The 57,165-nt window shown below is 65.8% G+C and carries 47 protein-coding genes and 1 pseudogene (2 of these 48 cut by a window edge); 21 read left to right on the forward strand and 27 right to left on the reverse strand.

Annotated elements, in window-relative coordinates; genetic code table 11:
• From gltB to ACSQ8Y_RS23845, 6 genes are all read right to left on the reverse strand, one after another.
• Positions 1–3,132 carry the 5' portion of a glutamate synthase large subunit gene (gene gltB, locus ACSQ8Y_RS23820; protein ID WP_436268882.1) on the reverse strand. Its footprint begins 1,590 nt before the window's first position, so only the first 3,132 of its 4,722 coding nucleotides appear in the window; its start codon is at positions 3,130–3,132; its stop codon lies off the left edge, out of view.
• Positions 3,133–3,324: 192 nt separating this feature from the next.
• The gene (locus ACSQ8Y_RS23825) at positions 3,325–4,017 is read right to left on the reverse strand and encodes a transposase (protein ID WP_436268883.1); all 693 of its coding nucleotides are present in this window, start codon (positions 4,015–4,017) and stop codon (positions 3,325–3,327) included.
• Positions 4,018–4,123: 106 nt separating this feature from the next.
• Positions 4,124–5,731: a methyl-accepting chemotaxis protein gene (locus ACSQ8Y_RS23830; protein WP_436268884.1), complete on the reverse strand. Its 1,608-nt coding sequence runs from the start codon at positions 5,729–5,731 to the stop codon at positions 4,124–4,126.
• Positions 5,732–5,870: 139 nt separating this feature from the next.
• The gene (locus ACSQ8Y_RS23835; protein WP_436268885.1) at positions 5,871–6,551 is read right to left on the reverse strand and encodes a response regulator transcription factor; all 681 of its coding nucleotides are present in this window, start codon (positions 6,549–6,551) and stop codon (positions 5,871–5,873) included.
• 90 nt (positions 6,552–6,641) lie between these two features.
• Positions 6,642–7,685: an ATP-binding protein gene (locus ACSQ8Y_RS23840; protein WP_436268886.1), complete on the reverse strand. Its 1,044-nt coding sequence runs from the start codon at positions 7,683–7,685 to the stop codon at positions 6,642–6,644.
• Between the two features lie 3 nt (positions 7,686–7,688).
• Entirely contained in the window at positions 7,689–10,805 is a 3,117-nt protein-coding gene (locus ACSQ8Y_RS23845; RefSeq protein WP_436268887.1) for a DEAD/DEAH box helicase, read from the reverse strand.
• 189 nt (positions 10,806–10,994) lie between these two features.
• Between ACSQ8Y_RS23845 and ACSQ8Y_RS23850 the strand changes: the two genes are divergently transcribed.
• From ACSQ8Y_RS23850 to ACSQ8Y_RS23860, 3 genes are all read left to right on the forward strand, one after another.
• Complete coding sequence (locus ACSQ8Y_RS23850; RefSeq protein WP_436268888.1) at positions 10,995–13,343, forward strand: Tex family protein; 2,349 nt, start codon at positions 10,995–10,997, stop codon at positions 13,341–13,343.
• Between the two features lie 68 nt (positions 13,344–13,411).
• Positions 13,412–13,723, forward strand: a complete 312-nt coding sequence (grxD, locus tag ACSQ8Y_RS23855; protein WP_436268889.1) for a Grx4 family monothiol glutaredoxin — start codon at positions 13,412–13,414, stop codon at positions 13,721–13,723.
• Positions 13,716–14,294: a UbiX family flavin prenyltransferase gene (locus ACSQ8Y_RS23860; protein WP_436268890.1), complete on the forward strand. Its 579-nt coding sequence runs from the start codon at positions 13,716–13,718 to the stop codon at positions 14,292–14,294. Before grxD ends, ACSQ8Y_RS23860 begins: the two co-directional genes overlap by 8 nt.
• A gap of 29 nt (positions 14,295–14,323) precedes the next feature.
• Here ACSQ8Y_RS23860 and ACSQ8Y_RS23865 read toward each other — a convergent pair whose 3' ends face one another.
• The 3 genes from ACSQ8Y_RS23865 to ACSQ8Y_RS23875 all read right to left on the reverse strand — a co-directional run bounded on the left by ACSQ8Y_RS23865 (position 14,324) and on the right by ACSQ8Y_RS23875 (position 16,362).
• Positions 14,324–14,491 (reverse strand): hypothetical protein, encoded by a 168-nt coding sequence (locus ACSQ8Y_RS23865; protein ID WP_436268891.1) that lies wholly within the window; start codon positions 14,489–14,491, stop codon positions 14,324–14,326.
• A 189-nt stretch (positions 14,492–14,680) separates the two neighbouring features.
• Entirely contained in the window at positions 14,681–15,088 is a 408-nt protein-coding gene (locus ACSQ8Y_RS23870) for a hypothetical protein (RefSeq protein WP_436268892.1), read from the reverse strand.
• 212 nt (positions 15,089–15,300) lie between these two features.
• The gene (locus ACSQ8Y_RS23875) at positions 15,301–16,362 is read right to left on the reverse strand and encodes an MBL fold metallo-hydrolase (RefSeq protein ID WP_436268893.1); all 1,062 of its coding nucleotides are present in this window, start codon (positions 16,360–16,362) and stop codon (positions 15,301–15,303) included.
• Positions 16,363–16,457: 95 nt separating this feature from the next.
• Between ACSQ8Y_RS23875 and ACSQ8Y_RS23880 the strand changes: the two genes are divergently transcribed.
• From ACSQ8Y_RS23880 to ACSQ8Y_RS23905, 6 genes are all read left to right on the forward strand, one after another.
• On the forward strand, positions 16,458–16,862 hold the full coding sequence (locus ACSQ8Y_RS23880; RefSeq protein ID WP_436268894.1) for a MerR family transcriptional regulator: 405 nt from the start codon (positions 16,458–16,460) through the stop codon (positions 16,860–16,862).
• A 69-nt stretch (positions 16,863–16,931) separates the two neighbouring features.
• Positions 16,932–18,116 carry an isovaleryl-CoA dehydrogenase gene (locus tag ACSQ8Y_RS23885; protein ID WP_436268895.1) on the forward strand — a complete coding sequence of 395 codons (1,185 nt, stop codon included), beginning with the start codon at positions 16,932–16,934 and terminating at the stop codon, positions 18,114–18,116.
• A gap of 154 nt (positions 18,117–18,270) precedes the next feature.
• A complete protein-coding gene (aceK, locus tag ACSQ8Y_RS23890) occupies positions 18,271–20,103 on the forward strand; it encodes a bifunctional isocitrate dehydrogenase kinase/phosphatase (RefSeq protein WP_436268896.1) in 1,833 nt (610 codons plus the stop codon).
• On the forward strand, positions 20,096–21,295 hold the full coding sequence (locus ACSQ8Y_RS23895) for an acetyl-CoA C-acyltransferase (protein WP_436268897.1): 1,200 nt from the start codon (positions 20,096–20,098) through the stop codon (positions 21,293–21,295). The genes aceK and ACSQ8Y_RS23895 overlap by 8 nt, the downstream gene beginning before the upstream one ends.
• A 74-nt stretch (positions 21,296–21,369) precedes the next feature.
• Positions 21,370–22,509: an acyl-CoA dehydrogenase family protein gene (locus ACSQ8Y_RS23900; RefSeq protein ID WP_436268898.1), complete on the forward strand. Its 1,140-nt coding sequence runs from the start codon at positions 21,370–21,372 to the stop codon at positions 22,507–22,509.
• A gap of 2 nt (positions 22,510–22,511) precedes the next feature.
• Entirely contained in the window at positions 22,512–23,219 is a 708-nt protein-coding gene (locus tag ACSQ8Y_RS23905; protein ID WP_436268899.1) for a response regulator, read from the forward strand.
• A gap of 11 nt (positions 23,220–23,230) precedes the next feature.
• Here ACSQ8Y_RS23905 and ACSQ8Y_RS23910 read toward each other — a convergent pair whose 3' ends face one another.
• From ACSQ8Y_RS23910 to ACSQ8Y_RS23920, 3 genes are all read right to left on the reverse strand, one after another.
• On the reverse strand, positions 23,231–23,932 hold the full coding sequence (locus ACSQ8Y_RS23910) for a hypothetical protein (protein WP_436268900.1): 702 nt from the start codon (positions 23,930–23,932) through the stop codon (positions 23,231–23,233).
• 62 nt (positions 23,933–23,994) lie between these two features.
• Positions 23,995–24,891, reverse strand: a complete 897-nt coding sequence (locus tag ACSQ8Y_RS23915) for a MipA/OmpV family protein (protein ID WP_436268901.1) — start codon at positions 24,889–24,891, stop codon at positions 23,995–23,997.
• 35 nt (positions 24,892–24,926) lie between these two features.
• Positions 24,927–25,844, reverse strand: a complete 918-nt coding sequence (locus ACSQ8Y_RS23920; protein ID WP_436268902.1) for a hypothetical protein — start codon at positions 25,842–25,844, stop codon at positions 24,927–24,929.
• A gap of 132 nt (positions 25,845–25,976) precedes the next feature.
• On the opposite strand from ACSQ8Y_RS23920, the gene ACSQ8Y_RS23925 reads away from it, so the two are divergent.
• On the forward strand, positions 25,977–27,389 hold the full coding sequence (locus ACSQ8Y_RS23925; RefSeq protein ID WP_436268903.1) for an ATP-binding protein: 1,413 nt from the start codon (positions 25,977–25,979) through the stop codon (positions 27,387–27,389).
• Here the strand turns inward: ACSQ8Y_RS23925 and ACSQ8Y_RS23930 are convergent.
• From ACSQ8Y_RS23930 to ACSQ8Y_RS23945, 4 genes are all read right to left on the reverse strand, one after another.
• A complete protein-coding gene (locus ACSQ8Y_RS23930) occupies positions 27,370–28,287 on the reverse strand; it encodes a YihY/virulence factor BrkB family protein (protein WP_436268904.1) in 918 nt (305 codons plus the stop codon). The two genes, ACSQ8Y_RS23925 and ACSQ8Y_RS23930, sit on opposite strands and share 20 nt — an antisense overlap.
• A 145-nt stretch (positions 28,288–28,432) precedes the next feature.
• The gene (locus tag ACSQ8Y_RS23935; RefSeq protein ID WP_436268905.1) at positions 28,433–29,509 is read right to left on the reverse strand and encodes a S66 peptidase family protein; all 1,077 of its coding nucleotides are present in this window, start codon (positions 29,507–29,509) and stop codon (positions 28,433–28,435) included.
• A gap of 72 nt (positions 29,510–29,581) precedes the next feature.
• Entirely contained in the window at positions 29,582–32,284 is a 2,703-nt protein-coding gene (locus ACSQ8Y_RS23940; RefSeq protein WP_436268906.1) for a TonB-dependent receptor, read from the reverse strand.
• A 216-nt stretch (positions 32,285–32,500) separates the two neighbouring features.
• The gene (locus ACSQ8Y_RS23945; protein WP_436268907.1) at positions 32,501–34,402 is read right to left on the reverse strand and encodes an ABC transporter substrate-binding protein; all 1,902 of its coding nucleotides are present in this window, start codon (positions 34,400–34,402) and stop codon (positions 32,501–32,503) included.
• Between the two features lie 190 nt (positions 34,403–34,592).
• On the opposite strand from ACSQ8Y_RS23945, the gene ACSQ8Y_RS23950 reads away from it, so the two are divergent.
• Together ACSQ8Y_RS23950 and ACSQ8Y_RS23955 are read left to right on the forward strand one after the other, a co-directional pair.
• On the forward strand, positions 34,593–35,837 hold the full coding sequence (locus tag ACSQ8Y_RS23950; protein ID WP_436268908.1) for a nucleoside recognition domain-containing protein: 1,245 nt from the start codon (positions 34,593–34,595) through the stop codon (positions 35,835–35,837).
• 2 nt (positions 35,838–35,839) lie between these two features.
• Entirely contained in the window at positions 35,840–37,510 is a 1,671-nt protein-coding gene (locus ACSQ8Y_RS23955; RefSeq protein WP_436268909.1) for a D-alanyl-D-alanine carboxypeptidase/D-alanyl-D-alanine-endopeptidase, read from the forward strand.
• A gap of 85 nt (positions 37,511–37,595) precedes the next feature.
• Here the strand turns inward: ACSQ8Y_RS23955 and ACSQ8Y_RS23960 are convergent, their stop codons facing one another.
• From ACSQ8Y_RS23960 to ACSQ8Y_RS24010, 11 genes and pseudogenes are all read right to left on the reverse strand, one after another.
• Complete coding sequence (locus tag ACSQ8Y_RS23960; RefSeq protein WP_436268910.1) at positions 37,596–38,198, reverse strand: hypothetical protein; 603 nt, start codon at positions 38,196–38,198, stop codon at positions 37,596–37,598.
• Between the two features lie 211 nt (positions 38,199–38,409).
• Positions 38,410–39,030 carry a PEP-CTERM sorting domain-containing protein gene (locus tag ACSQ8Y_RS23965; RefSeq protein WP_436268911.1) on the reverse strand — a complete coding sequence of 207 codons (621 nt, stop codon included), beginning with the start codon at positions 39,028–39,030 and terminating at the stop codon, positions 38,410–38,412.
• Between the two features lie 177 nt (positions 39,031–39,207).
• On the reverse strand, positions 39,208–39,816 hold the full coding sequence (locus tag ACSQ8Y_RS23970; protein WP_436268912.1) for a M15 family metallopeptidase: 609 nt from the start codon (positions 39,814–39,816) through the stop codon (positions 39,208–39,210).
• Positions 39,813–40,718, reverse strand: a complete 906-nt coding sequence (locus ACSQ8Y_RS23975) for a LysR family transcriptional regulator (protein ID WP_436268913.1) — start codon at positions 40,716–40,718, stop codon at positions 39,813–39,815. Before ACSQ8Y_RS23975 ends, ACSQ8Y_RS23970 begins: the two co-directional genes overlap by 4 nt.
• A 277-nt stretch (positions 40,719–40,995) precedes the next feature.
• Positions 40,996–41,769 (reverse strand): annotated as a pseudogene (locus ACSQ8Y_RS23980) (N-acetylmuramoyl-L-alanine amidase); the annotation flags it as partial.
• Between the two features lie 13 nt (positions 41,770–41,782).
• Positions 41,783–42,700, reverse strand: coding sequence for an N-acetylglucosamine kinase (locus ACSQ8Y_RS23985; protein ID WP_436268914.1), 918 nt, complete (start codon positions 42,698–42,700; stop codon positions 41,783–41,785).
• Positions 42,701–42,869: 169 nt separating this feature from the next.
• Positions 42,870–44,531, reverse strand: coding sequence for a glycoside hydrolase family 10 protein (locus tag ACSQ8Y_RS23990; protein WP_436268915.1), 1,662 nt, complete (start codon positions 44,529–44,531; stop codon positions 42,870–42,872).
• A gap of 60 nt (positions 44,532–44,591) precedes the next feature.
• Entirely contained in the window at positions 44,592–45,857 is a 1,266-nt protein-coding gene (locus ACSQ8Y_RS23995; RefSeq protein WP_436268916.1) for an MFS transporter, read from the reverse strand.
• A gap of 21 nt (positions 45,858–45,878) precedes the next feature.
• Entirely contained in the window at positions 45,879–46,760 is an 882-nt protein-coding gene (locus ACSQ8Y_RS24000; RefSeq protein WP_436268917.1) for an N-acetylmuramic acid 6-phosphate etherase, read from the reverse strand.
• 114 nt (positions 46,761–46,874) lie between these two features.
• Positions 46,875–47,618, reverse strand: a complete 744-nt coding sequence (locus ACSQ8Y_RS24005; protein ID WP_436268918.1) for a GntR family transcriptional regulator — start codon at positions 47,616–47,618, stop codon at positions 46,875–46,877.
• Positions 47,615–47,821, reverse strand: a complete 207-nt coding sequence (locus ACSQ8Y_RS24010) for a hypothetical protein (protein ID WP_436268919.1) — start codon at positions 47,819–47,821, stop codon at positions 47,615–47,617. The genes ACSQ8Y_RS24005 and ACSQ8Y_RS24010 overlap by 4 nt, the downstream gene beginning before the upstream one ends.
• Positions 47,822–47,853: 32 nt before the next feature.
• Here ACSQ8Y_RS24010 and ACSQ8Y_RS24015 point away from each other — a divergent pair, with 32 nt between their 5' ends.
• From ACSQ8Y_RS24015 to bioB, 9 genes are all read left to right on the forward strand, one after another.
• Entirely contained in the window at positions 47,854–49,323 is a 1,470-nt protein-coding gene (locus tag ACSQ8Y_RS24015; protein WP_436268920.1) for a serine hydrolase domain-containing protein, read from the forward strand.
• Between the two features lie 50 nt (positions 49,324–49,373).
• Positions 49,374–50,690: a D-amino acid dehydrogenase gene (locus tag ACSQ8Y_RS24020; protein WP_436268921.1), complete on the forward strand. Its 1,317-nt coding sequence runs from the start codon at positions 49,374–49,376 to the stop codon at positions 50,688–50,690.
• 72 nt (positions 50,691–50,762) lie between these two features.
• Positions 50,763–51,182, forward strand: coding sequence for a YchJ family protein (locus ACSQ8Y_RS24025; protein WP_436268922.1), 420 nt, complete (start codon positions 50,763–50,765; stop codon positions 51,180–51,182).
• Between the two features lie 45 nt (positions 51,183–51,227).
• A complete protein-coding gene (locus ACSQ8Y_RS24030) occupies positions 51,228–52,850 on the forward strand; it encodes a carboxyl transferase domain-containing protein (RefSeq protein WP_436268923.1) in 1,623 nt (540 codons plus the stop codon).
• A 10-nt stretch (positions 52,851–52,860) separates the two neighbouring features.
• On the forward strand, positions 52,861–53,646 hold the full coding sequence (locus tag ACSQ8Y_RS24035) for an enoyl-CoA hydratase/isomerase family protein (RefSeq protein WP_436268924.1): 786 nt from the start codon (positions 52,861–52,863) through the stop codon (positions 53,644–53,646).
• Positions 53,647–53,668: 22 nt separating this feature from the next.
• On the forward strand, positions 53,669–55,018 hold the full coding sequence (gene bioA, locus ACSQ8Y_RS24040) for an adenosylmethionine--8-amino-7-oxononanoate transaminase (protein ID WP_436268925.1): 1,350 nt from the start codon (positions 53,669–53,671) through the stop codon (positions 55,016–55,018).
• Complete coding sequence (gene bioF / locus ACSQ8Y_RS24045) at positions 55,018–56,214, forward strand: 8-amino-7-oxononanoate synthase (RefSeq protein WP_436268926.1); 1,197 nt, start codon at positions 55,018–55,020, stop codon at positions 56,212–56,214. The genes bioA and bioF overlap by 1 nt, the downstream gene beginning before the upstream one ends.
• Positions 56,204–57,076 carry a dethiobiotin synthase gene (bioD, locus tag ACSQ8Y_RS24050; protein WP_436268927.1) on the forward strand — a complete coding sequence of 291 codons (873 nt, stop codon included), beginning with the start codon at positions 56,204–56,206 and terminating at the stop codon, positions 57,074–57,076. Before bioF ends, bioD begins: the two co-directional genes overlap by 11 nt.
• A gap of 13 nt (positions 57,077–57,089) precedes the next feature.
• Positions 57,090–57,165 carry the 5' end (the start) of a biotin synthase BioB gene (gene bioB / locus ACSQ8Y_RS24055; protein WP_436268928.1) on the forward strand. It continues 968 nt past the right edge of the window, so the window shows 76 of its 1,044 coding nt (coding positions 1–76); the start codon lies at positions 57,090–57,092; its stop codon lies off the right edge, out of view.

Consider the following 57,165-nt stretch of genomic DNA (forward strand, 5'->3'; position numbering starts at 1 on the left):
GATCGAGTAGATATCGTGGTGCGGCGGCGGCGAAATCAGGCCCACGCCCGGCACCGAGAAGCGCAGCTGGGCGATGTATTCGGACACTTTATGGCCCGGCAGCTGGCCGCCTTCGCCCGGCTTGGCGCCCTGCGCCATCTTGATCTGGATCTGGTCGGCCGAGTTCAGGTACTCGGCGGTGACGCCGAAGCGGCCCGACGCCACCTGCTTGATGCGCGAGCGCATCGAATCGCCCGCCTGCAGCGGGATGTCGACCACGATCTGCTCGGAGCCCACCACGGAAGCCATGGTTTCGCCCTGCTTGATCGGGATGCCCTTCAGTTCCTTGGTGTAGCGCGCCGGATCCTCGCCGCCTTCGCCGGTGTTGGACTTGCCGCCGATGCGGTTCATCGCGACGGCCAGCGTGGCGTGCGCTTCGGTCGAGATCGAACCGAGCGACATGGCGCCGGTGGCGAAACGCTTGACGATGTCCTTGGCCGGCTCGACTTCGTCCAGCGGGATGGCTTTCGCCGGATCGAGCTTGAACTCGAACAGGCCGCGCAGGGTCAGGTGGCGCTTGCTCTGGTCGTTGATGATCTGCGCGTACTCTTTATAGGTCGAGTAGTTGTTGGCGCGGGTCGAATGCTGCAGCTTGGCGATCGCGTCCGGGGTCCACAGGTGGTCTTCGCCGCGCACGCGGAAGGCGTACTCGCCGCCGGCGTCCAGCGCTTCGCGCAGCACCGGATCGTTGCCGAAGGCCAGGTTGTGCAGGCGCAGCGCCTCTTCCGCCACTTCGAACACGCCGATGCCTTCCACGTTGGAGGCCGTGCCCTTGAAGTATTTGTTCACCAGCGACTTGTTCAGGCCGATCGCTTCGAAGATCTGCGCGCCGCAGTAGGACATATAGGTCGAGATGCCCATCTTGGACATGACCTTCATCAAGCCCTTGCCGATGGCCTTGGTGTAATTGTAGATGGCTTGCTCGCCGGACAGTTCGCCCGTCATTTCATGCGCCAGCTCCAGCAGCGTTTCCATCGCCAGGTAGGGGTGGACGGCTTCCGCGCCGTAGCCCGCCAGCAGGGCGAAGTGGTGGGTTTCGCGGGCCGAGCCGGTTTCCACCACCAGGCCGGTCGAGGCGCGCAGGCCCTTGCTGACCAGGTGCTGGTGGATGGTGGAGGTGGCCAGCAGCGCCGGGATCGCCACGCGGTCCGCGCCGACCGAACGGTCGGACACGATCAGGATGTTGTGGCCGGACTTGACCGCGTCCACCGCTTCGGCGCACAGCGAGGCCAGGCAGGCTTCCACGCCCTCTTTGCCCCATGCCAGCGGATAGCAGATGTTCAGCTCATAGGACTTGAACTTGCCGCCGGTATGCAGGGAGATGCCGCGCAGGCGGGCCATGTCGTCGAAGCCCAGGATGGGCTGCGACACTTCCAGGCGCATAGGCGGATTGACGTTGTTGGTGTCGAGCAGGTTCGGTTTCGGGCCGATGAAGGACACCAGCGACATCACCATCGCTTCGCGGATCGGGTCGATCGGCGGGTTGGTCACCTGGGCGAACAGCTGCTTGAAGTAGTTGTACAGCGGCTTGAGCTTGTTGGACATGACGGCCAGCGGCGAGTCGTTGCCCATGGAGCCGGTGGCTTCCTCGCCGGCGGCGGCCATAGGCGCCATCAGGAAGCGCAGGTCTTCCTGGGTGTAGCCGAAGGCTTGCTGGCGGTCCAGCACCGAGGCCACGGCTTTTTCGCCCGGCGCGCTGCTGTACTTGACGCGGTTGTGCGCCTGCTGGCTTTCGCTCAGCTTGATTTCGTTGAGCTTGATGCGCACCGCGTTGATCCACGCCTTGTAGGGCTTGGCGTTGGCGTAGGTGTCTTTCAGTTCTTTATCGTCGATGATGCGGCCCGCTTCCAAGTCGATCAGGAACATCTTGCCCGGCTGCAAACGCCACTTCTGGATGATTTTCGATTCCGGAATCGGCAGCACGCCCGATTCGGACGCCATCACCACCAGGTCGTCGTCGGTGACGATGTAGCGCGCCGGACGCAAGCCGTTGCGGTCCAGCGTGCCGCCGATGTAGCGGCCGTCGGTGAAGGCCATGGCGGCCGGGCCGTCCCACGGTTCCATCATGGCGGCGTGGTATTCGTAGAACGCGCGGCGGTTGTCGTCCATCGTGGTGTGGTTTTCCCAGGCTTCAGGGATCATCATCATCATCGCCTGGGCGATCGGATAGCCCGCCATCAGCAGCAGTTCCAGCGCGTTGTCGAAGCAGGCGGTGTCCGACTGGCCTTCATAGATCAGCGGGAACAGCTTCTGCAGGTCTTCGCCCAGCACGGCCGACTTCATCACGCCTTCGCGGGCGCGCATCCAGTTGAAGTTGCCTTTGACGGTGTTGATCTCGCCGTTGTGGGCGATCAGGCGGTAAGGGTGGGCCAGCGGCCATTCCGGGAAGGTGTTGGTGGAGAAACGCTGGTGCACCAGCGCCAGCGCCGAGATGCAGCGCGGATCCTGCAGGTCTTTATAGTAGACGCCGACCTGGTCGGCCAGCAGCAGGCCTTTGTACACGACGGTGCGGGCCGACATCGACGGCACGAAGAATTCCTTGCCGTGCAGCAGTTGCAAGGCCTGGATGGCGTGGCCGGACGATTTGCGGATCACGTACAGTTTGCGCTCGAGCGCGTCGGTGACCATGATGTCCGGGCCGCGGCCGATGAAGATCTGGCGGATCAGCGGCTCTTTGGCGCGCACGGTCGGCGACATCGGCATGTCGTAGTCGACCGGCACGTTGCGCCAGCCCAGCACGACCTGGCCTTCGATGCGCACGGCGCGCTCGATTTCCTGTTCGCAGGCGATGCGCGACGCGTTTTCCTTCGGCAGGAAGACCATGCCCACGCCGTATTCGCCTGGCGGCGGCAGTTCCACGCCCTGTTTCGCCATTTCGTCGCGGTAGTACTGGTCCGGAATCTGGATCAGGATGCCGGCGCCGTCGCCCATCAGCGCGTCCGCGCCGACCGCACCCCGGTGGTCCAGGTTCTTCAGGATCAGCAGACCCTGTTCAACGATGGAATGGCTCTTGTTGCCCTTGATGTGGGCGACGAAACCGACGCCGCAAGCGTCATGTTCATTGGCTGGGTCGTACAAACCTTGCGAAATCATGCGTTTCTCCACTGCTTTTAAATATCGAAAACCCAGAGTAGTGCAATGCACCAAAAAACTCAACTAGAACAATTAGGGTCGGAGTCGAATTAATTTTTTCCACGTCGCTCAAAAATTCAATTGGGGACAGAGTGGAAGTGCCCATTAAAAAACCCGGCGGCGCCGGGTTGGCACCTGGTTTTCCGTGCCGGTTCAGGCGGGTCTCTTGAACGGCCGGCCCCGCTTGGCCGGCAAGACCTGCCGTTGCACGCGGTTTTGCAGCTCGGTCTTGAAGCGCTCCGAACCCAGCGGCCAGCCCTTGAGCACCGCCTTCTCCACGATGGCGATCTCGTCTGCCGGCAGATCCTGCCCGGCGCGCTCGATATAGGCCGCCTCGCGCTGGAAGGGCGTGTTGCCCAGCGCCCAGTACAGCGCGTGGTCGGTCACCGCCGGGTCGCTGCGCAAACCGGCGTGGTGGGCGTAGCTGGACCAGGGATAGTCCTCCGGCCGCGCGGCCAGGCCGCTGCGCACCGGGAGGAACTCGATATAGCGGCTATTGCTCATCAGATATGTCTCGCCGTCGATGACGGAGGTTTTGTAGCGTCCCTGCCAAAGCGTGCCCGAGCGGCCGTATTTCTGGTTGAAATAGGGCACGTAATAGCGGCCTATCCACTGCATCATCAAGCCCAGGCCGTCCTGGTCGCTGGGGGTGAGCAGGAAATGCAGCTGGTCCGGCGTCAGCACATAGGCGTGCACCGCCACTTTCCAGTTTTTGGCGGCGCTGCGCAGCCAGCCGAGGAAGGCGGCGTAGTCGTCGGCGTCCTGGAACACGGCCTGGCCGTTGAGGCCGCGCTGGACCACGTGGTGCGGCTGGAAGGGAACGACAAGACGGGGCAGGCGGGCCATGATCAGGGACGGGGCGAGTGGCTGGAGCCGCGATGCTACCGCATTTCATCTACTCTGTCCCCGATTATTTCGCCCGGCCGAAAAATCTCGCCGACTCCGTCCCTCTTTACCTGGAATAACTCAGCGCGCGGCGGCCGGCGGCCGCCGGTGGCGACGCGGCGCCCGCCGGCGCTGCCAGCTGGAACACGCTGACGGCCAGCGCCAGCGCCTGGCTCTGGTCCTGCAGGGCGGCCGCCGCCGCGGCCGCCTCCTCCACCAGCGCGGCGTTTTGCTGCGTGACCTCGTCCATCTGCGAGATGGCGCGGTTGATCTGCTCGATGCCGCTGGTCTGCTCCACGCTGGCGGCGGTGATCTCGCCGATGATGTCGGTGACGCGCCGCACATTGACCACGATCTCCTCCATGGTGCTGCCGGCCTGGTCGACCAGCTTGGCGCCGGTCGACACCTGCTCCACCGAGTCGCCGATCAGCACCTTGATCTCGCGCGCGGCGGCCGCGCTGCGCTGGGCCAGGTTGCGCACCTCGGTCGCCACCACGGCGAAGCCGCGCCCCTGCTCGCCGGCCCGGGCCGCTTCCACGGCCGCGTTCAGCGCGAGGATGTTGGTCTGGAAGGCGATGCCGTCGATGACGCCGATGATGTCGACGATCTTGAGCGCCGACGCGTTGATCATGCCCATGGTGTCGACCACCCGGCTGACCACGGCGCCGCCGCGCTGGGCCACGTCCGAGGCGGTCAGCGCCAGCGTGTGCGCCTGGCGCGAGTTGTCGCCGTTCTGCTTGACGGTGGCGGTCATCTGCTCCATCGAGGCGGCGGTCTCCTGCAGCGAACTGGCCTGGGACTCGGTGCGCGCCGACAGGTCCATATTGCCGCTGGCGATCTGGCTGGACGCGGTGGCGATGGTGTCGGTACCGCCGCGCACCTGGCCGACGATGCGCACCAGGCTGGCGTTCATGTCCTTGAGCGCCTGCAGCAGCTGGCCGGCCTCGTCGCTGCGGCCGACGTGGATCTGGCTGCTCAAGTCGCCGGCCGCGACGGTCTGCGCCACCTGCACGGCCTGCTGCAGCGGCGCGGTGATCGAGCGCGTCAGCACATAGGCGAACCAGGTGCCCAGCAGCAACGCGGCGCCCGCCATGGCCAGCAGGAACCAGCGGCCCTCGCTGTATTGCCGCTGCACCTGGGCCGCCAGCTCCCGGCCCACGCCGGCCTCGTGCGCGCCGATGACATTGACCGCCTGCTGGTAGGCGGCGAACTGCGCTTCCAGCTTGTCCTCCACCAGCTTGCGGGCGCCGTCTGCGTCGCCGCCCTTTTTCAGTGCGAACACCGCGTCGCGCGTCGCCGCGTATTGCTTGCGCACCGGCGTGACCGCGTCGAACAGGCGTTTTTCCTCGCCGCCGGCAAGCAGGGTTTCCAGTTGTTTTTGAATCGCGTTGACGCGTTCGCGGGTGGCGGCAGCCTTGTCGGCTTCGCCTTTCGATTCGGCCTGTTCGGTGTTGCGGGCGAAGGCGATCACGCGCACGCCGCTGATGCTGATCAGGCCGTGCCACTCGGCCGTCAGGCGCTCCTTGAGCATGGCGCTGCCGACCATGTCCTCGCTCAGCCGGCCCACCGCCTGCAGCCGCCAGACGCCGGCCGCCGCCATCAAGACCATCATCAGCATGACGACGCCGAAGCCCGCGCCCAAGCGCATCCCTATCTTCCAGTTCCGAAAATTCATCGCACCCCTCCTACCATGGACGCGCCGTCAGCCCTGGTTCGGCGGCGCTGGAAAGTCCATAGTAGATTAAATGTGACGTGAGGAAACTATCGAAAAGTCACGATGACGACGCTAGCTGAAAGTACTTGCTGGAAATCGCTCAAGAAAGATTGAAGCTGGCGGACAGGCTGTAGCCCTCGCCATAGGCGCTGCGCAGCGGCAGATCCTCGCCCAGGCCGCTGCGCGCCTTCTTGCGCAGGCGGTACACCAGCATGTCGACGCGCCGTCCGGCGTCCGGATCGTCGCCGCCTATGCCGGCCACGATGACCTGGCGCGGCACGGGCCGGGTGTTAATTGTCAGCAGATGCAGGAAGTTGCACTCTTTTTCGGTCAGGGTGATGGCATGGCCCTGCAGTTCGAGCAGGCGGGCGCTGACTTTCAAGGTCCACTTGTTGAGCACAGGCAGCGGCTCCTGCGGGCCGACGCGGCGGTCCAGCGCCTCGATATGGGCGGCCAGTTCGGGGAACTTGATCGGCTTGGTCAGGTAGTGGTCCGCGCCCAGGCGCAGGCCGAGGATGCGGTTGTCGAAGGCGACGCGGCCGGTCAGCACCAGCAAGCCTATCTGCGGATACAGCTGGCGCATGCGCGGAATGACATTGAAGCCATCCTCGTCCGGAAGGCCCAGGTCGAGCACCACCACGCCAACATTGCCTTGGCTGAGGGCCGACCACATGTCGCCGGCGTTGTTGGTGATGTGGACTTCGTGTTCAAGCTCAATCAGGAACTCCGCCATTTCCTCGGCATAGTCCAGATTGTCTTCCACGATCAGTATCTGCGTCATTGATGCGCCAATCTTAAATGTGTTGCAAGCCTAAGTTTGCGTGCGAGAATTATCACGGTTGCCTAGGCGGGGCGCAAGGTTTTTCCCGGCTTACGCGGGTATGGGTAGCCAAATACGGAATTTCTTGCCGCTTTCAGAGAAATTTTCCACGGTCAGCGTGCCGCCGTGCACCTCCACCACCGCCCGCGCCATGTACAGGCCCAGGCCGGAGCCCGCCACGCCGTGGGCGGAGCGGCCGCGGAAGCCTCTGTCGAACAGCTTACCCATTTCATCGGCAGGTATGCCAGCCCCCTGGTCCGATACCGCCAATTCAATGCCACCCTCTGTTGCTTTTTTGCCGATAAGTGTTATCTCAGCACTATCATCCGTGTACTTTATGGCATTGTCCAGCAAAATGTCCAGGGCAAGGCGCAAGCCGGCCGGGTCGCAGCGCAGCCATTGCGGCAGCCCCTCCTCCTGCACCCGGATCGCCGCGCGGCGGGATTTGGCCTGCTCGGCCGCGTTTTCCAGCAGCGCCAGCGGCGACACCTCGTTCGGCTGGCGCTTGCGGCCTATGCTGGCCATGCGCTCGGGCGACAGATACTCGTCCAGCATGGCCAGCAGGCGGTCGACCGCGGTCTGGATCTTGGTGTAGCGCTTGCGGGTCGCTTCGTCGTGGTGGGCGCCGGTCATTTCCAGGCGCTGGACGGCGCCGTCTATGGTCGACAGCGGGGTGCGGAACTCGTGCGACAGCATGGAGGCGAATTTTTTCTGCTGCTGCTGCCATTCCTGCCGTTCGCTGACGTCGCGCACCGAGCCCGACAGCGCCACCGCGGCGCCGATCTCGTTGAGCACCAGCGTCGATTCGATTTCCACCGGGATCAGGTGGCCGTCTGCATGCGGCAGTTCCATTTCGCGCTTGACGCGCAGGCGGCTGCGTTCGCCGGCGGCGAAGCGCTCCAGGCGCTTGGGCAGGTCGGCCACCAGCTGGTCCGACAGCGCCTGCACCCGCTCCAGCGTGTAGCCGAAGCGGCGCCCGGCGGCCGGGCTCAGGTATTGTATGCGGCCGCTTTCGCAGTCCAGCAGGAAGTGCACCTCGCTGCTGTTGTCGAGGATCTGCTTGTACAGTTCGGCCGGGGGCAGGGATACGCTCATGGCCTAGTCCGCCAGCGGCGCGAAGATCTGCTGCAAGTCTTCCTGGGTGAGCGCCATCTTCTGCGACTCGCCTTCTGCCAGGATGGACTGCGCCAGGTCGGATTTCTTCTGCTGCAGCACCTGGATCTTCTCCTCCAGCGTGCCCTTGGCAATCAGCTTGTAGACGAACACCGGCTTGTCCTGGCCGATGCGCCAGGCGCGGTCGGTGGCCTGGTTCTCGGCCGCCGGGTTCCACCACGGGTCGTAGTGGATGACGGTGTCGGCCGCCGTCAGGTTCAGGCCGACGCCGCCCGCTTTCAGGCTGATCAGGAACAGCGGCACCGCGCCCTGCTGGAAGGCCGCCACTTGCGCGCTGCGGTCCTTGGTTTCGCCGGTCAGCAGCGCGTAAGGGATGTCGCGCAGCTCGAGCTCCTCTTCGATCAGCTCGAGCATCGAGGTGAACTGCGAGAACACCAGGATCTTGCGGCCCTCCTCCAGCAAATCCTCGATCATCTGCATCAGGTCGGTCAGCTTGGCCGAGCCGGCGGTCTGCTTCTTCGACGGCAGCGACTTCACCAGGCGCGGGTCGCAGCACACCTGGCGCAGCTTGAGCAGCGCCTCCAGGATGACGATCTGGCTGCGCGCCACGCCCTTGCGGTCGATTTCCTCGCGCACTTTCTGGTCCATGGCCAGGCGCACGGTTTCGTACAGGTCGCGCTGGGCGCCGGTCAGCTCGACCTTGCGCACCATTTCCGTCTTGGCCGGCAATTCCTTGGCCACGTTGTCCTTGGTCCGGCGCAGCAGGAAGGGCTTGATGCGGCGGTTCAGCAGCGCGCGGCGCTGCGGGTCGTCCTGGCGCTCGATCGGGTGGCGGAACTGGGCGTTGAAGGCCTTCTCGTCGCCCAGCAGGCCGGGCAGCAGGAAGTGGAATTGCGACCACAACTCGCCCAGGTGGTTCTCCAGCGGCGTGCCGGACAGGCACAGCCGGTGCCTGGCATTGAGCAGGCCGGCGCTCTGGGCCGCCTTGGAGCGGGTGTTCTTGATGTAGTGCGATTCGTCCAGGATGACCATGTGGAACTCCTCCTCGCGCAGCTTTTCCTCGTCGCGCGGCAGCAGCGCGTAGGTGGTCAGCACCAGGTCGGACTGCTGGATCTGCTCGAACTGCTGCATGCGGTCCTTGCCTTGCAACAAGAGCACGCGCAGCTCGGGCGCGAAGCGGGCCGACTCGTCCTGCCAGTTGCCCATCAGGCTGGTCGGCGCGATCACCAGCACCGGGTGCGTCAGGCGCCCGGCCTCCTTTTCCACCAGGATGTGGGCCAGGGTCTGCACCGTCTTGCCCAGGCCCATGTCGTCGGCCAGGATGCCGGCCAGGTTATATTCGCGCAGGAACTGCATCCACGCCAGGCCGTCGGACTGGTAGTCACGCAAGGTGGCGCGCAGGCCGGCCGGGGTGGCGACCCGCTTGACCGCGTTGAACTGGTTGAGCTTGCGGCCCATGTCGCGCAAGGCCTCGCCGCCGGTCCACTCGAAGTCCACGTTGCGGGCCAGCTCGTCCAGGCGCGCCGCGTCCAGGGTCGCCATGTGGACCGAGGTCTTGATCTTTTCGTTGAAGTACAGCTCGCCCAGGGTGGCCAGGATCGGCTTGACCCGGTTCCACGGCAGCGCCACGCGGCTGCCGTCGGCCAGGGTGGCCAGCATCTGGTCTTCCTCGGCGTGGGCGGCCAGCGCCTTCGGGCTGAAGTCCAGCGGGGCGTTGCGTATCATCTGCACCAGCACCGGCAGCAGCGGCACGCGCTCGCCGTCCACCGTGATGCCCAGCTCCAGGTCGAACCAGGCGTTGCCGCCGTCGGCGTCGTCGGTTTCCACCTCGGCGTACCAGCCGTCCACGGCGTTCACGTCGTAACGGTATTTGGCCGATTTCTCCACCAGCCAGCCTTGCGCCTGCAATTCGGCCACGCCGTCGGCGGCGAAGCGCAGCCAGTCGGCCTGGCCGGCCAGCAGCAGGGCGCCGCGCACGCTCGACAGCGGCAGCGCGTTGGGCTTGCGGAAGCCGAGCGCGGCCAGGGTGGCCAGCGCGTCCGCCTCGGCCTGCTCGTCGCGCTGTATCACCTCGGTCACCTCGCCGCGCTGGCGCACCACCCGCTGCGACGGGTCGAAGGAGACGCGCTCGCCGTCGTAGTCATAGGACAGCACGGCGAAATCGTGCCAGCGCTGCAGGCTGCCGTCGGACAGCATGGCGGCGTCCAGCGCCAGGATGGGGCGCGGCTTGACGTCCTGGCGCACGCGCTGCGGCAGCGGCTGCGGCAGCGGCATCAGCTGTTGCAGGCCGTGCGCCAGCAGCAGCTGGGACACGCGCAGCTTGTCGCTGCTGGTGAGCAGCGGCGCCTGGGCCACCAGCGCCTGCAGCTCGGCCAGCGGGATCTCGGCGCCGCCCTGGTTCAGGAACAGTTCGCCGCACGAAAGATTGTCGATATACCACGGCGGCTCGGTCGGCAGCATGTAGTCGAGCTGGTCGGCGCCGTGGTGGCGCGCGCCTTCCGGCGGCTCCACGGCCCAGCCCAGGCGCAAGCCCTTGCCTTCCTCGCGCCATGCCAGGTTGGCCTGGCGCAGGGGGCCGAATTTCATCGGATAGACCAGGCCGTTGCCGACGTCGGCCCAGGAATTGGCCCACAGCAGCTTGTCTTGCTCGGCCAGCATCTTCAGCAGCGCCGCGCCGATCTTGCCGCGCGGCTCGGTGGCGGTGCCGGTCTGCGAATTCGGGCCGCTGCGCATTGCCACAAAGAAACGAATCAAGTCCTCGTCGCCGGCCGCCAGGAAGCTGGGCGGGGCCGACAGCAGGGAAAACACTTCGCTGACCGGGGTCGCGGCAGCCACGTCGCCGTTCGGGCGCAGCCTGGCTTTGTACAGGCACAGCGCCACATGGCGGCCGCCGCTGGTCGGCGCCAGCACGTAGATCAGCTTGTATTGGGGCTGCGCCTGCTTGGGATCGGGTTCGGCCGCCAGCAATTTGGCTTTCGGATGCGCGGCAGCATCCACCCGCTGCAGCCAGGTGGCGACGGCATAGGGCAGCTGGGGAGCCGGCGCCGTCGCTGGTGCTGGGGCGGTGGTGGTTTCGCGGGTCTCGTCGCGGGTCAAATCCATAGTGCGCATTATTTCTAACAGATCTTACTGATCGAGGTCGGTTTGAAGTCGGTTCAAAAACTGCAACATGCAATATTATCCGGTTTAGCCGGGTTCCTGTTTGTGTTTCTTCCAACATAGGGCGATCAAAGTTGGCGCATTCCTGCGGTTTGCGTATGATTCCGGGCTTGTCTGCTCAGGAAATCGACCATGTTGCCCACCATCGAACAACGCCTGGCCATCGAATTGGCCGCCAAACCGGTCCAGGTTGCCGCCGCCATCGCCCTGCTCGACGAGGGCGCCACCGTGCCTTTCATCGCGCGCTACCGCAAGGAAGCGACCGGCGGCCTGGACGATATCCAGCTGCGCCTGCTGGAGGAGCGCCTGCGCTATCTGCGCGAGCTGGAAGACCGCCGCGCCGCCATCGTGGCCTCGATCAGCGAGCAGAACAAGATGACCCCGGCCCTGCTGGACGCCGTCATGCACGCCGAGGACAAGACCCGGCTGGAAGACCTGTATCTTCCATACAAGCAAAAACGCCGCACCAAGGCCCAGATCGCGATCGAAGCGGGCCTGGCGCCGCTGGCCGACAGCCTGCTGGCCAACCCCGAACTGACTCCCGAAACGGAAGCGACCCCCTATCTGCGGGCAGCGTTTACCACGCCGGACGGCAACAATGCCGGCGTGGCCGACACCAAGGCGGCGCTGGACGGCGCGCGCCAGATCCTGATGGAGCGCTTCGCCGAGGACGCCACCTTGCTGCAGTCGCTGCGCGAATATGTGCTGGACCACGGTATAGTTGAGTCCAAGGTCGTCGAAGGCAAGCAGGAGGAAGGCGAAAAATTCGCCGACTACTTCGATTATTCCGAGACCATAGGCACGGTGCCCTCGCACCGCGCCCTGGCGCTGCTGCGCGGCCGCCGCGAAGGCATGCTGGACGTGACCCTGCGGCTGGACACCGAGGCCGAGAAGCCGAAGTGGGACGCGCCGCACAATCCGTGCGAAAGCCGCATCTGCGCCCGTTTCGGCATCAAGAACCTGGGCCGCCCGGCCGACAAATGGCTGTCCGACACCGCGCGCTGGACCTGGCGCGTGAAAAGCTTTATGCACCTGGAAAGCGAGCTGATGGGCGCGCTGCGCGAGCGCTCCGAGACCGACGCCATCAACGTCTTCGCCACCAATTTGAAAGCCCTGCTGCTGGCGGCCCCGGCCGGCCAGCGCGCCACCATGGGCCTGGATCCGGGCCTGCGCACCGGCGTCAAGGTGGCGGTGGTCGATTCGACCGGCAAAGTGGTCGAACATGCCACCATCTACCCGCATCAGCCGCGCAACGACTGGGACGGCGCGCTGCACACGCTGAGCAAGCTGGCCGCCAAGCACGACGTTTCGCTGATCTCCATCGGCAACGGCACCGCCTCGCGCGAAACCGACAAGCTGGCGCAAGACCTGATCAAAATGCTGCCGGAGCAGAAGCTGACCAAGATCGTGGTCTCCGAGGCGGGCGCGTCGGTGTACTCGGCGTCCGAGTTCGCCTCGCGCGAGCTGCCGGACCTGGACGTGTCCATCCGCGGCGCCGTCTCCATCGCGCGCCGCCTGCAGGACCCGCTGGCCGAGCTGGTCAAGATCGACCCGAAATCGATCGGCGTGGGCCAGTACCAGCACGACGTCAGCCAGTCGCAACTGGCGCGCTCGCTGGACGCCGTGGTCGAGGATTGCGTGAACGCGGTGGGCGTGGACGTCAACACCGCGTCGGCGCCGCTGCTGGCGCGCGTGTCCGGCCTGTCGGCCAGCGTGGCGCAGAGCATCGTCGCCTACCGCGACCTGAAGGGTGCCTTCACCTCGCGCGCCGGCCTGAAACAGGTGCCGCGCCTGGGCGACAAGACCTTCGAGCAGGCCGCCGGCTTCCTGCGCGTGACGGGCGGCGAGAACCCGCTGGACGCGTCGGCGGTGCACCCTGAGTCCTATCCGCTGGTGGAAAAGATCCTGGGCGACATCAAGAAGGACATCAAATCCGTCATCGGCGACAGCGGGCTGATCAAGACGCTGAACCCGGCCAGGTATGCCGACGACAAGTTCGGCGTGCCGACCGTCACCGACATCCTGAAGGAACTGGAAAAGCCGGGCCGCGACCCGCGCCCCGAATTCACCACGGCCACCTTCAAGGACGGCGTGGAGGAGATCAGCGATCTGCGCCCGGACATGATACTGGAGGGCGTGGTGACCAACGTGGCAGCCTTCGGCGCCTTCGTCGACATCGGCGTGCACCAGGACGGCCTGGTGCACATCTCGGCGCTGTCCAACACCTTTGTCAAGGATCCGCACACGGTGGTCAAAGCCGGCCAGGTGGTGAAAGTGAAAGTGCTGGAAGTCGATCCCAAGCGCAAGCGCATCGCCCTGACCATGCGCTTGAGCGACAGCGCGCCGGCGGCCGGCGCCAGGCCCGAGCAGCGCGCCGACCGGAACGACCGCCGCGCCATGGGTCAGCAGCAGAAGTCGCAGACCCGCGAACCGGCAGTGGCCGGCTCCATGGCGGCCGCCTTCGCCAAGCTGCGCGGCTAAGCTCCCGTACCCGTGCCGGCGTTTTCTTATAAAATGTCGGCATCTTTCCCTTTTTCCCCGAGGCAGCAATGAGCGACGTACAAACCTGGATCAAAGAAACCGTGTCCAACACGCCTGTGGTCCTGTTCATGAAGGGCACCGCCCAGTTCCCGCAGTGCGGCTTTTCCGGCCGCGCCATCCAGATCCTGAAGGCCTGCGGCGTCGAGAACATCGCCACCATCAACGTGCTGGACGATCCTGAAGTCCGCCAAGGCATCAAGGAATACTCGAACTGGCCTACCATTCCCCAGCTCTACATCAAGGGCGAGTTCATCGGCGGCTCGGACATCATGAACGAAATGTTCGAATCGGGCGAACTGAAGGCCCTGCTGGATGCCTGAGCACCCGCAGCGGCTCGTCATCGCCATCACGGGCGCCACCGGCGCCGTGTACGGGGTGCGGCTGCTGCAAGTGCTGAAGGAGATGCCGGACGTGGAGACCCACCTGGTGGTCTCCGACGCGGCCGTGCTCACGCTGCACCAGGAAACCGGCTTGCAGCGCAAGGAAGTCGAGGCGCTGGCGGACGTGGTGCACAAGCAGCACAATATCGGCGCGGCCATTGCCAGCGGTTCTTTCCAGTCGGATGGGATGATCGTCGCGCCCTGCTCGATGAAGACGCTGGCGTCCGTGGCCCACGGCCTGTCGGACAACCTGGTGGCGCGCGCGGCCGATGTGGTGCTCAAGGAGCGCCGCCGCCTGGTGCTGATGGTGCGCGAAACGCCGTTCAACCTGGCGCACCTGCGCAATATGACCGCCGTCACGGAAATGGGCGGCATTATTTTCCCGCCCCTGCCCAGCTTTTACCACCAGCCGCAGAGCATCGCCGAGATGGTGGACCACACGGTGGCCCGCGTGCTCGACCTGTTCGGCCTGGAACACCAGTTGGCCCCGCGCTGGAACGGCCTGGGCTGAGGGCTGAGTGCTGAGCCCGGCCTGCCCGGTCAGCCCTTCTCGAAGCCGCTGCTGACCCGCTTCAATTCCCTCGCTTCTTCCAGCATGCGCCGCTGCGCGATGCGCTTGCGCATCAGTTCGGCGTGGCGGGCTGCCGTCATGGGCGGGGCGGTCATCAGGTCTTTCAGCTGCGCTACATTGCTGTAGTTATTTCTCATCAAGCGGCTCAATGCGGACTCCCGAAATAGCGCATGCGTTGCGCAGTCCTATTGTGCACCAATTCCGTTTCGAAACTGTGACAAATCGCTATCGGGCGCCGAACATTCGCTTGCCACGCCTGGAGAAACAGGATCGCGGCACGCCCGTTCGTTAATTTATTGTTTCATCAACAACGAACGGCGTTTTTATTACTTCTGGTAGTTGACCCGTACCAGCATGCGGATAAATTCGCGGGCGATCTGGCGGTGATGCTCGTCCAGGCGCTGCAAATCGGCAATCAATTTGACGTCGGCCGACTCGAAACGCGACAGTCCGTTGCCGTTTTCGCCTGCCGGCGCGGCCGTCTCCGGTCCGCCGAAGCGCAGCCAGTCGGCGGGCACGCCCAGCCATTGCGCGATCATGCGCAGCTTTTCCTGGGTGGGAATGGCTTCCCCGACCAGCCACTTGCGCGCCGCATGCACCGTTATGGGGCGGCCGTCGAAGCGAATGTTAAATTCCCGCGCCAGGCGGGTTGGACTATCGGGGGAGTAGTGTGCGTTTTTCAGAGCCTGCTGGAGCCGCTGGCTAAAGCTTTCGCGTTCATTGGAAGAATTCATGGTTGCACTATTTCATGAATGGCAATGAATGTCAGTCTCTCGCCCGACAAGACCAATTGTGACAATCGAGAATTTAAGATTTAACATTTTTCCCTCATCAGTGCGCGCCGGCGGCCGCACTTTACCCAAATTTTATATGTGTTATGAAATGATACGGCAAATTGTATTCAGGGAGCAATCTATTAGAGTGAACGTTCGTTCAGCACATACTGCTACCCTATCTTGAACCGTATGATGCCGTCCGGCGCGCAATGCCGTCGCACGATACCGTCGTACCAGAGCTTGTGCAGATGCGCGAGTGCTTCGCCCAAGGCAAAACTGAGCTGGTGCGCGTCCAAAGGGCGGCGAAACATTTGCGGCACGATGTCGGCCGCGCTGCGCCATTCGTCGCGGCAGGCGTCCATCACCTCGGCCAGCCGCTCCACGTGATGCTGCTTCAGCTGGGCGATACGGGTGTGCAAGCCGCGGAAGGGCTTGCCGTGCGAGGGCAGCACCAGCACGTCGGCGGGCAGACCGGCGTACTTATCCAGCGAATCGAGGTAGAGCGTGAGCGGATTGGCCTCCGGCTCGACCGCGAACACCGACACATTGGTGGAGATGCGCGGCAGCACCATATCGCCCGAGATCAGCAGCTTCAGCCCTGCGCAATACAGGGAAGCGTGCTCGGGCGCATGGCCGAAACCCGTGATCACCCGCCATTCGTGGTCACCTATCGCCACCAACTGTCCGTCCTGCATGCGCGTATAGGCCAGCGGCACGGCTGGCACCAGTGTTGGATAGTAATTCTTGCGGCTTTGCATTTTCGCCAGCATCTCCGGGTCGGCCAGGCCATGGCGCTGGAAATGCGGCAGCGCGGCCGTGCCGTCGGTGCCGGGCAGGCCGGCCGACATCATGCGCGCGAAACCATATTCGCCGGTGGTGATCCAGAATGGTGCGTTCCAGCGTCGGCACAGCCAGTCGGACACGCCGACGTGGTCGGGATGGCAATGCGTGGCCAGCACGCGCTGCAGCGGCAAGCCTTGCAGCACGCCGGCGAAGACGGCTTCCCAGCCGTCGCGGGTGGCGTCGGTCGCCGCGCCGCAATCGACCACGCTCCAACCCGGCAGGCCGGCGTCGCCGTGCTTGTCACGCAACAGCCACAAATTGATATGGTCCAGCGCGAACGGCAGCGGCATGCGCAGCCAGGCCACGCCGGGCGCGACCTCCTGCACGGTGCCGGTGGCAGGTATCAGCTGGCCGAAGGGGTATTGCAGTTGGGATTCGAGTGGATTCATGGGCTACAATGTGGTTGACGTTACGTAAACGGAAGTTGAACGCCTATTCTAGCAACCTGCGCTACCAACCTGCGCTCCCAACATGCGCTATCAAGATGCCTACCTACACTATCACCGAACTGGCCCGTGAATTCGACATCACGGCGCGCGCGATCCGCTTCTATGAAGACCAGGGCCTGCTGAGCCCGTCCCGCGAAGGCGCGGGCGGCCGCAACCGCGTCTACACGCCGCGCGACCGCACCCGCTTGAAGCTGACCCTGCGCGGCAAGCGCCTGGGCCTGTCGCTCTCCGAGATCAAGAGCCTGGTGGACATGTACGAGTCGCCCAAGGACACCAGCGCACAGATGCACCGCTTCCTGGGCGTGCTGCAGCAACACCGCGACATGCTGGAACAGCAGCGCGAGGACATCGACATGACCCTGGCCGAGATCACGGCGCACGAGGAAGACTGCAAGCGCATGCTGGCGGCCATCGCGGAGCCGGAAAACACCTCCACTTGACGTTTACGTTAACGTCACATCGCGGTATGATGGGTGCTTCACCACCCCAACCAGAATAACGAGGACGACATGCTTCATCTCCCAGGCCTGACCTTTGACCACGGCGAAGACATCGCCGCCCTCCGCTCCGCCGTGCAGGAGTTCGCCGCCGCCGAAATCGCGCCGCGCGCCGCCGAGATCGACCGCAGCGACCAGTTCCCGATGGACCTGTGGCGCAAAATGGGCGACCTGGGCCTGCTCGGCATCACCGTCAGCGAGGAATACGGCGGCGCCAACATGGGCTACCTGGCCCACATCGTCGCGATGGAAGAGATCTCGCGCGTGTCCGCCTCGGTCGGCCTGTCCTACGGCGCCCACTCCAACCTGTGCGTCAACCAGATCAAGCGCAACGGCACCGAGGAACAGAAGAAGAAATACCTGCCCAAGCTGATCTCGGGCGAACACGTGGGCGCGCTGGCGATGTCCGAGCCGAATGCCGGTTCCGACGTGGTCAGCATGAAGCTGCGCGCCGACTTCAAGGACGGCCGCTGGGTGCTGAACGGCACCAAGATGTGGATCACCAACGGCCCCGACGCGGACGTGCTGGTGGTGTACGCCAAGAACGACCTGGAGGCCGGCCCGAAGGGCATGACCGCCTTCCTGATCGAAAAGAACTTCAAGGGTTTCTCGGTGGCGCAAAAGCTCGACAAGCTGGGCATGCGCGGTTCGCACACCGGCGAACTGGTGTTCCAGGATTGCGAAGTGCCGGCCGAGAATGTGCTGGGCGGCCTGGGCAAGGGCGTCAACGTGCTGATGTCCGGCCTGGACTTCGAGCGCACCGTGCTGTCCGGCGGCCCGCTGGGCATCATGCAGGCTTGCATGGACGCGGTCGTGCCCTACATCCACGACCGCAAGCAGTTCGGCCAGCCTATCGGCGAATTCCAGCTGATGCAGGGCAAACTGGCCGATATGTACTCGACCATGATGGCTTGCAAGGCCTATGTCTACGCAGTCGGCCAGGCCTGCGACCGCGCCGCGACGCCGGAAGCGGTGCGCCAGCTGCGCAAGGACGCCGCCGGCGCCATCCTGTACAGCGCCGAGAAGGCGACCTGGATGGCTGGCGAAGCGATCCAGGCCCTGGGCGGCAACGGCTACATCAACGAGTACCCGGTCGGCCGCCTGTGGCGCGACGCCAAGCTGTATGAAATCGGCGCCGGCACCAGCGAAATCCGCCGCATGCTGATCGGCCGCGAACTGTTCGCGGAAACCAAGTAATACGGCGCAGCATGTCATTCCCGCGCAGGGCTCGGCGCCCCCGCGGGAATCCATGCTGAGCCGGTTCAGTCGCTTGCCTATGGACCGCGGCGGCGGACCGTCCCGCCTGCGCGGCGGTCCGGCGATCCGGAATGACACTACTGGGATTCACTCTATGATCCAGGCTGCATTTCCCAAACTGCTCTCTTCCCAGATAGCGTTCGACATCGCGTGCACCATACGCGACGGTTTCGACAAGCACTACCGCCTGTTCCGCCACACCAGCCAGCAGGCCAAGCTGCATTTCGAGCAGGGCGCGTGGAAGGTGGCGCAGCAGGCCGCGCGCGAGCGCATCGGCTTCTACGACCAGCGCGTGCAGGAATGCGTGCAGATGCTCGAGGACGAGTACGTCCCGGCCGAACTGACCGACGAGGTGTGGCGCGAGTGCAAGCTGCACTACATCGGCCTGCTGTCCGACCACAAGCAGCCGGAACTGGCCGAGACCTTCTTCAACTCGGTCTGCTGCAACATCCTGCACCGCAGCTATTTCCACAACGAGTTCATCTTCGTGCGCCCGGTGGTGTCCACCGAGTACATCGAAACCGAGGAACCGGCGCCGACCTACCGCATGTACTACCCGGGCACGGACGGCCTGCGTTTCACCTTGAAGCGCATCGTCACCAACTTCCAGCTCAACGCCAAGTTCGCCAACCTGGAGCGCGACGTCGAGCAGGTCGAAGCGCGCCTGCGCCAGCTGTTCGGCAACGAGACCCTGGAGCCCAACCACCAGATCCAGGTGCTGTCGAGCCTGTTCTTCCGCAACAAGGGCGCCTACATCGTCGGCAAGGGCATCAACGGGGCGCGCGAATATCCCTTCGTCGTGCCCATCCTGCATAACCGCCATGGCCAGCTGATACTGGACACCGTGCTGTTCGAGCAGGAACAGATCATCATCCTGTTCTCGTTTACGCGCGCCTACTTCCTGGTCGACATGGAAGTGCCGTCGGCCTATGTGCAGTTCCTGCGCACGCTGCTGCCGCGCAAGCCGCGCAGCGAGATCTACACCATCCTCGGCCTGCAGAAGCAGGGCAAGACGCTGTTCTACCGCGACTACCTGCAGCACCTGAAGCATTCGTCCGACCAGTTCGACATCGCGCCCGGCATCCGCGGCCTGGTGATGCTGGTGTTCGCGCTGCCGTCCTTCCCCTACGTGTTCAAGGTGATCAAGGACTTCTTCCCGCCGCCCAAGGAAACCACGCGCGCGCTGATCAAGGAAAAATACCTGCTGGTCAAGCACCACGACCGCGTCGGCCGCATGGCCGACACCCTGGAGTACTCCAACGTGGCCTTCCCGCGCGAGCGCATGAAGGAAGAGCTGATCGCCGAGATCCGCCACTTCGCCCCCTCGCTGCTGGAGGAAGAGGGCGACAAGATCGTCATCAAGCACCTGTACATCGAGCGCCGCATGGTGCCGCTCAACATCTGGCTGACGCACGCCGACCAGGCCGGCGACGACGCCCGCCTCGAGCACGGCGTGCTGGAATACGGCAACGCCATCAAGGAGCTGGTGGCGGCCAACATCTTCCCCGGCGACATGCTGTACAAGAATTTCGGCGTCACCCGCCACAAGCGCGTGGTGTTCTACGACTATGACGAGATCGAATACATCACCGACTGCAACTTCCGCGACATTCCCGAGGCCCGCAACGAGGAGGACGAAATGTCGGCCGAGCCCTGGTACCACGTCGGCAGGCACGACGTGTTCCCCGAGCAGTTCGGCCGCTTTTTGCTCGGCAACGCCAAGATCCGCAAATACTTCCTGCAGCACCACGCCGACCTGCTGACGCGCGAGTTCTGGCAGCGGCGCAAGGAGCGCATCGAGGCCGGCATCGTGGAAGACGTCTTCCCCTATCCGCAGCACATCCGTTTTTCTTACCAGGGCAATCCTGCCGCCACTTCCCCGGCGCACGTCGCGCCGACCTTACTGGAGACCAGTGAAAATGAATGATCCTATCGTCATCGTCGGTGCAGCCCGCACCCCCATGGGCGCCTTCCAGGGCGACTTCTCGGCCAAGAGCGCGCACGACCTGGGCGCCGTGGCGATCCAGGCCGCCGTCGAGCGTTCGGGCGTCGCGCCCGCCGCCGTCGAGCACGTCTACTTCGGCAACTGCCTGATGGCCGGCCAGGGCCAGGCGCCCGCGCGCCAGGCCCTGCTGAAAGCGGGCCTGCCGACCTCGACCGGCGCCGTCACGCTGTCGAAAATGTGCGGTTCGGCCATGCAGGCGGCCATGTTCGCCTACGACGCGCTGGCGGCCGGCAGCGCCGACGTGGTGGTGGCCGGCGGCATGGAATCGATGACCAACGCGCCCTACATCATTCCCAAGGCGCGCGGCGGCTACCGCATCGGCCACGGCATGATGTTCGACCACATGATGTACGACGGCCTGGAAGACGCCTACTCGCGCAACGAGAAGACCGGCGAAGGCCGTTCCATGGGCACCTTCGCCGAAGAGTGCTCGGCCAAGTACCAGTTCACCCGCGAAGCGCAGGACGCGTTCGCGATCGAGTCGGTCAAGCGCGCCCAGGCCGCCACCAGCGAAGGCTGGTTCAAATGGGAAATGGCGCCCGTCACCGTGACCAGCCGCGCCGGCGACAGCGTGATTGACAAGGACGAAGGCCCGCTGAAGGCCAAGATCGACAAGATCCCGACCCTGCGCACCGCGTTCAAGAAAGACGGCACCATCACCGCCGCCTCGTCCTCGTCGATCAACGACGGCGCCGCCGCGCTGGTGATGATGCGCGAATCGACCGCCAAGGCCCAGGGCCTGGCCCCGATCGCGCGCATCCTGGGCCACGCCACCAACGCGCTGGCGCCGGACCAGTTCACCGTGGCGCCGATAGGCGCGATGGAAAAGCTGTTCAAGAAGACCGGCTGGAGCGCCAAGGACGTCGACCTGTTCGAGATCAACGAAGCGTTCGCGGCCGTGCCCATGGCCGCCATGCACGACCTGGACATCCCGCACAGCAAGGTCAACGTGCACGGCGGGGCGTGCGCGCTGGGCCACCCGATCGGCGCCTCCGGCGCCCGCATCATCGTGACCCTGATCGGCGCGCTCAAGCGCACCGGCGGCAAGCGCGGCGTCGCGGCACTGTGCATCGGCGGCGGCGAAGCCACCGCGATGGCCATCGAACTGGTGTAAGAACCCCGGGGTCGGGCGGGGCCGCCGCGGCGGCCCGCCTCGGCGGCCCCGCCTGACCCCAACGAAAGAAAAAGATGATACTGAGCGAAGAACATCAGATGATACGGGACGCCCTGCGGACTTTTTCGCAGGAACGCCTGGCGCCCAACGCGGCGCGCTGGGACAAGGAACACCACTTTCCTAAGGAAGAATTGAAGGAGCTGGCGGCGCTGGGCGCCTTCGGCGTGGCCGTGCCCGAGGAACTGGGCGGCGCCGGCATGGACTACGTGTCGCTGGCCCTGGTGCTGGAGGAAATCGCGGCCGGCGACGGCGGCACCTCCACCGTCATCTCGGTCAACAACTGCCCGGTGTGCAGCATCGCCATGATGTACGCCAACGAACAGCAGAAACAGCAATGGCTGCGCCCGCTGGCGCAGGGCGACATGCTGGGCGCGTTCTGCCTGACCGAACCCCACACCGGCTCGGACGCGGCCGCGCTGCGCACCACCGCCACACGGGTAAAGGACGGCGACGGCGACGGCTACGTGATCAACGGCGTCAAGCAGTTCATCACCAGCGGCAAATACGCCGACGTGGCCATCGTCATGGCGGTCACCGACAAGGCGGCCGGCAAGAAGGGCATCAGCGCGTTCTGGGTGCCGACCAATGCGCCGGGCTACATCGTGGCAGGCCTGGAGCAGAAGATGGGCCAGCACTCGTCGGACACGGCGCAGATCCTGTTCGAAAACTGCCGCATCCCGGCCGCGAACCTGATCGGCGAAGAGGGCATGGGCTACAAGATCGCCCTGTCCGGACTGGAGGGCGGCCGCATCGGCATCGCCTCGCAGTCGGTCGGCATGGCGCGCGCGGCCTACGAGGCGGCGCTGAAATACGCGCGCGAACGCGAAACCTTCGGCAAGACCATCTTCGAGCACCAGTCGGTGCAGTTCAAGCTGGCCGACATGGCGACCCGGATCGAAGCGGCGCGCCAGCTGATCATGCACGCGGCCTCGCTGAAGGACGCCGGCCAGCCCTGTTTAAAAGAGGCCGCGATGGCCAAGCTGTTCGCCTCGGAAATGGCCGAACGCGTATGCTCGGACGCGATCCAGGTGCACGGCGGCTACGGCTACGTGTCCGACTTCCCGGTCGAGCGCATCTACCGCGACGTGCGCGTGTGCCAGATCTACGAGGGCACCAGCGACATCCAGAAGCTGCTGATCGCGCGGGCGCTGTAGGCATGGCGCGCGTGCTGCTGGTGGAGGACGACGCGCGGCTGGCCGCGCTGGTCACCGAGTACCTGCACAACTACGAGTTCACGGTGGAGCTGGCGGCGCGCGGCGACGAGGCGCTGGCGCGCTTCCACGCCTGCGCGCCGGACGTCGTCGTGCTCGACCTGATGTTGCCCGGCATGGACGGCACCGACGTGTGCAAGCAGCTGCGCGCCGCCAGCGGCGTGCCCATCCTGGTATTGACGGCGCGCGAAGACACCTACGACCAGATCGCGCTGCTGGAGCAAGGGGCGGACGATTTCGTCAACAAGCCGGTGCAGCCGCGCGTGCTGCTGGCGCGTTTGCGCGCCCTGCTGCGGCGCACCGCGCCTGCGGCACCGCCGCCCGCCGCGGCGGCGCCGGCCGCGCCGGGCACCCTGGCCTTCGGCGCGCTGGCCATCGTCACGCGCGACCGCACCGTGCTCTGGCGCAGCCAGGCCGTGGAGATGAGCAACAACGAGTACAAGCTGCTGCTGGTGCTGGCCGAGGCGGCCGGCACGGTGCTGTCGCGCGACATGCTGCTGAAGAAATTGCGCGGCATCGATTTCGACGGCCTGGACCGCAGCATCGACAACAACATCTCCAAGCTGCGCCGCAAGTTCGACGACCACGCGGCGGAGAAGATCAAGACGGTGTGGGGCGAGGGTTATCTGTTCTCGCCGTCGGCCTGGGGCTAGCCGGATCCGGGCTAGTCGTACAGCGGTGCGATCGCCAGCGGCGTGTGCTGGCTGACGACCTGGCCCTGCGCGGACGAGGCCGCGAAACGGTAGTCGACGACGCTGAAATCAGCCTTGGCGTCGTCCGCAAAGGCCGGACCCTCGGCCACCGGCAGCGGCGCGCCGTCCTGGCCGCCGGCGCGCACGCGCAGCTGCGCGTCGCTCCTGCGCACAAAAGAAAAGCGCACGCCGATGCAGCGCCCGCCGCGAAACGCCGCGTCCGTCGCGCGCTGATAAGCTTGCGCCTGTTCGCAGGCCGCGCGCAGGTCGGCGGCCTCGTACACGCCATCGGCGCGCGCCACGATGGACACGCGCGGCCGGAACACATAGCCCGATAGTTTGCGGTTCAGCGCCAGCACGGCGTTGTCGTCATAAGCCGCTTTCAGCAGCGGCAGCACGGTGCGTCCGGCCGCGTCCAGCGGCAACTCGAGCTGGACGGATTTGCCGCTCAGGGTCAGGCGCAGGCCGTCCAGCGAGGCCGGGCCCTGCCTGGGGCTGACCTGGTAGTGGTTCTGTAGAAAATGCTTCGGCTTGCCGTATTTCTCGAACACCACCATGGCGCGGTAGGCGTCGCGGTAGTTCACCCACTCGCCCTCGAGAGGCTGGGCCTGCGCCTGCGCGCCGGCGCCTGCAGCGGCCAGCAAGGCCGGCAGCAGCAATCTGAAGAGCGGCATCAAGAGCGGCGTCAGCAGTGACGTCGGGAACTGCCTGAGAGGCGCGCGCGCGGGGTGCATGGTCAGAAGCGGTAGGCCAGCGCGGACGTCACGGTCACGCTGGCGGCACGCTCCACGATGGGACTGGCGCCGGCGTCGCCGGCCAGCCGCAGCACCTGCACGCCGCTGGTCAGCATCCACGACGGGCTCAGCGCCCAGTTCCAGCGCAGGCCCGCATGCACGTCCTTGACTCCGCCGCCGGGCGCGTAGGCGGGCCGCGAGAGCGCCGGGATGACCAAGGCCTGCATCGCCGTCACGCCGAAGAAGGTGCGGTTGTAGCGGGCGTTGACCAGGGTCAGGCCGGCGGTGAAGGACAAGGTGTGGTGGGGCGCGACCGTGGCGGCGATGCGCTGCAGGTCCAGCGTGGCGCGCAGGCCGTCACGCTCCCAGCCGGCGCCGTGCAGCGCGCTGGTGGCGATGCGCCATTCGGGATTCAGATACCAGGTGAGGAAGGCGCCCGCTTCCAGGCGGTGCGGCACGTCGGCCATGCCGCTGAGCCGGGTGATGGGATCATCCTGACCGGACACTAATGGCGGCAGGGCGGCGTTGCTGCCGGTGCCGCTGAGGCCGCCGCCGGCCAGCGGCCGCCCCCGCTCGCTGCGGCCAGGATGCAGCGACAACAGCGGCCCGTATTCGATATCGTTGCGGCCCGACCAATGCATGCCCGCGCTGGCGCCGGACAGGAAGATGCCGTTGCTCCATTCGGCCTGCAGCACGGGCATCAGCAGCGCATGGCGGCTGCGCCCCCCCTCGTAGCGGCTGCCGCTCTGCAGGCCCAGGCCGACGTACATATCGCGGCTGCCGTCCGGCATGGGGTTGGCGACCGGCGTCTGCGCGCCGGCGGCACCGCAAGCTGCCAGCGCGGCAAGCGCGGCGGCGGCCTGCGCGAGGGGGAGGGCCAGGGTCTTGAGCATGCGCATGAACGGTCCGTCTGGTGGGCTGAATGCCCGCCATTTTATATGGTCGGCGCCGGCAACCGCTTGTTGATGAACACCACCGGCTCCTCGCTGCGTTCGACCGTCACCGCATTGCCGTGCGCGATGAAGGCGGCGACGCACATCACGGCGGGACCGGGCGGCGTGTAAGTGCTGGTCACGTACAGTTTGCCGCCGACGCGCGCCACTTCTTCCAGCTTGTTGCCGTCGCAGCCGCTGGTCACGCCGTAGAACGCGAACAGCACCATGGACTTGCTGAAGTCCACCGCCGGCAGCGGTGCACCGGCAATGCTGTAGCGGGTCCACAACGCGGCCCAGCTGGCGGCATCCTTGACCACGGCGGTGACGGGCGGCCGGTTGACGTCGGCCGAATCCAGGCTGGTCTCGACGCGGCTGAAGGCCAGCGGCTGCGCCTGGATGCGGCTGAACACGGCTTGCGCATCGAGCCGGTCCAGCACGGCCAGGGTGCCCGGGCTGGTGTACTCCGCTTTGCACGGCGCGCTACTCCATTGCACGTCGCGGTCGTCGTACTCGACGGCCAGCTTGCCGCCCTCCATGCCGGCGCGGGCTATGGTGACGGCGCGGCAACCGCTCAGCTTCTTGCCGGTGAACACGCCGACCACCATTTTCTTGGAGAAGTCTATCTTGGGCGGCAAATGTATGCTGCTGAGGTTGAGGTGGGCCTCGTTCCACAGCTTTTCAAAAGCCGCCGTGTCGGTCGCCAGCACAGTGCGCTCGTCGTCGATGGCGCCGAAGGGGCTCTGCCACAGGATTTCGAAGGCCAGCGTGGTGCCGTCCTTGGGCAGCTCGGCCTTGCCGGGCGACGGTTCGCCGACGGCGATGCTGGGGGCGGTTTGGCCCGGCGGCGTACCGTCGCCGCCGCACGCGCTCAACAGGGCAGCCAGGGGGAAAAGACAGGCAATGATTAGTTTGTTCATGATATCTCCTTGACAAGTGATAGTGCCATGGTAAGCAAAGCGGCGCGCCGGTTCTTCCTCCAAATGTCGGCCAATTGTCTTAAATTTGTAAGCGTAGGACCTGCGGAAAGTTACTGCTTATACAATGCCAGCATGAACCGCCTGTTCTTCCGCTTTTTCGTGCTGGTCATGCTGGCCATCACGGCGGCGACCTTCGCCATCTATTTCGCGATCAGCCGCCTGTACGGCGATCCGCTGGAAGACATCGCCCGGCGCCAGGCGGCGGCCGAGGTGTTCCTGCTGCAGAACTATATCGACCAGGCCCCGGCCGACGAATGGCTGCTGCGGCTGAACCAGGTGCGCCTGGTGTCCAAGGTCCGCTACGAACTGCTGCCGCTGGCCGAGGCGCGCGCCGCCCTGTCCGGCGCCAGCGATGCGACGCTGATGCGCGGCGCCATGGTGTTCGACGTGGCGGGCAAGGCCTTTATGCGCCGCGTCGACCTGAAGGGCGAGCGCTACATCGGCAGCGACGCCGAGGTCCTGCGCGCAGAGGGGCTGCCGATCGACACCGCGCAGGCCTTGCAGCAGGAGGCGCTGCGCTATGCCATCGTGGCGCTGACCCTGCTGATCCCGATCGCACTATGGTCGCGCACCCACTGGCGGGGCATGCAGACACTGGCGCGGGTTGCAGACGAGTTCGGCGCGGGCCATCTGTCGGCGCGGGCGCGCATGGCGCGCAGCGCCAGCATCTATCCGCTGGCCGAACGCATGGACCATATGGCGGACCGCATCCAGCGCTTGCTCGAAGCCCAGCGCAACCTGCTGCACGCGGTGTCGCACGAGGTGCGCACGCCGATCGCCCGGCTCGAGTTCGGGCTGGAACTGCTGCGTTCGGCGGCAGCCGATCCCGCGCTCGAGCCGCGCATCGCTGCCATGGAGAAGGATTTGCACGAGCTGAATGCGCTGGTCGGCGAACTGCTGGGCATGGCGCGGCTGGACGGCGGGCAGGCCGTGCAGCGGGCACCGTTCGCACTGGCGGCCATGCTGCGAACCGCCGCCGAGCAAGCCGGTGCCGCACCGCCGCCGGAAACAGCCGACGCGGTGCTGGAGGGAGAGCAGGCGGAGGCCAAAGCTATCGCCATCGGCGAGAGCAATACCGGGGCGGGGTACGCAGTGCGGCCCGTGCTGGTGCTGCGGCTCGCGGAAGACCTGGGCAGCGTGAACGGCGACTGCCGCCTCCTGCTGCGCGCGGTGGCCAACCTGCTCAGCAACGCCGAAAAATACGCGGCCAGCCGTATCGTGCTGACGGCCGTGCGCGTAGGTGGCGAGATGGAAATTGCGGTGGAGGACGACGGTCCCGGCATCCCGGCAGAGGAACGCGAACGCGTGTTCGAGCCGTTCTATCGCCTGGACCGCAGCCGCGACCGCGCCAGCGGCGGCTTCGGCCTGGGCCTGTCGATCGCGCACAAGGCGGTGGCGCTGCACGGCGGCAGCGTGCGCGTGGAAGACGCGGCCATGGACAGCGCGCTGGGCGGCGCGCGCTTCGTCATCCGCCTGCCGGCCTGACCGTGCGCAGCCCTTTCGGCCGCTCGTTCTGCTCGTCGCGCCCGACCCGTTCGAACTCGGAGATCACCTGCGCGCCGAACAGCAGCAGGGCGGCGCCGATCTCCAGGCTGAACATGACGACGATGGCGGTGGTCAGCGAGCCGTACACGATGTTCACCTGCGACAGCGTGGTGAAATACCACACCAGCACATGGCGCGCGATTTCCCACAGCACGGCGGCCGTGACGCCGCCGATCAGCGCGTGCGCGCACGACAGGCGGCCGACCGGCATCACCAGGTAGATGGAACTGAGCATCAGGATTTCGCCACCCAGGCCCAGCAGGTAGAGCAGCACGCCCGATACACCGTGCAGCGACCAGCTGTAGCCGAGGAATTGCAGTTCCTCCTCGCCGATCACCTGCAGGCTGCCGGCCACCAGGGTCACCAGCAAAATGCCGACGCCGAGCGAGAAGATATAGCAGTAAGGCAGGATGGCGGACACCAGGAAGTGGCGGCGGCGTATCGCCACGCGGTGCAGGAAGATGACGCACATGGCGTTTTCCAGCACCGTGAAGGCGAGCGAGCTGAAGAACAGCATGGTGAGCGCCAGCAACCAGCCGATGACGCTGCGCTGGGCCAGGAACTGGCCGACTTCGGCCACGATGGCGCGCGACTGTCCCGGCACCAGCCATTCCAGGTAGTGGCCTATGGTGGCCAGCAGTTCGGCCGGGTCCAGCCAGTGCGACAGCACCACCACCACCAGCATCAGCAGCGGGACGATGGACAGCAGCGAGTAATAGGCGACGGCGCCCGCCAGCAGCAAACCCTGGTTGGCCCGAAAGCCACGGATGCACTGCAGGACAAACTCCAAGGGGTGGCTGGCCACCCAGACGGCGGCCTTGCTATTGAGTATCCGCATGGGGCCATTCTACGCGGATGGTTCGGCGGCTGGCGCGCCACAGCCGGGCGACGCCTGTCGGGTTACAGACGCGTCCGAACCGGCCCACGGGAGAGCCGCCGGGACGCGTAGGGCGGATGAGCACGCGGGTGCGTCATCCGCCACGCTAGCTGACCGCAGGCTCCAGCAAGGTCAGCGTCTGCTGCTCCGCGTCCAGCGTGGCCAGCACGCCCATCGGGATGGTGAACTGGTGGCGGATATGGCCGAAGGAGTAGCCGGCCACGGCGGTCTGCGTCAGCGGCTGCAAATGCTGGTCCACCGTGTCGTTCAGGGTCAGCGAGATGTCCTCGTCCTGGCCTTCGCAGTTTTCGAAGATGCCCAGCATGACGCCGGCGGTGTTTTTCAACCCCTGGCTCAGCTGCAGCTGCATCAGCATGCGGTCGATGCGGTAGGGCGCTTCGTTCACTTCCTCCAGGAACAGGATGCTGCCTTTGATGTCGGCCGCGTACGGCGTGCCTTCCAGCGCACTGACCAGGCACAGATTGCCCCCGGTGAGGCGCCCGGTGCATTGGCCGCCGTGCACGGTGCGCAGCGCGTACTGCGGCTCCGCGGCGGCCTTGTGGGCGTTGTCCTGCGACATGGAGATGGTGTAGCGCTCCTGCGGCGTCATCAGCACGTTCCTGAGCTGCGTCACCGCGTACTCGGAAAAAGTGGACGAAGCGACCGGTCCGTGGAAAGTGACCAGCCCGGCGTGCTTGTTGATGGCCAGGTGCAGGGCGGTGATGTCGGAATAGCCGATCAGCACCTTGGGATTGGCGCGTATCAGCTGGTAATCGATGTGGGGCAGCAGGGAAATGCAGCCGGAGCCGCCGCGGATGGCCCAGATGGCGTTCACTTGCGGGTCGGCGAACATGCCGTGCAAGTCTTCCAGGCGCTGCGCCACGGTGCCGCCGTAATTGCCGTGCACGGCGTTGATGTGTTCCCCCAATGTAACGCGCAAGCCCAGCGCTTCGATGTTGCGCACGGCTTTTGCAATGGATTGGGGACTGGTGTGCCCTCCGGGCGCAACGATGCCGACCAGGTCGCCGGGCTCGAGGCGCGGCGGCTTGGTCAGCTGCGGCTTGCTCATGGGTTTCTTTCCTTGCGAGGGGACGCGCGTCGCGCCCGCCGTGGCGGGCAGCGCAACAACGGCCAGCGCCCCCAGCAGCGCCCCGCCGAAGCGGCGGCGGTCAGGCGAGGGCATGGCAGACGGCTCCGGTTTGGCGGCTTACGCGCGTTGCGCTAACCCGCCAGATGGCGCGGCGGCTCAAGACAATCACATGAACTTATACTTGAGGTTGAAGGACAAGGCACGGCCGCGCGGGTCGGCGACACGTGGATCCCAGCCGGCGCCTACCACTTCATCCACGTTGTGCGCGGTGAACGGCGGATCGGTGTCGAACAGGTTCTGGATGCCGACCGTGATGGTGGTGTTCTTGAAACCCGTGTAGGTGCCCGACAGGTCGTACTTGGCGTAGTGCTTCACGCGCGGGTCGAAGCCGGCCGGCGGCGTGCCTTTGCCGCCGTTCGGCACCTGGTCGGCATAGCCGGTCGAGTAGTTCTGCGTGAACAAGCCGCTCCAGTCGCCCTTGGCCACGCTGACGCTGGCATTGTGCTTCCAGCGCAGGTAGATGTCGCGCGTGTTGAAGACGCCGACCAGTTCCTTGAACGGCTGGCCTTCGAACTCGGCGAACTTGAAGCTCTTCATGTAGGTACCGTCCAGCTTGGCGACCCACTTGTAGCCTTCGACCTTGCCGTCGGCCTGCAAGCCGAGGTCGGCACCGCGGGTTTTCAGGCCGGCCGCGTTGATCCAGCCCGCTTCGACGTGGTCGATGGTGCCGTTTTGCGGATTGCGGACGATGTACTCGGGCAGGTACTGCCAGTTGGCCAGCACCACTTGCGGCGTGCGGTTCAGGATGCGGTTCTGGATGTTGATGGCCCAGAAGTCCAGCGATGCCGAGAAACCGCGCATGGGTTCGACCACGATGCCCAAGGTGCCCTGCTTCGACGTTTCCGGCTTCAGGCTCGGATTGCCGCCGGTGTTGTAAGGCAGGCGCGGAATCGCGCAGAACGCCGGGTTGCCCGGATTCTTGGCGCAGCCTTCCTGGTCGATGATGCCGTTCGGCAGTTCCTGCGACAGCCGGCCGGCATACAGCTGGGTGAAACTCGGCGCCAGGAAACCTTCGCTGGCCGAGCCGCGCAGCACCAGGGTGCTGAGCGGCTGGTAGCGGAAAGCCACTTTCGGATTGGTGGTGGCGCCGATCACGCTGTAGTCGTCGCGGCGCACGGCCAGCTGCACTTCCAGGTCCTTGAGCACCGGCACCAGCAACTCGGCGTAGACGGCGCGCACGTCGCGCGAGGCGCCGTGCAGCGCGGCATTGCCCGGCGACAGCAGGATCTTGGTGGCGTCCACGTCCTGGCCGAAGTCATAGGTTTCCTTGCGCAGGTCGAAGCCCGCCGCCATGGCCAGCTTGCCGGCCGGCAGCTGCACGATCTCTCCCGAGATGGATCCGTCGAGCTGGCTGGTGGTCGTCTTGCCGTGCTGGAAGTTGCCGACGTACTTGGTCGACTCGATCAGCTGCATCGCTTCGGCGCTCTGGCTCTGGCCCGGGGCCAGCCACGGGTTGATCTTGCCGCTGCCCAGGGCCGCGTAGATCTTGTCGGTGTAGCCGTAGCCGTCGGTCAGCTTGGTTTGCGTCTTGCTTTCGGCGCGCGACAGGCCCAGCTTGTAGTCCCACTTGCCCATCAGCAGGCCTTCGGCGGCCACCAGCATGCGGAAGTTCTCCGTCACGCTGTTCTGGGTGCGGTTGCCCCACGGCGTGCTGCGCCATTTGTAGATGATGGGCTTGGTCTTGTCGTAGCTCGGGATATAGGCCGACAGGTCCTGGTAGTAGGGGCCGTTGACCGGATAGGCGTTGCCGTTGGCCAGGCTGGTGGAAATCTGCAGCGGGGTCAGGTCGGCGGTCACGTCGCTGCGCGAAGCGAGCGCCTCGAAGTACACCTTGTGGTCGTCGTTGAGCTTGAGCGTGCCGCGCGAGACGGCGTTGGTGCGCTCGACCGGGAAGCTCATCACGTAGTCCGAGCCGTAGTCGTAGGCGCACGAGTACCTGGTGCGGCTGACGGCGGTGACATCCTTCCACAGCTCGCTCTGGTATTGCGACATGCCGGGGACGGTGCCGCACTTGCCTTGCAGGCTCAGCAGGCCCGCCTGCAGATAGGTGGTGGGGTCGCCTGCAACCTTGAAGCCGGTGCCCAGCGCGGTGCCGGCGCCGGACAGGATGTTGGCGAACGGGGTGCCGGTGGTGTCCGGCGACAGGCCGCGCTCCGGCTGGAAGCCGTTGGCGAAGCTGCGCTGGCTCGAGCTCAGCTTGCTGTTGTTGTCGTGCGTGACGCTGGCCATGATGTTCCAGCCATCCGTGCCCAGGTCGCCGATGCCGCCCAGCGCGGAGACGCGGCGGTTCATGCCGCCGCCCGCTTCGGTGCCGTTCAGCGTGGTGGACAGCTCCAGGCCCTTGTAATCGGTCTTCAGGATGAAGTTGACCACGCCGCCGATGGCGTCGGTGCCGTAGATGGCCGAGGCGCCGTCCTTCAGGATCTCGACGCGGGCGATGGCGCCCAGCGGAATCGAATTCAGGTCGACCGCCTTGCCGGAGGCGCCGTGGTTGCCCACGCGGCGGCCGTTCAGCAGCACCAGCGTGGCGTTCGGGCCCAAGCCGCGCAGCGAGGCGAAGGAGGCGCCGCCGGAGACGCGGTCGGCGTCGGCGCCGAACACGTTGTTGCCGGAGGTCATATTGTCCGCGCCGGTGCCGCTGGCGGAGATGGTGCGCATCAGTTGTTCGGTGTCGGTGATGCCGGCGCGTTCGATCTGGTCGAAGGTGACGATCTGCACCGGCAGCGCGCCCTCCTTGGCCACGCGCTTGATGCTGCTGCCGGTGATTTCCACGCGCTGGATGCTCTCCGGGGCAGCTTGCTGAGCCATTGCAGGGCCTACAACACCTATCAGCGCAATCATCTGCGCGAGTTTCTTAACCTTCACCGTACTCTCCCTCGATTTGAATGAACTCTTGCTTGCCCGGCAGGGCGCGACGTCTTGGCGCGTCGCCTGGAAAATCCAGAGTAGCGCCATGCGCTGTGCGCTTGCCAATGAAAATACCTTACCTGACCATAACTTTTAGGAATGAATGAGATATTTCAATCAAGGCGCCATTTTAGAGGCCCGCTTCCTCTCTGCAACGTCCAGATCGAGGTAGCGCCAGTTTGTGAACTCGACCGGATGGCGCCTGTAGTTTTTTAGCCACGATTGCCGGACGTCGGCCGAAATTGGATGGGTCAGCAACACCCACGGGTTGTAGGCATGGATCAGCTGGATCATCTCGCGGTACAGCACGCGGCGCTCCGGCGTGTCGCCCAGCTTGCGGGCCTGCTCGTAGCGGCGGTTGTATTCGGGCAGGTTGAAGCGCGCATAATTCGCGCGGCCGCTGTTGGGACCGTACAACAATTGCAGGTAATTGTCGCCGTCGGGGAAGTCGGCGATCCAGTTGGTCTCGAACATCATCACCTTGCCCAAGCGGGAAGCCTTGATGATTTCAGTCTTCTTGTCGCTCTTGAACTGTACCCGGATGCCGATGGCGTTCAGGTTTTTACGCCACAGCTCGTCGCGCAGCCGGCCCACCATGGACGGTTCCGAATGCATGGTCAGCAGCAGCGGCTGGCCGTTCGGCAAGGTGCGGAAGCCGTCCTTGCCGGCGCGGTAGCCGAAGCGTTCCAGCAGCGCGCGCGCCAGGGCGGGGTTGTAGGAAACAGGGCTGCGGTAATCGGGATCGTAACCCAGCACATTGGGCGGCAAGGGCGATTGCGCTGGCAGCGCCAGGCCTTTTTTCAGCAGCGCCACGTCCTCCGGGCCGTTGTAGCTGAGCGCGATGGCGCGGCGCAGGGCCACCTTGTCCTTGCTGTAGCCGCCGATGAGCGGGTCTTCCATGTTCATCCACATGTAATACGTCTGCAGCACCGGGAAGAGCGACAGCTCCATGCCCTTTTGGACCAGCTCGGGTTTCAGCGCCGGCGCGGCCGTACCGCCGCCCACACCTGTGCGCAGCACCATGTCCTTCATCGATTCCGGCACCTGTTCGATGTAGTCGAATTCGCCGTTCAGGAAGCCCAGCACGCGCGACTGGTATTCCTCCATGATCTTCACGTCGATGCGCTCCACCAGCGGCAGGCGCTTGCCTTCCAGCGCGGCGGCGGTGGCGCGGAATTCGGCGGGCACGTCGGCGCCGGCACGGAACACGGTGGGACGGAAGTCGGGGTTGGCCCGCAGGGTGATCTTGTCGCTGCGCTTCCATTCGGCGACCATGAAGGGACCGGTGCCGACCGGGTGGTTGCCCAACTGTGCGCCGTAGGCCTCGGCCACTTCGCGCGCCACCACGCCGGTGGCGGGCATGGCCAGGTAGTACAGGAAATTGGGGTCCGGCGCGCTCAGCCGGATGCGCAGCGTGTATCTGTCCACCGCCTGCAGGCCGGGAATGGACGTGGCGTAGCTGAACTTTGCTTTCAGCACATCGTCGCCCGCGAGCTTGCCTTCGAGCAGGAACAGCCAGGGCGATTTCAATTCGGGATCGTACAGGCGCTTCAGGCTGTAGACGTAGTCCTCGGCGCTCACTTCGCGCTGCCTGCCCTGGAAGGCCGGGTCGGGCGTGAAGTGGATGCCGGGAATGAGCTGGAAGGTGTAGGTGGTGCCGGCCGCGTCCACCTGCGGCATGGCGCGCAGCGTGTTGGGCTGCAGCTTCACCGGACGCGCCAGGTAGTCGTAACGCAGCAAGGGGTCGTACAGGTTTTCCAGCAGCGCCAGGGTGGCGATGTCGGACGCCACGGCGGGGTCCAGGCCGGTTTCGCCGGTGGAGAGGAAGGTGTGCAGTACTTTGGGGACGTGCGTAGCGGCGGGCGCAGCGGCGTGTGCGACGGCGGCTGCGGGCGCGGCGAGGGGGGCATTTTGGCCGCTGGCACCAGCAGGCTCGGCATGGATTCCCGCCTGCGCGGGAATGACGATGCTGATGAACGCATGCGCGGTGGCCAGCGCCTTTTTCCACATTGCCGTCATATTCTTTCCTCGCTCTACGAAACCGCCACAGGATACGGCATCGCGCCGCCGCCCGGCCATGAAATCCGCCCGGCCGCGTATAACTTTTTTGTATGTGCGGCCAGCATTCTTTCATCGCGGCATAATGCCGTGGCTCTATACTTTGCCTGCAAAATCGTCCTGTCATCTTCGTTATCGGAATTATTGTCCTATGTCGCTCAATTACATCTGGTCTGGCTTTTTCCTGGTCGGCTTCGCCGCCGCGCTGGCGCAGTGGCTGTTCCTGGGCGATAACGAGATATTCAAGAAAGTCATCGACGGCACTTTCGACTCCGCCAAGATGGGTGTGATGGACATTGCGCTGCCGCTGGCCGGCGTGATGACCTTGTGGCTGGGCATCATGAACATCGGCGAGAAGGCCGGCGTGGTGGCGTGGCTGGCGAAAGTCATCGCCCCCTTCTTCTCGCGCATCTTCCCCGAAGTGCCGAAAGACCATCCGGCCAACGGCCACATGGTGATGAATTTCTCCGCCAACCTGCTGGGCCTGGACAACGCGGCCACGCCCTTCGGCCTGAAGGCGATGGAAAGCCTGCAGACGCTCAATCCGAGCAAGGACGAGCCCAGCAACGCGCAGATCATGTTCCTGGTGCTGCATACTTCCGGCCTGACCCTGATTCCGCTGGCCATCATGGCGCAGCGCTCCATCCTCGGCGCGGCCGATCCGTCCGACATCTTCATTCCCTGCATGATCGCGACCTATGTGGCGACCGTGGCCGGCATCATCGCCGTCGCTATCCGCCAGCGCATCAAGCTGTTCGACAGCGTGGTGCTGTCCTGGCTGGGCGGCATGACGTCCGCCATCGTGGCGCTGATCTGGTACTTCACGCAATACCTGAGCAAGGCCGAAATCGCCACCGTGTCCAAGGTGGTCAGCAACGCGGTGCTGATGGGCGTGATCACCGTCTTCATCGTCGGCGCGCTGCGCAAGAAGGTCAATGTGTATGAAGCCTTCATCGAAGGCGCGAAAGGGGGCATCCAGACCTCGCTGACCGTGATCCCCTACCTGGTCGGCATGCTGGTGGCGATCAGCGTGATCCGCAACGCGGGCGTGTTCAACTTCGTGGTGGACGGCTTCAACTGGTTCTTCTCGATGCTGGGCCTGAATACCGACTTCGTGCCTGCCCTGCCCACCGCGCTGATGAAACCGCTGAGCGGCAGCGGCGCCAAGGCCATGATGATAGACACCATGACGACCTACGGCGTGGACTCCTTCATCGGCCGACTGGCCTGCGTGTTCAACGGCTCGGCCGACACCACCTTCTACATCGTGGCCCTGTATTTCGGCTCGGTGGGCATACGCAAGACGCGCTATGCTATCTCGTGCGGCCTGATCGCCGACCTGGCCGGCGTGATCGCGGCCATTTTCGTGTCCTACGTCTTCTTCCACCAAGGATAAGCATGCTCCGTCGCCTGACCATCGCCACCCTGCTGGCCGCCGCGGCTGCAAGCGCCCATGCCCAGTTGCCGGAACCGGTGATGCGCGCGCTGCAGGCCGCCGGCATTCCCGACGACGCGGTCGGCGCGGTGGTGCTGCGCGGCGGCGTGCCGCTGCTGTCGCACAACGCGGACCGCCCCATGCAGCCGGCCTCGACGATGAAGCTGGTGACCACCATGGTCGGCCTCGACCAGCTGGGGCCGGTGTTCAAGGCGCGCACCGAATTGCGCAGCAGCGCCCCGGTGGTGAACGGCGCACTGCAGGGCGACCTGGTCCTGCGCGGCGGCGCGGATCCCGACTTCAACGAGGACGTGCTGGTGCACATGCTGGAAAAGCTGCGCACCCAGGGTATCCGCAAGATCACCGGCAACCTGGTGCTGGATCGCCAGCTGTTCCAGCCCGGGCGCACCGATGTCGGCGCCGCGCCGTTCGACGAATCGCCCGAGGCCTACTACAACATCATCCCGGACGCGCTGCTGCTGAACATGAATCTGCTGCGGGTGGACATCAATTCCATGGACGGCAAGCTGCAGCTGGGCATGCTGCCGCAGCTGGAACTGGTGACCATAGCATCGGACATGACGCTGGTCGATGGCGAGTGCGCCAAATGGGAAGCTGGCTGGAAGCTGCCGGACTACACGCGCAAGGGCTCAAAAATCACGGTACGCCTGCATGGCAGCTTCCCCAGGAATTGCAGCAAGACGACGGTGATCAACGTACTGGAACGCAACGACTACATCGAACGCCTGTTTCGCACCAGTTGGGCTCGCCTGGGAGGCACGTTCACCGGCCGCGCGCTCGAGGCCACAGCGGGTGCCGGCGCCGGCACCGCTGCCGGCCCTGCCGCTGTGCCTGCCGCTGTGCCTGCCGCTGTGCCTGCCGCTATTCCTGCCGGCGTTGCCATCGCCGCGCCACCGGCCGGCACGCTTGGCGCGGCGCCGCCTGCGCCGTTGCCAACCCGCTTGCTGGCCGAGCATGTATCCCGGCCGCTGGCGGAGGTGCTGCGCGACATCAACAAACCATCGGACAACGGCCTGGCCCGCACCCTGTTCCTCACGCTGGGCGCGCTGGAGCCGGACCCCGTGCTGGGCAGCCGTCCCATCCCATTCCTGCATCTGGCGGCCCCCGGCGAGTCCCTGGGCAGCGACACGGTGGCGCCCGCCACGATTCCCGGCGGCGGCGAACCGGCGCCCGGCAGCGCCGCGTCCACGGCAGCCCGCTCGGAGCAGGTGATACGCGCATGGATGCAGCGCCACGGCATCGACGACACCGGCCTGGTGCTGGAAAACGGTTCCGGCCTGTCGCGCAGCGAGCGCGTGCGTCCGGCGCAGATGGCCGGGCTGCTGCAGGCGGCGCAAAAGAGTTTGTGGATGCCGGAATTTTTGACCAGCTTGCCGATCGCGGCGGTGGACGGCACCATGAAGCGCCGCCTGAAAGACAGCGCGGCGGCCGCGCGCGCGCGGGTGAAGACCGGCACGCTGAAAAATGTGGTCGCCATCGCCGGCTATGTGCCCGACGCGAATGGCGAACTGTGCATCGTGGTGGCGATGATCAACCACGAGCTGACCGGCAACGGCAACGGCCGCAAGGCCATCGACGCGCTGGTCGACTGGGTGGCGCTAAGCGGGAAATAGACAAACTGCGAGGAGCGCACGCGCCTGTGGCCGGCACGCAGCAATAGTTTGTGGCCGGGGCGCTTGCCGGCCAGCCGGGCGCAGTTCAGGGTCCGGGGTGGGGGTTATCTGGCAAGGATGGAATCGCCCGGAGGTACTCGTACATCGCGCTCAAGTCACGCTCGGTCTTTTTGCCAAACACCGGCCAGGGCATGACTTGCACGATGGTGCCCGGTGGATCTTTCGGATTGTGGCCGGTTCGCATCATCTGGATGAACTCGGCCCGGCTCAGCCCGGCCGGCTTGCCGGCATAGTCCGGCGTGATGTTCGCGGACGTAATGACGGGACCGAACTTCCGTCCGCCGGACAGGTATTCTTCCGCGTTAATACGCTCGGGCTCGCCCTTGAACGGATCGCTGCCGGGCGAATACGCCGGATGAGAGTGGCAATCGATGCACCCGCTGGTGTTGACGATGTAGCTGCCCAACCCAACCAGGGCGCGATTCTTTCCGGACAGATCAAGTTTCACACCAGGTGGCACGACTTCAAATCCCCGCTTCACCTGGCTCACACTCACCGGGCTCTCATCGTGGTCGCCGCGATCGTCGTGCTCCCCGTACCTGTCCGATGCCGACACCGATACCAGCAAGGCCGTAGAGGCGATGAAAGCAGCTGCGGAACGCAGGCCCAATCCGATTGATTTTTCCATGTTAACTTCCTCCAAGATAAAAGGATGTCACTTGGCAACCAGGATATGCAGTTCCACCCGACTGCCCTCAACCAGTCTAATCGGCGAACGCGGTCCTACCGCTACTTCAGGCCATGGCTTGCGTTTTATCAAATGGGGGAACGAAGGAAGGCAAGGCGTCGAGGCAACGAGCTTGACTAAACAGGGCGACAGCGCATGCCGCCCCGTGCAATTACTTCTGGCGGCGGCGCGATGCAAACAGGCCGGCCAGGCCCAGGCCCATCAGTGCCAGCGACGCTGGCTCAGGCACGGTGCCCGGTGCACTCGCTGGTCCCAGGCCATTCACCACGACGTTGTCGACCACGCCGTCCAGGCTGACCGTGACGTTCTGGTTCAAGTCCTGGAAACGGATCGTCGCCTGGTTGCCATTGCCGACGAACGTAAAGCTGAAGTGATTCAGCGCGCCGGTTACCGCGTCTTCGACGACGTTCGTGATCAAGGTTGCGCCGTCAAAGCCCAGGACGGTTGCGCGCAGAGCTTGCGCACCGCCAGCCGTCACGCCGTAGTCGAAGTCCCACTGGTAGGTTTCGTTGGCCACGGTGGCAAAGGCCTGCGACAGGCGGCCGTTGGTCGATTTATCGCCGGCGTTGAAGGTGGCCATTTTTTTGCCATTGGCGGCGATGCTGCCGGCGCCAAAGTAATTGCCGCTAAGCGAAATATCGGTCACGTCGACGTTACCGCTGGTGGCCCAGCCGGTAAGGCCGAGTTCGAAGTTGCCGTTGGTGATGAGGTTTGCTTGCGCGCCGCTGGCGGCCAGCAAAGCCATCGCACCGATCAGTGATTTGATTTTCATTGGGTTACCCACAGTTAAGATTACTTTTGTGAGTAGCAATAATGGTGCCAGGAACAATGCATTGTTATAAATCAATGACTTGCATATCGATAATTGCAGTTTCTTTTGAGAACTGTAAAAATTCCCGACAAACTTTGCAAAATCAAATGCTTACAATTAAACAATTCAGGGGAGCCATCACAGCACACGCGTGTATTGCTGCCGTACCAGGACCCGGTCGCCGCAGTCGAAATGCCACCACTCGCTGTTGATGCCCGCAAAGCCGGCCTGGAACATGGCGCCGCGCAGCAATTCGCGGTTGGCGATCTGCGCGGCGCTGATGGCGCCGCGCGCCAGCATGGCCGCTTCCAGCGCGGGATGGGACAACTCGGTCAGGTCGTCGAAGCCGGTACCCATGTCGAGTTCGCGGCCTTGCCCATCCACTATGGTGATGTCGACCGCCATGCCGAAGGAGTGGATGGAGCCGCGCGCCGGCTCGGCCAGGTAGCCAAGCAGGTCGGTGCCCTGCAGTGCCGCCCACAGTTCTTCCTGCACCCGTTGCGGCCGCAGGGCGTCCAGCACCAGCAATTTATGCCCCGGACGTTTTTCGCCCAGCCAGGCCACGGCTTTTTCCAGCGCGGCGGCGGCGTCGCGGTGCAGCCAGGCGCAGTCGTGCGGCGAGTACAGGTCGCGCCCGACAAAGTTGTCCGGCGTGGCGTAGCGCAACTCGACGGCGATGCCGGCGATGCTGCCCAGGTGCCGGAAGTCCGCGCTGGCCGGCACCTCTTCGTTGCGTATGGTGTTCATCGCGGCGCTTTTTCCAGGCAGGCGCGCGCGGCGGTGGCGATGCAGCCGGCCAGCTGGCGCGCGCCATGCGACAGCGGCGCGTGACCCGCCGTCAACAGGTAGAGCTGGACCGGAATCGCCGGGGCCCACGCGCGGCGCTGCACCAGCCCGCAGTTGGCGGAGGCGGCCGTGAACGGATCGACCACCGCCATGCCGCCGCCGGCCTCGACCAGCGAGCGCGCGATCTGGTAGGTTTGCACCACGGTGTGGAACACTGGATGCAGGCCCTGCGCTTCGCAGGCGGCCACCACCATCTCGCCCAGCGGGTCGTTGTCGGCGTGGCCGATCAGCTCGCCCGTCAGGCCGGGCGCGCCCAGCGGCGCGGCGCAGTCGGCGGCGCTCCAGGTGCCGGTGGGCGCGATCGCCGTCATCACGCCCTGCGCCAGCGGCTCGGCGACGATGCCGGGGTGGCGCGGGTCCTGCAGCGACAGGGCCAGGTCGGCTTCGCCCAGGCGCAGCGTGTTGACGATCTCGCTGGTGTGGTGGGTGGCCAGCTCGCAGCGTGTGCCCGGGAACTCCCTGCGCCAGGCGCTCATGGCCAGCGGCAGCACACTGATGGCCACCGTCGGCGTCGACACCAGGCGGATGGTTTCAATGGCGCGGCCCTTGAGGCTGGCCGCCAGGCGGCGGATGCCTTGCAGGTCGCGGTTCAGTTTTTCGGTCTCGGCGAACAGGCGGTGCGCCTCGGGCTTGGGGTAGAGCTTGCCGCGCACGCGCTCGAACAGCGGCATGCCCAGCTGCAGCTCGCAGTGCTGCAGGACCTTGGTCACGGCGGGCTGCGAAATATGCAGCACCTGGGCAGCGCCGCTGATCGTACCGACCTGCATGATGGCATGGAACACTTCTATATGGCGCAGCCGCATTGCTTCTATCCTCGACCCAAGGCCGCAGTGCTTGCCCTGCGGAATCTGTGCAGGATAGGGGAAAGCCGGGGGCGGTGCAATGACGTCATGGCTGCAACTGGGCCTCGGACGGCTCCACGGGCGGCGCTGGCGGCGCAGGGGGCACCGCAGGTGCGGGCGGCATCGCCGGCACGACTGCTTGCGCAGCAGCAGGGGAAGGCGGCTGGGCTGGCTGCGTTGGCTGGACGGGCGGCGCCACCGGCGGCGTCATGGCAGGCGCGGCCGGCTTCGGCGACGGCGCCAGCACTTCGAGGATGGCGGCCGATTCGGCGTCCGGCTTGCCGTCGCAGTTGGCCGGGCGGTATTTCGACTGGAAAGCGAACATGACATTGCGGGTCGCCTCGTCCAGCACGCCCGTTTGCGGCACGGCGTAGCCATGCTGGGCCAGTTTCCGCTGGAACCAGGCCACGTCCGGCAACTGGTTCTCGAAGGCGGCGCGCTGGACTGCGACCTGGCTGGCATCGGGCCAGGTGATCAGCCCCGCAGCGGCCAGCTGATGCCAAGGGAACAAGGGACCGGGGTCTTGCTTGCGCTGGGGCGCTATGTCGCTATGACCGAGGATGTTCTGCGGCGCAATATTGTGGCGGGCGACGATCTGCTTGAGCAGCGGAATCAGCTGGTCTATCTGCGCCTGCGGGAAGGGATACCAGACCCGGCCTGCCGGAGTGTTCTTGTAGCCCGGGTTGACGATTTCGATGCCGATCGACATGGGATTGAGGTTGGCATAGGTCTTCCAGCTGCTGATTCCGGCGTGGTTGGACATGCGCGATTCATCGACCAGGGTATAGAACTTCGGCTCGGGCTCGTCCGTGAGCAGATAGTGACTGCTCACTTCCTGCTCGGTCAGGGTCTTGATCGAGCGCGGCAGGTCGGACACCGTGTAGTGGATCACGATGAACTTCACACGGCTGCTCTGGCTGCGCGCGGACAGGCTGTTGTCCAGGCGCGGCGGCGGTGCGCCGGCGCAACCGGCCAGCAGGGCGACCAGGGCGGTGAGCAGGAATTTGTTCATTAAGTCTCCATGGTTAATGCTTGGGTTGCGCGGCCATGCGGGCGGCGGCGAAATGGGGCTGGGCGGTCTTGCGCCGCAGCGGCACCTCGGGCGGCAAGGCGGCGCGCATGGTTTCCGCGATCAGCGGGTGCAGCTCGGCGGCGCGGCCGGCCAGCACCACCGGGCGCACGCCGAAGCGCGCCACCAGCGCGCTGCCAAGCCGGGCCAGTTCGCGTCCGGCCTGCTGCAAGATCAGGCGCGCGGCCGGGTCCTGTTCTGCGCTGGCGGCGACCGCCAGCGCCAGCTTGCCGACTTCGCCGCGCTCGCGGCCGTAGATGAACTGGCGCGAGAACGCCCAGTCGCTGCCGCCGACATGGTCGAACACGGCGCGCGCCATGGGCGAGTCCTCCCAGGCGCCCGGTTCTTCGTCCTCGCGGCGCCAGACGCGGCGCAGCGCTTCGCGCGCGATCCAGAAGCCGCCGCCGCCGTCGTCCAAGGTCACGCCACGGCCGCCGGCGCGGTGGAACACGCCGCTCTTGTCGATGTAGGCGGCGATGGAACCGGTGCCCGCGTAGACCAGGTAGCCTTCGCCGGGCCGGAAACTGTCCAGGTAGGCGATTTCGATGTCGTTCGAGACGATGACGGTGTCCGGATGTATGCCCAGCAGTTCGGCCAGCCACTCGGCCAGCAGTTCGCTGTCGCCGCCGAAGCCGGTCAGGCCGGCGCAGACGCGGTGCGGCCGGCCGCTGGCGAGCACGTCCTCGGCCAGGCCGGCGAAAGTGGCGCGCACGGCCTTCCGGCCCGCGTCGTTGCCCATCTGCAAAGCCGACAAACCGGCCACGCTGCCTTCGGCGACGATGATGCCCGCCGCGTCGGCCAGCGCCCAGCGCGTTTGCGTGCCGCCGGCGTCGATGCCCAGGCCCAGCGTGATGTCTTTGTCAGATTTACCCATAGTGGGCCAGTGTAAAGTGAAAAGCCACGTTGATTTTATGAAACCTTCACCATGCGTCATTCCAAAAAGTTATGGCCAGCCGGCGCCGGGCGGGGCCACCGGGCCCGCACACGCGCGACCACCAGGAAACAAATGCACGATTGCAGGCCTGACCCCAGGGGCGTCAACGTTACAGCTGAGCCGTGACGCGCTCGCTTTCGTTGCCGAGGCGGTCGACCGCGCTGACCACCACCGCACCCGCCGCGACGCCGCCCTCGTCGGCCAGCGTGACTTCGCTGCGCGTGGCCGGCGCGATGGTGAAGCGCCATTCTCCGCCGTAGCGCGCCCAGATCGCGTATTGGGTGGCGCCCCTGCCCGCGCTCAGTTTCAAGTCCAGGCCGGCCGAACCGCGCCGCGCGCCCACGGTCGGCGCGCCCGGTGCTGCCGACCCCAGCCATGGCGTGGCCGGTATCAGCGCCGCGCTCTGGTAACTGACGCTCTTCAGCTGGTCGCTGATGCCTTTGCGGTTCTGCATCAGGGCCGCGATGCTGAAGTGCACATGGCCGATGCTGTTGCCACCCCGGCCTTCCCGGCTGCGGGTGACGCCGATCTGCTTGACGATCTCGTCCGGCTCGAACGATTTCGCGCTCGCGTCGATGCGGCTGGTGTACAGCCCCGGCCAGACATGGCGGCCGCGCGTGTTTTCGCGCAGCCAGTAGTCGAGCAGCACGTCGAACGCCTGCGGCGGCTGGGCGATGGCCCAGTACAACTGCGGCGCAAGGTAATCGAGCCAGCCGTTCTTCAGCCACAGCTCGGCGTCGGCGTACAGCTTGTCGTACTGGCTGAAGCCGAGGATGCCGGGCGGGCGGCGGTCCGGGCGGCCGATGCCGAACGGGCTGATGCCGAAGCGCACCCACGATTTTTCGCGGTGGATGCCGGTGTACATCGCCTCGATCAGCTGGTTGACGTTCTGGCGGCGCCACGACGCGCGGTCCAGCGCGCCGCCGCTGGCCAGGTAGCGCTGCCAGGCGGGCTGGTCGGGGAAGTCGAGTTCGGGGCGCGCCGCGCCGTTGCCGCCATTGCCGGCCTCCAGCGCGGCGGCCTCGCCGGCCATGCCCGGCGCTTCGATCGGATAAGGGTAGAAATAATCGTCGATGTGGACGCCGTCGATGTCGTAGCGCTTGACCACGTCCAGCACCACGTCCAGTGTGTGCCGGGACGCGTCCGCCTCGCCCGGGTCCATCCACTGGTAGCGGCCGTAGGTCTTCACCGTCTGCGGCTTGGTGATGGAGATATGGTCGCGCGCAGCCGGCGATTTGGCGGTGGCGTGGCGCGCGCGGTAGGGATTGAACCAGGCGTGCAACTCCAGGCCGCGCGCGTGGGCCTGGTCGATCCAGAATTTCAGCGGGTCGTACATCGGCGACGGCGCCTTGCCTTGCTGGCCCGTCAGGTATTCGGTCCACGGCTCCAGCTCGGACGGGTAGATCGCGTCGGCGCTGGGGCGCACCTGCAGCACGATGGCGTTCAGGTTGAGCGCCTTGGCGCGGTCGAGTATGGCGATGGCCTCGGCCTGCTGCCTGGCCACCGGCAAGCCGGCGCGGCTCGGCCAGTCGATATTGGCGACGGTGGAGACCCAGGCGGCGCGGAATTCGCGCGGCGCGGGCGGCGGCATGGCGCCGGTCAGGCTGGGCGCCGGGCCGGCCGTGGCGCCGGGCGCGGACGGCAGCGCCGGACCGGTGCCCGGCCCCGGCGCCAGCGGCGTGGTGCTGCAGGCGCCCAGGAAGGTGGCCAGCGCGGCGGCGGCGCCAGCGGCCAGGGTGTGCCGTTTCTTCGGATTAAAAGCCAAAACCATGTCCTCGATTCATTGGATGCGGCCGTATTGTAGCGCCACGGGCAACGCCATCGCCGTCCTTCATTCGCGCCCGAATGCCGGGTCGATCTTGATCAGCGCAGTCATGATGAATGCCGGTATCGTTGCCAGGCAGACCCACATGAAGAAGTGCTGGTAACCCAGCATCTGCTGGATCCAGCCGCTGGCCATTTGCGGCAGCATCATGCCCAAGGCCATGAAACCGGTGCAGATCGCGTAGTGCGCGGTTTTATGCTCGCCGTCGGCCACCATGATCATGTACAGCATATAGGACGTGAATCCGAAGCCGTAGCCGAACTGCTCGACCGCCATGGCGGCCGAGATCAGGTAGATATTCTCCGGCAGCGCGCTGGACAGGTAGACGAAGACCAGGTCCGGCAAGTGCACCGCGAAGGCCATCGGCCACAGGCAACGCTTCAGGCCGAAGCGCGAAATCACCACGCCGCCCGCCAGGCCGCCCAGGGTCAGCGCGACGATGCCGATGGTGCCATACACCAGCCCGACTTCGGACGTGCTCAGGCCCAGCCCCCCCTTGTCCACGGGATCGAGCAGGAAGGGTACGGCCAGCTTCAGCAATTGCGCTTCGCCGAGGCGGAACAGCAGCAGGAAACCCAGCGTGACCAGGATGTCCTTCTTGCGGAAGAAGGCGGCGAAGGTGGCGAAAAATTCACGGAACAGGTCGCCGCCCCGGGGAGCGCGCACGTCGGCGGCAGGCTCGGGCAGCAGGAAGAAGTGATAGACGAAAAGCAGGCCGAACAGGCCGGCCAGGATGAACAGCACGATGGACCAGGCCACGTGCGGGTCGCCCAGTTTTTCGGTCAGCCGGCCGGCCAGGTAGAGCAGCCCGCCCTGCCCGGCTATCATCGCCAGCCGGTAGAAGGTGGAGCGTACGCCGACGAAGGCGGCTTGTTGCTGCTGGCGCAGGCCGAGCATGTAGAAGCCGTCGGCGGCGATGTCGTGCGTGGCCGAACTGAAGGCCATCAGCCATAGCACCGCCAGGCTGGCCTGGAAGAAATTGGGAAGCCGGGTGGTGAAAGCGACCCCGGCCAATGATGCGCCTATCAGCAACTGCAGCGCGATGATCCAGGTGCGCTTGGTGCCCAGCAACTCCACCACGGGCGACCACAGCGGCTTGACGACCCACGGCAGGTACAGCCAGCCGGTGTAGAGCGCGATATCGGTGTTGGAAACGCCGGTGTTCTTATACATCGCCACCGACAAGGTCATGACCACCACGTAGGGTATGCCCTGGCCGAAATACAAACTGGGGATCCACCACCAGGGGCTACGTTGATGCGCTGCTTCCATTCCGTCCTTTGATTTCGTGTTCTATGCCGCCAGCGCCGCCCTCACGCTGCCGCCCGCCAGTGCCAGCGCGGCGCGCGCCTGCTCCGTGGTCTGCTTGTTGAGCAGCGCCACGATGGCGACCTTGACATGGAAGTGGCACTGCTCCAGCGTGGCGCGGGCGGCGGCTTCGTCCACGCCGGTGGCGTGCATGGTCAGGCGCACGGAGCGCTGCACCAGCTTGGCGTTGGTGGGCTTCAAGTCTACCATCAGGTTGCCGTAGACCTTGTGCAAACGCACCATCAGCGCGCTCGATATGGTATTCAACGCGATCTTCTGGGAAGTGCCCGCCTTCAGCCGCGTACTGCCTGAAATGACCTCTTCGCCCGTATTCAGCGTAATGCCGATCTCGGCCTCCAGCGCCACCGGCGACTCCACGTTGTTGGCCAGGCCGACCGTCAGCGCGCCCGCCGCGCGGGCTGCGTGCAGCGCGCCCAGCACATAAGGCGTGCCGCCCGAGGCCGCCAGCAGGAAGACCACGTCGTTGACGCCGGGCTGCAACGCCAGCAAATCGGCCGCGCCCTGTCCGCGGTCGTCCTCCGCGCCTTCCACCGCCAGGAACATGGCGCCGCGGCCACCGGCCAGCAGGGCCAGCGCGCGCTCGTGCGGCCAGGAGAAGGTGGGATGGAGTTCGACGCTGTCGAGCACGCCGAGCCGGCCCGAGGTGCCGGCGCCGGCATAGATCAGTCGCCCGCCCGCTTCCAGGCGCGGCAGGGCGGCGGCGACGGCGGCTGCGATTTGCGGCGCCGCCTCGTGCACGGCGCGCACGGCGTTGAACTGGTCGTCGATGAAGGCGGCCACCAGTGCGGCGTCCGGGTAGAGATCCAGCTGCGCGTGCTGCTGGCTAGGTGTTTCGGTTTTTAACATCGTCATCTGTCGGTAGTGATACGATGAGACCAGTGTAATACCAAAACAGCAAGGCGTGCCCATGAAAGCTCGATGCCCGGGCATGCCCTGAAGTTATGCGGCGGCCGGGCCGCCCTAGCCCGGCGCGCGGCGCATCTCGGCCACAAAATCGTAGTGGTCGCTGCGGCAGTAGGAATGGGTCAGCTCCACCGCCTCGCCCGTCTCCAGGTAGGCGATGCGGGTGATAAACAGCACCGCGTGGCCTTCCGGCACGTCCAGCTGGCGCGCCAGTTCGGCCGAGGCGTTCATGGCGCGGATGTGCTGCAGCGCGCGCGACGGCGCCTTGCCTGCAGCGTCCAGGAATTCATACAGCGAATCGCCAACCGCTTCCGGGCGCGGCACCACGCTTTGCGGCAGCACGCTGACCTCGTAAGCCATCACCACGTCGTCCGCCAGGCGCAGCCGTTCCAGGCGGGCCACCTTGCTGTTGGGCGAGAGGGCCAGACTCATCTGCTCGTCCGCGCTGGCGCTGACGATGGCGCGCTGCAGCCAGCGCGACCCGGGCTTGTAGCCGCGCTGCTGCAACTGCTCTGAAAAACTGGTCAGATTGGACAACGGCTGTTCGATGCGCGGGGCGATATAGTTGCCTGAACCGCGGCGGCGCACCACCAGGCCCTGCTCGACCAACTGGTCGATGGCTTTACGCGCGGTGACGCGCGATACGTTCAACAGTTCGGACAGCGTGCGTTCGGACGGCAGCGCCTGGTCGACCTGGTAGCGTCCATTACGTACATCATCGCTTAACTTGCGTGCAATCTGCATGTACAGCGGCGAATTGTCTTTTGCATCAGCTTGAAATTCAACGCTGGTCTGGCTCATACGGTATCTCCTAAGGCATCTAGTGTAATAGCGATGGCCAATTTGCGCTCATTTTTGCTCGCATGAAAATATACCGGCAACGCATGACGCCGGGTTATGCGACGGCTGAGGCCATGCTCAGCCACCGGGCATAGCGCCAAGTTATGCGCCGATGCGGCGATTTCATTGGCAAGCGCCGCGCCGGCGCCGTATGCTGCATTCATGACAATGCAATGGAGCGGCGATGAGACTGGGCATGCGGACGATGCTGGGATGGGCTTTGATGGGCGGCGGCATGATGCAGGCGGTGGCGGCCGGACCAGCCGCGCCTAAGCGCCCTGCCGCCACTGCCGCCGCTTCCGCCGTTTCCCTCGCAGCCAGCGCCGCCACGCAGCTGGACCGCGAGCTGGCGGCCGTCGTCAACGACGTCCGCCATCCGCTGTCCGGGCTGTCGGTAGTGGCCATCCGCGACGGCAAGCTGACGTACCAGCAACAATTCGGCCTGCGCCGCATCGACACCACGGGTCAGGGCGCGGCCGCGCCGGTCACGCCCGCCACCATGTTCCGCATCGCGTCGATTTCGAAGATGATGACGACCTTAGGCGTCATGATGCTGGTGGAACAGGGCAGGCTGGGGCTCGATACCGATGCCGGCGCCTACCTCGGCTTCCCGCTGCGCAATCCGCATTACCCCGACCGCGTCATCACCCTGCGCCATCTGCTGAGCCATACTTCCTCGCTGCGCGACGACGCCGGCTACTCCTGGGGCACCGATACCACGCTCGCCGAGGTGCTGCTGTCCGGGGGCGCGAAGTACGGCAGCGGCGCCATGTGGGCCGGCCCGGCCAGCCCGGGCAATACGCCCGGCGCCGCCGGCACGCCCGGTATGGCCGACGCCGGCAGCGCGGCGGACGGGCAGGACACCGCACCGGGCGCCTACTTCACTTATTGCAACCTGAACTGGGGCGTGATCGGCACCATCATGGAACGCGTCAGCGGCGAGCGCTTCGACCGCCTGATGCAACGCCTGCTGCTGGCGCCGATGGGGCTGCGCGGCGGCTACAACACCGCGGCGTTCTTGGACGCCGAATTGGCGGACACGGCCACGCTGTACCGCAAGCGCACCAGGGACACGGCAGTCTGGGATCCGGCCGGCCCCTGGATCGCGCAGGTGGACGACTACGGCGCGGCGCCGCCCGCCGCCCCGGCCGGCATCGCCGGCTACGTCATCGGCAGCAACGGCACGCTGTTCAGCCCCACCGGCGGCCTGCGCATCTCGGCGCCGGACCTGGGCAAGATCATGCTGATGCTGATCAATCAGGGCCGCCACGAAGGCAGGCAGATACTCAAGCCGGAAACGCTGCGGCTGATGTTCAGCGAGCAGTGGACTTACAGGCACAACAACGGTGACACCCTGCGCGGCCTGTACCACAGCTGGGGCCTGGGCACGCAGCGCTTTGCCAACATACAGGGCCAGGGCAACCGCCTGGTGCGCGGCGGCGGCTTCAGCGCGGTCGGCCACCACGGCGAGGCCTACGGGCTGATGTCCACCTTCGCGGTCGACCTGGCGGGGCGCAACGGCCTGGTGTCGCTGATCGGCGGCTTCGGCAGCGATCCGGAGCAGGACCCCGGCCAGTACTCCGCGCTGTCGCGTTCGGAGGAAACGATACTCACCGCCTTGCACCGCCGCGCGGTGCTGGGCCGGACTGATGAGCGCACCGATTAAGGCATCGATTCGCGCATGACCGGAGGTTATGGCTTGCGCATGACGATTCATTGGAAAGATGCGATAGCAGCCGCCACACTCGGCATCATCGACATTTCACGGTTCTCCCGATGCAGCAGCATACTAAGCAGGTAGTGGTCATAGGCGGCGGCGTGGTGGGTCTGACATCCGCCTGGTGGCTGCTCGAGGCCGGCTATCGCGTGACGCTGCTCGAGCGCGCGCCCGCCATGGGCACCGCGTCGAGCTACCGCAACGGCGGCCAGCTCAGCTACCGCTACGTCGCGCCGCTGGCCGACGCCGGCGTGCCGCTGAAGGCGCTGCAATGGCTGTTCCAGAAGGACGGCCCGCTGCGCTTCCGGCCCGAGGCCGACCTGCGCCAGTGGCGCTGGCTGGCCAGCTTCCTGGCCAACTGCAACGCCGCCAGCAATGCGCGCACCACCGCCAAGCTGCTGGAGCTGGGCGAGCTGAGCCGCAACGCCATGGCGCAGCTGGAACTGGCGCTGCCGCTGTCCGCGTTCGACTGGCGCGACGCCGGCAAACTGGTGGTGTACCGCTCCCAAAAAGTGTTCGACGCTGCCGTGGCCCGTCCGCACACCGAGGGCAAACGGCTGGTGCTGACGGCGGCCGACACGGCCCGCATGGAACCGGCCCTGGCCGAGCTGAGCCCGCAGCTGGCGGGCGGCATCTATAACAAGGGCGAGGCCGTGGCCGACTGCCACGCGTTTTGCCTGGCACTGGAGCAGCGCATGCGCGCCCATCCGCGTTTCGAGGGCGTGGTCCAGGCCGAAGTGCGCAATATCTTCGCCGAGCGGGGCCGGATTTCCGCGCTCGACACCAGCGTGGGCTGGATCGCGGGCGAGCAGTTCGTGCTGGCGGCGGGCGTCCAGAGCCGCAGCCTGGCGGCCAGCGCCGGCATCTACCTGCCGATCTACCCGCTGAAAGGCTACAGCCTGACCGCACCGATCCGTCCGCAGGACCTGGCGCCGGAGATCAGCGTCACCGACTTCGAACGCAAAGTGCTGTACGCGCGCATCGGCGGCAGCCTGCGCATTGCCGCCATGGTGGACATGGTGGGCGAGGACACCAGCCTGGACCCGGGACGGGTGGCGGGCCTGAAGCGGCTGGCGCGCGCGGCCATGCCGGCGGCGGCCGACTACAGCCGGGCCGAGGCCTGGGCCGGCCTGCGCCCCGCCACGCCGAACAGCGCCCCCATCATCGGCGCCACGCGCTACCCCAACCTGTGGCTCAACGTCGGCCACGGCCCGCTCGGCTTCACCTTCGCCTGCGGCACCGCCGCCCTGCTGGCCGACCTGATGCGCGGCAAATCCACGCCCTTCGCCCTGGACGGCCTGACGCTGGCGCCTTGAAAGCCTGGCAATACGTACCCAGGCGGCCGTTATGGCGGATAATTGCGGGATTTCCGCTGTCCGCCATACGCGATGTCCAAGTCCAAATCCCCTGCAGCCTGCCCTTGCGGCGGCCCCTCGTTTGCCGCCTGCTGCGGCCCTTATATAGAGGGCGCGGCGCTGGCGCCGACCGCCGAGACGCTGATGCGCTCGCGCTATTCCGCCTACTGCCTGGGCAAGGAGGCCTATCTGCAGGCCACATGGCATGCCAGCACCCGTCCCAAAGAGCCCATAATAAGCAGCAATGAGAAGTTGCAATGGCTGGGACTTGAGGTAAAATCTGCTTTACGTTTACGTCAACGTAAAGCAGATAACGAAGACTTTGTTGAATTTGTGGCACGTTTCCGCCTCAACGGGCGCGGCCAGCGCCTGCACGAAGTCAGCCGCTTTCTGCGCGAGTCCTCTCCGGAGGGGCCGCGCTGGTTTTACGTGGACGGTACTTTCCCCGAATAGACAGCACGCGTGCCTGACGACGCGACCAGAACAAGAGGAACCCGAATGCCGCATATCGAAAGCAAACTCAATCCGCGCAGCGAGGACTTCAAGTCCAACGCGTCGGCCATGCAGGCCCTGGTCGACGACCTGCGCGACAAAGTCGCCAAGATCGCCCTGGGCGGCGGCGAACTGGCGCGCGACAAGCACGTCGCGCGCGGCAAATTGCTGCCGCGCGACCGCGTGCAGATGCTGCTCGATCCCGGCACGCCCTTCCTCGAATTCTCGCAAATGGCCGCCTACGGCATGTACCGGGACGCCAAGGGCGTGGACGCGGCGCCGGCCGCCGGCATCATCACCGGCATCGGCCGCGTCTCGGGCCTGGAATGCGTCATCGTCTGCAACGACGCCACCGTCAAGGGCGGCACCTACTACCCGGTCACCGTGAAAAAGCACCTGCGGGCGCAGGAAATCGCCGACGAGAACAACCTGCCCTGCATCTACCTGGTGGACTCGGGCGGCGCCAACCTGCCCAACCAGGACGACGTGTTCCCGGACCGCGACCATTTCGGCCGCATCTTCTTCAACCAGGCCAATATGTCGGCCAAGGGCATCCCGCAGATCGCCGTGGTGATGGGTTCCTGCACCGCCGGCGGCGCCTATGTGCCGGCCATGAGCGACGAGTCCATCATCGTCAAGGAACAGGGCACCATCTTCCTGGGCGGCCCGCCGCTGGTGAAGGCGGCCACCGGCGAAGTGGTGACGGCGGAAGACCTGGGCGGCGGCGACGTGCACACGCGCTTGTCCGGCGTGGTCGACCACCTGGCGCAGAACGATCTGCACGCGCTGTCGCTGGCGCGCACCATCGTCTCGAACCTGAACCGCGTCAAGCCGCAGCAGATGGCCTTGCGTGCGTCCGTGGAGCCGAAATACCCGACCCAGGAACTGTACGGCGTGATCCCGGTCGACACCCGCAAGCCTTTCGATATCCGCGAGGTGATCGCGCGCATCGTCGACGGCAGCGACTTCGATGAATTCAAGGCGCGCTACGGCACCACGCTGGTGTGCGGCTTCGCCCACATCTACGGCATGAAGGTCGGCATCATCGCCAACAACGGCATCCTGTTCTCGGAGTCCGCGCTCAAGGGCGCGCACTTCATCGAACTGTGTGCGCAGCGCAAGATCCCGCTGGTGTTCCTGCAAAATATCACCGGTTTCATGGTCGGCCGCAAGTACGAAAACGAAGGCATCGCCCGCAACGGCGCCAAGATGGTGACCGCCGTCGCCACCGCCGCCGTGCCGAAGTTCACCGTCATCATCGGCGGCAGCTTCGGCGCCGGCAACTACGGCATGTGCGGCCGCGCCTACTCGCCGCGCTTCATGTGGATGTGGCCGAACGCGCGCATCTCGGTGATGGGCGGCGACCAGGCCGCGTCGGTGCTGGCCACGGTCAAGCGCGACGGCATCGAGGCCAAGGGCGGACAGTGGAGCGCCGAAGAGGAAGCGGCCTTCAAGCAGCCGATCAAGGACCAGTACGAGCACCAGGGCCACCCTTACTATGCCACCGCGCGCCTGTGGGACGACGGCGTGATCGATCCCGCCGACACCCGCATGGTGCTGGGCCTGGGCCTGTCCGCCGCGCTCAACGCCGAGATCCCGGACACGAAGTTCGGCGTGTTCCGGATGTAAGGGGGATTATATGACTTACGAGACCCTGGAAGTGGCCATCGCAGGTAAACTGGCGACCGTGACGCTGAACCGTCCGGACGTGCGCAATGCCTTCAACGAGAAGACCATCAACGACATCACGCTGGCCTTCGATGAACTGGGCAGGAACGAGCTGGTACGCGTAATCGTACTGGCCGCCAACGGCCCGGCGTTCTGCGCCGGCGGCGACTTGAACTGGATGAAGGCGATGGCGGGCTACACGCACGCCGAGAACAGCGCCGATGCCATGCAACTGGCGGAAATGCTGCGCACCATCTACCTGTGCCCCAAGCCCGTCGTGGCCAGGGTGCACGGCGACTGCTACGCCGGCGGCATGGGCCTGGTTGCCGCCTGCGACGTGGTGGTGGCGGCCGATGTGGCCAATTTCTGCCTGAGCGAAGTGAAGCTGGGATTGATTCCGGCTACCATTTCACCTTATGTCATCAAAGCCATGGGCGAGCAGGCTGCGCGCCGCTACTTCCTGACCGCCGAGCGCTTTGGCGCGGCGGAGGCCCACCGCATCGGTTTCGCCCACGAGGTGACGCCGGCGGACGGCATCGACGCGAAAGTCGCGGAGATCGTCAAGGCACTGCTGGGCAACAGCCCGAACGCAGTCAAGGAAGCCAAAGCGCTGGTGCGCGACGTGGCCGGAGAACCGGTCACCGACGCGCTGCTGGCTGACACGGCGCTGCGCATTGCGCACATCCGCGCCTCGGAGCAGGGCCGGGAAGGGGTGCAATCCTTCCTGGAGAAGCGCAAGCCGGCCTGGCTAGGCTAGTGCCTAAACTAATGGAGCATGTTTGGAACCAACTCAACAAAGTGACAGCGCCTCGAGCGACTGGGTAGCACGCAGCCTGCGCAGTGTCTGGCATCCGTGCACCCAGATGCAGCACCACGAGACTGTGCCCCTGATCCCGGTCAAGCACGGCCGCGGCGCCTGGCTGTACGACCATGATGGCCGCCGCTACCTGGACGCGATCAGCTCCTGGTGGGTGAACCTGTTCGGCCACGCCAATCCGCGCATCAACGCCGCGCTGAAGGATCAGCTGGACTCGCTGGAGCACGCCATGCTGGCCGGCTTCACGCACGAGCCGGTGATCGAGCTGTCCGAGCGCCTGGCCGCGCTGACCGGCCACAATCTCGGCCACGCCTTCTACGCCTCGGACGGCGCCTCCGCCGTCGAAATCGCTTTGAAGATGAGCTTCCACTCCTGGCGCAACCTGGGCCGGGCCGACAAGCAGGAATTCGTCTGCCTGAAGGGCAGCTACCACGGCGAAACCATCGGTGCATTGGCCGTCACCGACGTGGCGCTGTTCAAGGACGCCTACGGCCCGCTGCTGCGCGCCACGCAGACGGTGATGTCGCCGGACGCGCGCCAGGCCGCCGATGGTGAAACCGCCCAAGACGTGGCGCGGCGTGCCGCCGCCGACGTGGAACGCCTGTTCATGGAGCGCGGCGACAAGATCGCCGCCATCATCGTCGAGCCGCTGGTGCAATGCGCCACCGGCATGGCGATGCACGACCCGCTCTATCTGCAACTGCTGCGCGCCCTGTGCGACCGGCATGCGGTGCACCTGATCTGCGATGAAATCGCCGTCGGCTGCGGCCGCACCGGCACCTTCTTCGCCTGCGAGCAGGCCGGCATCTGGCCGGACTTCCTGTGCCTGTCCAAGGGCATCAGCGGCGGCTACCTGCCCTTGTCGCTGGTGCTGTCGCGCGACGAGATCTACCAGGCCTTCTACAGCGCCGACGTCACGCGCGGCTTCCTGCACTCGCACTCCTACACCGGCAACCCGCTGGCCTGCCGCGCCGCGCTGGCCACGCTGGACATCTTCGAAGAAGACAATGTGCTGGAAACGAACCGCGTGCGCGCCGCGCGCCTGAGCAAGGCACTGGAGCCGCTGGCGAACCACGCCCGCATCAGGAACGCGCGCCGGCAAGGCATGATCTGGGCCTTCGACGCCATCGACGCCGGCCCGACCTTCTCGCGCCGCTTCTTCGCCGAGGCCACGCGCCAGGAGCTGCTGCTGCGCCCCATCGGCCCGACGGTGTACCTGATGCCGCCCTACATCCTCGACGACGAGGAAATCGACGGCCTGGCCGCCCGCACGCTGGCCGTGTTTGAAACGACGATTGCGGGGAGCAACTGATGGAACTGCTGAACAAACTCCAAACCCAGCTGGACGGCCTGGAAGCGCGCAGCCTGATACGCAAGCGCCGCACGGTGGAATCGCCGACCGGTCCGCGCCTGACGGTGGACGGCCGCGAAGTACTGTGCTTCAGCAGCAACGACTACCTGAGCCTCGCCAGCCACCCGCGCGTGACGGCGGCGCTGCAGGAAGGCGTGTCGCTGTACGGCGCCGGCAGCGGCGCGTCGCACCTGATCAGCGGCCATAGCCGCGCCCACACGCTGCTGGAAGAACGGCTGGCCGAATTCGTCGGTCCCAACCTGGTGTCGCCGCGCGCGCTGTACTTCTGCACCGGCTACATGGCCAACCTGGGCGTGCTGACCGGCCTGGCGGCGGGCGACAAGGATACCGAGTTCTTCTCCGAATCGCTGAACCACGCCTCGCTGATCGACGGCGCGCGCCTGTCGCGCACGGCCATCAAGGTGTATGGCCACGCCGACGTGGAAGCGCTGGCCGGCCTGCTGGCCGCCAGCACCGCCGCCACCAAGATCGTCGTCACCGATTCCGTGTTCAGCATGGACGGCGACCTGGCGCCGCTGCCGGCGCTGCTCGCGCTATGCGAACGGCACGGCGCCTGGCTGGTGGTGGACGACGCGCACGGCTTCGGCACCCTGGGCGAGAACGGACGCGGCGCGCTGGAGCATTTCGGCCTGCGCTCGCCCTACCTGGTGTACATGGGCACCCTGGGCAAGGCCGCCGGCGTCGGCGGCGCCTTCGTGGCGGCGCATGAAATCGTCATCGAAACGCTGATCCAGAAAGCCCGCCCCTACATCTTTACCACCGCCGCGCCGCCGGCCCTGGCGCACTCGCTGCTGACCAGCATCGACATCATCGCCGGCGAAGAAGGCCGCGCGCGCCGCGCCAACGTGCACAGTCTCGTCAAACAGCTGCGCGCGGGCCTGAAGCTGGAGCGCTGGCAGCACATGCCGTCGGACACCTCGATCCAGCCCATCATCATCGGCGAGAACCCGGAGACGATGCGCGCGGCCGCGGCCCTGTACGCGCAGGGCCTGTGGGTCGGCGGCATCCGCCCGCCGACGGTCCCGCAAGGCACTTCCCGCCTGCGCGTGACCTTGACCGCAGGCCACACGGCGGCGGAAGTGGAACAATTGATCGCCGCACTGAACGCATTGGAAAGGAGCAGCCATGAGCCTTGAAGATCCGGTCATCATTACCGCCGACTCGCCCGACATCATCACCGCCGAGCCGTCCACCGATCTGGCGATCGGCGTGGCGGTGGGGGTGCAGGATGCGGCAACGGCGAAAAAAACCGCGCCCGCACCGTCACCCGTGGCCGCCGCGGCAGGCTTGCCGCCGAGATTTGCCTGCTTCGTCACCGGCACCGACACCGAAATCGGCAAGACGCTGGTGTCGTCGGCGCTGCTGCACGCGCTGGTGAAGCAGGGCGTGCGCGCCTGCGGCATGAAGCCGGTCGCCGCCGGCGCCGGGATGCGCGACGGCGAACTGCACAACGACGATGCCGATCAGCTGATCGCGGCCGGCAACGTGACCATGCTGCAGTCGCTGACCACGCCCTACATGCTGAAAGAGCCGGCGGCGCCGCACATCGCAGCCGCCATGGAAGGCGTGACGATAGAGGCGGTGCCCATCCTGGCCGCCTATCTCGAAATCGCCGCCGCCACCGACGCGGTGGTGGTCGAGGGCGTGGGCGGTTTCCGCGTGCCCCTGAACGACAGCTTCGACACCGCCGACCTGGCGCAGCAGCTGGACCTGCCGGTGATCCTGGTGGTCGGCTTGCGCCTCGGTTGCATCAGCCACGCGCTGCTGACGGCCGAAGCGATCGTCGCGCGCGGCCTGGCCCTGGTGGGCTGGGTCGCCAACGAGCTGGAAAGCGAGATGCATTTCGCCGACGAAAACGTGGCGGCGCTGGCCGCGCGCATCCCCGCGCCGCTGCTGGGCCGCGTGCCGCGCCTGGCGCCGCCGACTGCCGCGGCAGCCGCTGCGCACCTGAATTTCACGGGCCTGCCGAACTGGCCGGCCCGCCGCAACAATACCTGAACGTGAAGGAAACATGATGTCCCTGCAAGAACCGAAAACCGTAGAACTGCACCGCCCCGCCGCCGCCATCAAGCTGCCCGAAGCGGCCA

Origin of the sequence: Pseudoduganella sp. LjRoot289 (genome assembly GCF_964252925.1) — a bacterium.
Classification (GTDB): Bacteria; Pseudomonadota; Gammaproteobacteria; order Burkholderiales; family Burkholderiaceae_D; genus Rugamonas.

What these genes read in the sequence shown, in the direction of transcription:
- ACSQ8Y_RS23825 (WP_436268883.1), bottom strand. Translation starts at nt 4,017, where the DNA reads ATGGCCCGCCTGCCCCGTCTTGTCGTTCCCTTCCAGCCGCACCACGTG.
- ACSQ8Y_RS23830 (WP_436268884.1), bottom strand. Translation starts at nt 5,731, where the DNA reads ATGAATTTTCGGAACTGGAAGATAGGGATGCGCTTGGGCGCGGGCTTC.
- ACSQ8Y_RS23835 (WP_436268885.1), bottom strand. Translation starts at nt 6,551, where the DNA reads ATGACGCAGATACTGATCGTGGAAGACAATCTGGACTATGCCGAGGAA.
- ACSQ8Y_RS23840 (WP_436268886.1), bottom strand. Translation starts at nt 7,685, where the DNA reads ATGAGCGTATCCCTGCCCCCGGCCGAACTGTACAAGCAGATCCTCGAC.
- ACSQ8Y_RS23845 (WP_436268887.1), bottom strand. Translation starts at nt 10,805, where the DNA reads ATGGATTTGACCCGCGACGAGACCCGCGAAACCACCACCGCCCCAGCA.
- ACSQ8Y_RS23850 (WP_436268888.1), top strand. Translation starts at nt 10,995, where the DNA reads ATGTTGCCCACCATCGAACAACGCCTGGCCATCGAATTGGCCGCCAAA.
- grxD (WP_436268889.1), top strand. Translation starts at nt 13,412, where the DNA reads ATGAGCGACGTACAAACCTGGATCAAAGAAACCGTGTCCAACACGCCT.
- ACSQ8Y_RS23860 (WP_436268890.1), top strand. Translation starts at nt 13,716, where the DNA reads ATGCCTGAGCACCCGCAGCGGCTCGTCATCGCCATCACGGGCGCCACC.
- ACSQ8Y_RS23865 (WP_436268891.1), bottom strand. Translation starts at nt 14,491, where the DNA reads ATGAGAAATAACTACAGCAATGTAGCGCAGCTGAAAGACCTGATGACC.
- ACSQ8Y_RS23870 (WP_436268892.1), bottom strand. Translation starts at nt 15,088, where the DNA reads ATGAATTCTTCCAATGAACGCGAAAGCTTTAGCCAGCGGCTCCAGCAG.
- ACSQ8Y_RS23875 (WP_436268893.1), bottom strand. Translation starts at nt 16,362, where the DNA reads ATGAATCCACTCGAATCCCAACTGCAATACCCCTTCGGCCAGCTGATA.
- ACSQ8Y_RS23880 (WP_436268894.1), top strand. Translation starts at nt 16,458, where the DNA reads ATGCCTACCTACACTATCACCGAACTGGCCCGTGAATTCGACATCACG.
- ACSQ8Y_RS23885 (WP_436268895.1), top strand. Translation starts at nt 16,932, where the DNA reads ATGCTTCATCTCCCAGGCCTGACCTTTGACCACGGCGAAGACATCGCC.
- aceK (WP_436268896.1), top strand. Translation starts at nt 18,271, where the DNA reads ATGATCCAGGCTGCATTTCCCAAACTGCTCTCTTCCCAGATAGCGTTC.
- ACSQ8Y_RS23895 (WP_436268897.1), top strand. Translation starts at nt 20,096, where the DNA reads ATGAATGATCCTATCGTCATCGTCGGTGCAGCCCGCACCCCCATGGGC.
- ACSQ8Y_RS23900 (WP_436268898.1), top strand. Translation starts at nt 21,370, where the DNA reads ATGATACTGAGCGAAGAACATCAGATGATACGGGACGCCCTGCGGACT.
- ACSQ8Y_RS23905 (WP_436268899.1), top strand. Translation starts at nt 22,512, where the DNA reads ATGGCGCGCGTGCTGCTGGTGGAGGACGACGCGCGGCTGGCCGCGCTG.
- ACSQ8Y_RS23910 (WP_436268900.1), bottom strand. Translation starts at nt 23,932, where the DNA reads ATGCCGCTCTTCAGATTGCTGCTGCCGGCCTTGCTGGCCGCTGCAGGC.
- ACSQ8Y_RS23915 (WP_436268901.1), bottom strand. Translation starts at nt 24,891, where the DNA reads ATGCGCATGCTCAAGACCCTGGCCCTCCCCCTCGCGCAGGCCGCCGCC.
- ACSQ8Y_RS23920 (WP_436268902.1), bottom strand. Translation starts at nt 25,844, where the DNA reads ATGAACAAACTAATCATTGCCTGTCTTTTCCCCCTGGCTGCCCTGTTG.
- ACSQ8Y_RS23925 (WP_436268903.1), top strand. Translation starts at nt 25,977, where the DNA reads ATGAACCGCCTGTTCTTCCGCTTTTTCGTGCTGGTCATGCTGGCCATC.
- ACSQ8Y_RS23930 (WP_436268904.1), bottom strand. Translation starts at nt 28,287, where the DNA reads ATGCGGATACTCAATAGCAAGGCCGCCGTCTGGGTGGCCAGCCACCCC.
- ACSQ8Y_RS23935 (WP_436268905.1), bottom strand. Translation starts at nt 29,509, where the DNA reads ATGCCCTCGCCTGACCGCCGCCGCTTCGGCGGGGCGCTGCTGGGGGCG.
- ACSQ8Y_RS23940 (WP_436268906.1), bottom strand. Translation starts at nt 32,284, where the DNA reads ATGGCTCAGCAAGCTGCCCCGGAGAGCATCCAGCGCGTGGAAATCACC.
- ACSQ8Y_RS23945 (WP_436268907.1), bottom strand. Translation starts at nt 34,402, where the DNA reads ATGACGGCAATGTGGAAAAAGGCGCTGGCCACCGCGCATGCGTTCATC.
- ACSQ8Y_RS23950 (WP_436268908.1), top strand. Translation starts at nt 34,593, where the DNA reads ATGTCGCTCAATTACATCTGGTCTGGCTTTTTCCTGGTCGGCTTCGCC.
- ACSQ8Y_RS23955 (WP_436268909.1), top strand. Translation starts at nt 35,840, where the DNA reads ATGCTCCGTCGCCTGACCATCGCCACCCTGCTGGCCGCCGCGGCTGCA.
- ACSQ8Y_RS23960 (WP_436268910.1), bottom strand. Translation starts at nt 38,198, where the DNA reads ATGGAAAAATCAATCGGATTGGGCCTGCGTTCCGCAGCTGCTTTCATC.
- ACSQ8Y_RS23965 (WP_436268911.1), bottom strand. Translation starts at nt 39,030, where the DNA reads ATGAAAATCAAATCACTGATCGGTGCGATGGCTTTGCTGGCCGCCAGC.
- ACSQ8Y_RS23970 (WP_436268912.1), bottom strand. Translation starts at nt 39,816, where the DNA reads ATGAACACCATACGCAACGAAGAGGTGCCGGCCAGCGCGGACTTCCGG.
- ACSQ8Y_RS23975 (WP_436268913.1), bottom strand. Translation starts at nt 40,718, where the DNA reads ATGCGGCTGCGCCATATAGAAGTGTTCCATGCCATCATGCAGGTCGGT.
- ACSQ8Y_RS23985 (WP_436268914.1), bottom strand. Translation starts at nt 42,700, where the DNA reads ATGGGTAAATCTGACAAAGACATCACGCTGGGCCTGGGCATCGACGCC.
- ACSQ8Y_RS23990 (WP_436268915.1), bottom strand. Translation starts at nt 44,531, where the DNA reads ATGGTTTTGGCTTTTAATCCGAAGAAACGGCACACCCTGGCCGCTGGC.
- ACSQ8Y_RS23995 (WP_436268916.1), bottom strand. Translation starts at nt 45,857, where the DNA reads ATGGAAGCAGCGCATCAACGTAGCCCCTGGTGGTGGATCCCCAGTTTG.
- ACSQ8Y_RS24000 (WP_436268917.1), bottom strand. Translation starts at nt 46,760, where the DNA reads ATGTTAAAAACCGAAACACCTAGCCAGCAGCACGCGCAGCTGGATCTC.
- ACSQ8Y_RS24005 (WP_436268918.1), bottom strand. Translation starts at nt 47,618, where the DNA reads ATGAGCCAGACCAGCGTTGAATTTCAAGCTGATGCAAAAGACAATTCG.
- ACSQ8Y_RS24010 (WP_436268919.1), bottom strand. Translation starts at nt 47,821, where the DNA reads ATGAATGCAGCATACGGCGCCGGCGCGGCGCTTGCCAATGAAATCGCC.
- ACSQ8Y_RS24015 (WP_436268920.1), top strand. Translation starts at nt 47,854, where the DNA reads ATGCGGACGATGCTGGGATGGGCTTTGATGGGCGGCGGCATGATGCAG.
- ACSQ8Y_RS24025 (WP_436268922.1), top strand. Translation starts at nt 50,763, where the DNA reads ATGTCCAAGTCCAAATCCCCTGCAGCCTGCCCTTGCGGCGGCCCCTCG.
- ACSQ8Y_RS24030 (WP_436268923.1), top strand. Translation starts at nt 51,228, where the DNA reads ATGCCGCATATCGAAAGCAAACTCAATCCGCGCAGCGAGGACTTCAAG.
- ACSQ8Y_RS24035 (WP_436268924.1), top strand. Translation starts at nt 52,861, where the DNA reads ATGACTTACGAGACCCTGGAAGTGGCCATCGCAGGTAAACTGGCGACC.
- bioF (WP_436268926.1), top strand. Translation starts at nt 55,018, where the DNA reads ATGGAACTGCTGAACAAACTCCAAACCCAGCTGGACGGCCTGGAAGCG.
- bioD (WP_436268927.1), top strand. Translation starts at nt 56,204, where the DNA reads ATGAGCCTTGAAGATCCGGTCATCATTACCGCCGACTCGCCCGACATC.